The organism is Brevundimonas sp. Leaf280 (assembly GCF_001422455.1).
Classification (GTDB): domain Bacteria; phylum Pseudomonadota; class Alphaproteobacteria; order Caulobacterales; family Caulobacteraceae; genus Brevundimonas.
The window spans coordinates 112,170-165,733 of sequence record NZ_LMNC01000006.1 but is presented as its reverse complement, the minus strand read 5'-3'; the positions used below and the strand labels follow the sequence as shown (position 1 = coordinate 165,733).

The 53,564-nt window shown below is 66.2% G+C and carries 58 protein-coding genes and 1 tRNA gene (2 of these 59 cut by a window edge); 29 read left to right on the top strand and 30 right to left on the bottom strand.

Annotated features, from left to right (window positions below; translation table 11 throughout):
- Window positions 1–1,020, bottom strand: partial view of a replication-associated recombination protein A gene (locus tag ASF31_RS11875; protein WP_055754830.1) — the 5' portion only. Its footprint begins 309 nt before the window's first position; 1,020 of the gene's 1,329 nt are visible here — the first part of the coding sequence; its start codon is at window positions 1,018–1,020; the stop codon falls past the left edge of the window.
- A 74-nt stretch (window positions 1,021–1,094) separates the two neighbouring features.
- Here ASF31_RS11875 and ASF31_RS11870 point away from each other — a divergent pair, with 74 nt between their 5' ends.
- A complete protein-coding gene (locus tag ASF31_RS11870; RefSeq protein WP_055754829.1) occupies window positions 1,095–1,517 on the top strand; it encodes a VOC family protein in 423 nt (140 codons plus the stop codon).
- A 4-nt stretch (window positions 1,518–1,521) separates the two neighbouring features.
- On the opposite strand, the gene ASF31_RS11865 is transcribed toward ASF31_RS11870, so the two are convergent.
- Entirely contained in the window at window positions 1,522–2,925 is a 1,404-nt protein-coding gene (locus ASF31_RS11865) for a Do family serine endopeptidase (protein ID WP_055754828.1), read from the bottom strand.
- Window positions 2,926–3,130: 205 nt separating this feature from the next.
- Here ASF31_RS11865 and ASF31_RS11860 point away from each other — a divergent pair, with 205 nt between their 5' ends.
- Both ASF31_RS11860 and ASF31_RS11855 read left to right on the top strand, forming a co-directional pair.
- On the top strand, window positions 3,131–5,092 hold the full coding sequence (locus ASF31_RS11860; protein WP_055754827.1) for a M61 family metallopeptidase: 1,962 nt from the start codon (window positions 3,131–3,133) through the stop codon (window positions 5,090–5,092).
- 233 nt (window positions 5,093–5,325) lie between these two features.
- On the top strand, window positions 5,326–7,302 hold the full coding sequence (locus ASF31_RS11855) for a M61 family metallopeptidase (protein ID WP_055754826.1): 1,977 nt from the start codon (window positions 5,326–5,328) through the stop codon (window positions 7,300–7,302).
- Window positions 7,303–7,342: 40 nt separating this feature from the next.
- Here ASF31_RS11855 and ASF31_RS11850 read toward each other — a convergent pair whose 3' ends face one another.
- Window positions 7,343–8,020 (bottom strand): type 1 glutamine amidotransferase domain-containing protein, encoded by a 678-nt coding sequence (locus ASF31_RS11850; RefSeq protein ID WP_055754825.1) that lies wholly within the window; start codon window positions 8,018–8,020, stop codon window positions 7,343–7,345.
- A gap of 119 nt (window positions 8,021–8,139) precedes the next feature.
- Here ASF31_RS11850 and ASF31_RS11845 point away from each other — a divergent pair, with 119 nt between their 5' ends.
- A complete protein-coding gene (locus ASF31_RS11845; RefSeq protein WP_055754824.1) occupies window positions 8,140–9,057 on the top strand; it encodes a PHB depolymerase family esterase in 918 nt (305 codons plus the stop codon).
- Between the two features lie 152 nt (window positions 9,058–9,209).
- On the opposite strand, the gene rplL is transcribed toward ASF31_RS11845, so the two are convergent.
- From rplL to ASF31_RS11815, 6 genes are all read right to left on the bottom strand, one after another.
- Window positions 9,210–9,593, bottom strand: coding sequence for a 50S ribosomal protein L7/L12 (gene rplL, locus ASF31_RS11840; RefSeq protein ID WP_055754823.1), 384 nt, complete (start codon window positions 9,591–9,593; stop codon window positions 9,210–9,212).
- Between the two features lie 62 nt (window positions 9,594–9,655).
- Window positions 9,656–10,171 (bottom strand): 50S ribosomal protein L10, encoded by a 516-nt coding sequence (gene rplJ, locus ASF31_RS11835; RefSeq protein WP_055754822.1) that lies wholly within the window; start codon window positions 10,169–10,171, stop codon window positions 9,656–9,658.
- A 311-nt stretch (window positions 10,172–10,482) separates the two neighbouring features.
- Window positions 10,483–11,055: a DUF2059 domain-containing protein gene (locus ASF31_RS11830; protein WP_055754821.1), complete on the bottom strand. Its 573-nt coding sequence runs from the start codon at window positions 11,053–11,055 to the stop codon at window positions 10,483–10,485.
- Between the two features lie 68 nt (window positions 11,056–11,123).
- Window positions 11,124–11,576: an NUDIX hydrolase gene (locus ASF31_RS11825; RefSeq protein WP_055754820.1), complete on the bottom strand. Its 453-nt coding sequence runs from the start codon at window positions 11,574–11,576 to the stop codon at window positions 11,124–11,126.
- A gap of 153 nt (window positions 11,577–11,729) precedes the next feature.
- The gene (locus ASF31_RS11820) at window positions 11,730–12,812 is read right to left on the bottom strand and encodes an AI-2E family transporter (RefSeq protein ID WP_055754819.1); all 1,083 of its coding nucleotides are present in this window, start codon (window positions 12,810–12,812) and stop codon (window positions 11,730–11,732) included.
- Between the two features lie 69 nt (window positions 12,813–12,881).
- Complete coding sequence (locus ASF31_RS11815) at window positions 12,882–13,238, bottom strand: helix-turn-helix domain-containing protein (RefSeq protein ID WP_235551326.1); 357 nt, start codon at window positions 13,236–13,238, stop codon at window positions 12,882–12,884.
- A 113-nt stretch (window positions 13,239–13,351) separates the two neighbouring features.
- Here ASF31_RS11815 and ASF31_RS11810 point away from each other — a divergent pair, with 113 nt between their 5' ends.
- Window positions 13,352–13,960, top strand: coding sequence for an NAD(P)-dependent oxidoreductase (locus ASF31_RS11810; RefSeq protein ID WP_055754817.1), 609 nt, complete (start codon window positions 13,352–13,354; stop codon window positions 13,958–13,960).
- A 64-nt stretch (window positions 13,961–14,024) separates the two neighbouring features.
- On the opposite strand, the gene rplA is transcribed toward ASF31_RS11810, so the two are convergent.
- The 8 genes from rplA to aspS all read right to left on the bottom strand — a co-directional run bounded on the left by rplA (window position 14,025) and on the right by aspS (window position 20,070).
- Complete coding sequence (gene rplA / locus ASF31_RS11805; protein ID WP_017506695.1) at window positions 14,025–14,714, bottom strand: 50S ribosomal protein L1; 690 nt, start codon at window positions 14,712–14,714, stop codon at window positions 14,025–14,027.
- Window positions 14,715–14,717: 3 nt separating this feature from the next.
- Window positions 14,718–15,149, bottom strand: a complete 432-nt coding sequence (rplK, locus tag ASF31_RS11800) for a 50S ribosomal protein L11 (protein ID WP_055754816.1) — start codon at window positions 15,147–15,149, stop codon at window positions 14,718–14,720.
- A gap of 227 nt (window positions 15,150–15,376) precedes the next feature.
- Window positions 15,377–15,952: a transcription termination/antitermination protein NusG gene (nusG, locus tag ASF31_RS11795; protein ID WP_017506694.1), complete on the bottom strand. Its 576-nt coding sequence runs from the start codon at window positions 15,950–15,952 to the stop codon at window positions 15,377–15,379.
- Window positions 15,953–15,965: 13 nt separating this feature from the next.
- Window positions 15,966–16,280: a preprotein translocase subunit SecE gene (gene secE / locus ASF31_RS11790; RefSeq protein ID WP_017506693.1), complete on the bottom strand. Its 315-nt coding sequence runs from the start codon at window positions 16,278–16,280 to the stop codon at window positions 15,966–15,968.
- Between the two features lie 70 nt (window positions 16,281–16,350).
- Window positions 16,351–16,426, bottom strand: a tRNA-Trp gene (locus ASF31_RS11785).
- 96 nt (window positions 16,427–16,522) lie between these two features.
- A complete protein-coding gene (locus ASF31_RS11780; protein ID WP_200918630.1) occupies window positions 16,523–17,857 on the bottom strand; it encodes a hemolysin family protein in 1,335 nt (444 codons plus the stop codon).
- A 95-nt stretch (window positions 17,858–17,952) separates the two neighbouring features.
- Window positions 17,953–18,087: a hypothetical protein gene (locus tag ASF31_RS14860; protein ID WP_255353577.1), complete on the bottom strand. Its 135-nt coding sequence runs from the start codon at window positions 18,085–18,087 to the stop codon at window positions 17,953–17,955.
- Window positions 18,088–18,237: 150 nt separating this feature from the next.
- On the bottom strand, window positions 18,238–20,070 hold the full coding sequence (aspS, locus tag ASF31_RS11775; RefSeq protein WP_055754815.1) for an aspartate--tRNA ligase: 1,833 nt from the start codon (window positions 20,068–20,070) through the stop codon (window positions 18,238–18,240).
- Window positions 20,071–20,199: 129 nt separating this feature from the next.
- Here aspS and ASF31_RS11770 point away from each other — a divergent pair, with 129 nt between their 5' ends.
- From ASF31_RS11770 to ASF31_RS11755, 4 genes are all read left to right on the top strand, one after another.
- Window positions 20,200–20,523, top strand: a complete 324-nt coding sequence (locus tag ASF31_RS11770; RefSeq protein WP_235551325.1) for a YciI family protein — start codon at window positions 20,200–20,202, stop codon at window positions 20,521–20,523.
- 86 nt (window positions 20,524–20,609) lie between these two features.
- Window positions 20,610–21,287 carry a DnaA/Hda family protein gene (locus ASF31_RS11765; protein ID WP_055754813.1) on the top strand — a complete coding sequence of 226 codons (678 nt, stop codon included), beginning with the start codon at window positions 20,610–20,612 and terminating at the stop codon, window positions 21,285–21,287.
- Between the two features lie 60 nt (window positions 21,288–21,347).
- Window positions 21,348–23,564 carry an RNA degradosome polyphosphate kinase gene (locus ASF31_RS11760; protein WP_055754812.1) on the top strand — a complete coding sequence of 739 codons (2,217 nt, stop codon included), beginning with the start codon at window positions 21,348–21,350 and terminating at the stop codon, window positions 23,562–23,564.
- Entirely contained in the window at window positions 23,564–25,051 is a 1,488-nt protein-coding gene (locus ASF31_RS11755) for a Ppx/GppA phosphatase family protein (protein WP_055754811.1), read from the top strand. Before ASF31_RS11760 ends, ASF31_RS11755 begins: the two co-directional genes overlap by 1 nt.
- A gap of 159 nt (window positions 25,052–25,210) precedes the next feature.
- On the opposite strand, the gene rnd is transcribed toward ASF31_RS11755, so the two are convergent.
- Window positions 25,211–26,359, bottom strand: coding sequence for a ribonuclease D (rnd, locus tag ASF31_RS11750; RefSeq protein WP_055754810.1), 1,149 nt, complete (start codon window positions 26,357–26,359; stop codon window positions 25,211–25,213).
- Window positions 26,360–26,438: 79 nt separating this feature from the next.
- Here rnd and purM point away from each other — a divergent pair, with 79 nt between their 5' ends.
- The 3 genes from purM to ASF31_RS11735 all read left to right on the top strand — a co-directional run bounded on the left by purM (window position 26,439) and on the right by ASF31_RS11735 (window position 30,222).
- Entirely contained in the window at window positions 26,439–27,476 is a 1,038-nt protein-coding gene (purM, locus tag ASF31_RS11745; protein WP_055754809.1) for a phosphoribosylformylglycinamidine cyclo-ligase, read from the top strand.
- Window positions 27,477–27,480: 4 nt separating this feature from the next.
- Window positions 27,481–28,065 carry a phosphoribosylglycinamide formyltransferase gene (gene purN / locus ASF31_RS11740; RefSeq protein ID WP_082465132.1) on the top strand — a complete coding sequence of 195 codons (585 nt, stop codon included), beginning with the start codon at window positions 27,481–27,483 and terminating at the stop codon, window positions 28,063–28,065.
- A gap of 87 nt (window positions 28,066–28,152) precedes the next feature.
- A complete protein-coding gene (locus tag ASF31_RS11735; RefSeq protein ID WP_055754808.1) occupies window positions 28,153–30,222 on the top strand; it encodes a M13 family metallopeptidase in 2,070 nt (689 codons plus the stop codon).
- 91 nt (window positions 30,223–30,313) lie between these two features.
- Here the strand turns inward: ASF31_RS11735 and ASF31_RS11730 are convergent, their stop codons facing one another.
- Window positions 30,314–30,514 carry a YMGG-like glycine zipper-containing protein gene (locus ASF31_RS11730; RefSeq protein WP_017504673.1) on the bottom strand — a complete coding sequence of 67 codons (201 nt, stop codon included), beginning with the start codon at window positions 30,512–30,514 and terminating at the stop codon, window positions 30,314–30,316.
- A 163-nt stretch (window positions 30,515–30,677) separates the two neighbouring features.
- Complete coding sequence (gene ndk, locus ASF31_RS11725) at window positions 30,678–31,097, bottom strand: nucleoside-diphosphate kinase (protein ID WP_017504672.1); 420 nt, start codon at window positions 31,095–31,097, stop codon at window positions 30,678–30,680.
- A gap of 151 nt (window positions 31,098–31,248) precedes the next feature.
- Here ndk and ASF31_RS11720 point away from each other — a divergent pair, with 151 nt between their 5' ends.
- Window positions 31,249–33,156 (top strand): ABC-F family ATP-binding cassette domain-containing protein, encoded by a 1,908-nt coding sequence (locus ASF31_RS11720; RefSeq protein ID WP_055754807.1) that lies wholly within the window; start codon window positions 31,249–31,251, stop codon window positions 33,154–33,156.
- A complete protein-coding gene (locus ASF31_RS11715) occupies window positions 33,153–33,404 on the top strand; it encodes a DUF2164 domain-containing protein (protein WP_055754806.1) in 252 nt (83 codons plus the stop codon). Before ASF31_RS11720 ends, ASF31_RS11715 begins: the two co-directional genes overlap by 4 nt.
- An 81-nt stretch (window positions 33,405–33,485) precedes the next feature.
- Here ASF31_RS11715 and ASF31_RS11710 read toward each other — a convergent pair whose 3' ends face one another.
- The 3 genes from ASF31_RS11710 to ASF31_RS11700 are packed head-to-tail and all read right to left on the bottom strand — an operon-like array spanning window position 33,486 to window position 35,235.
- Complete coding sequence (locus tag ASF31_RS11710) at window positions 33,486–33,707, bottom strand: DUF3126 family protein (protein WP_039243756.1); 222 nt, start codon at window positions 33,705–33,707, stop codon at window positions 33,486–33,488.
- Window positions 33,708–33,760: 53 nt separating this feature from the next.
- Complete coding sequence (gene cysE, locus ASF31_RS11705) at window positions 33,761–34,588, bottom strand: serine O-acetyltransferase (protein WP_055754922.1); 828 nt, start codon at window positions 34,586–34,588, stop codon at window positions 33,761–33,763.
- Between the two features lie 20 nt (window positions 34,589–34,608).
- On the bottom strand, window positions 34,609–35,235 hold the full coding sequence (locus ASF31_RS11700; protein WP_055754805.1) for an NUDIX hydrolase: 627 nt from the start codon (window positions 35,233–35,235) through the stop codon (window positions 34,609–34,611).
- Window positions 35,236–35,280: 45 nt separating this feature from the next.
- Between ASF31_RS11700 and ASF31_RS11695 the strand changes: the two genes are divergently transcribed.
- Both ASF31_RS11695 and ASF31_RS11690 read left to right on the top strand, forming a co-directional pair.
- On the top strand, window positions 35,281–35,874 hold the full coding sequence (locus ASF31_RS11695; RefSeq protein WP_055754804.1) for a nitroreductase: 594 nt from the start codon (window positions 35,281–35,283) through the stop codon (window positions 35,872–35,874).
- Between the two features lie 72 nt (window positions 35,875–35,946).
- Window positions 35,947–36,609 (top strand): DedA family protein, encoded by a 663-nt coding sequence (locus ASF31_RS11690; RefSeq protein ID WP_055754803.1) that lies wholly within the window; start codon window positions 35,947–35,949, stop codon window positions 36,607–36,609.
- Here ASF31_RS11690 and ASF31_RS11685 read toward each other — a convergent pair.
- The gene (locus tag ASF31_RS11685) at window positions 36,581–37,453 is read right to left on the bottom strand and encodes a DUF817 domain-containing protein (protein WP_156356029.1); all 873 of its coding nucleotides are present in this window, start codon (window positions 37,451–37,453) and stop codon (window positions 36,581–36,583) included. The genes ASF31_RS11690 and ASF31_RS11685 overlap by 29 nt on opposite strands.
- A 158-nt stretch (window positions 37,454–37,611) precedes the next feature.
- Here ASF31_RS11685 and ASF31_RS11680 point away from each other — a divergent pair, with 158 nt between their 5' ends.
- Complete coding sequence (locus ASF31_RS11680) at window positions 37,612–38,379, top strand: EAL domain-containing protein (RefSeq protein WP_055754801.1); 768 nt, start codon at window positions 37,612–37,614, stop codon at window positions 38,377–38,379.
- A gap of 42 nt (window positions 38,380–38,421) precedes the next feature.
- On the opposite strand, the gene queF is transcribed toward ASF31_RS11680, so the two are convergent.
- Window positions 38,422–38,883 carry a preQ(1) synthase gene (gene queF, locus ASF31_RS11675; RefSeq protein WP_055754921.1) on the bottom strand — a complete coding sequence of 154 codons (462 nt, stop codon included), beginning with the start codon at window positions 38,881–38,883 and terminating at the stop codon, window positions 38,422–38,424.
- Between the two features lie 474 nt (window positions 38,884–39,357).
- On the opposite strand from queF, the gene ASF31_RS11670 reads away from it, so the two are divergent.
- The 5 genes from ASF31_RS11670 to ASF31_RS11650 all read left to right on the top strand — a co-directional run bounded on the left by ASF31_RS11670 (window position 39,358) and on the right by ASF31_RS11650 (window position 41,961).
- Window positions 39,358–40,290 (top strand): nitronate monooxygenase family protein, encoded by a 933-nt coding sequence (locus ASF31_RS11670; RefSeq protein ID WP_055754800.1) that lies wholly within the window; start codon window positions 39,358–39,360, stop codon window positions 40,288–40,290.
- A gap of 38 nt (window positions 40,291–40,328) precedes the next feature.
- On the top strand, window positions 40,329–41,045 hold the full coding sequence (locus ASF31_RS11665; RefSeq protein ID WP_055754799.1) for a TorF family putative porin: 717 nt from the start codon (window positions 40,329–40,331) through the stop codon (window positions 41,043–41,045).
- A gap of 176 nt (window positions 41,046–41,221) precedes the next feature.
- Window positions 41,222–41,434: a cold-shock protein gene (locus ASF31_RS11660; protein ID WP_008260450.1), complete on the top strand. Its 213-nt coding sequence runs from the start codon at window positions 41,222–41,224 to the stop codon at window positions 41,432–41,434.
- Window positions 41,435–41,485: 51 nt separating this feature from the next.
- Window positions 41,486–41,680 carry a hypothetical protein gene (locus ASF31_RS11655; protein WP_055754798.1) on the top strand — a complete coding sequence of 65 codons (195 nt, stop codon included), beginning with the start codon at window positions 41,486–41,488 and terminating at the stop codon, window positions 41,678–41,680.
- Window positions 41,681–41,703: 23 nt separating this feature from the next.
- Window positions 41,704–41,961 carry a hypothetical protein gene (locus ASF31_RS11650; protein ID WP_055754797.1) on the top strand — a complete coding sequence of 86 codons (258 nt, stop codon included), beginning with the start codon at window positions 41,704–41,706 and terminating at the stop codon, window positions 41,959–41,961.
- Between the two features lie 2 nt (window positions 41,962–41,963).
- On the opposite strand, the gene ASF31_RS11645 is transcribed toward ASF31_RS11650, so the two are convergent.
- Window positions 41,964–43,127, bottom strand: a complete 1,164-nt coding sequence (locus ASF31_RS11645; RefSeq protein WP_055754796.1) for a cystathionine gamma-synthase — start codon at window positions 43,125–43,127, stop codon at window positions 41,964–41,966.
- Window positions 43,128–43,131: 4 nt separating this feature from the next.
- Window positions 43,132–44,532 carry a cystathionine beta-synthase gene (locus tag ASF31_RS11640; RefSeq protein WP_055754920.1) on the bottom strand — a complete coding sequence of 467 codons (1,401 nt, stop codon included), beginning with the start codon at window positions 44,530–44,532 and terminating at the stop codon, window positions 43,132–43,134.
- Between the two features lie 118 nt (window positions 44,533–44,650).
- On the opposite strand from ASF31_RS11640, the gene rnr reads away from it, so the two are divergent.
- The 3 genes from rnr to ASF31_RS11625 are packed head-to-tail and all read left to right on the top strand — an operon-like array spanning window position 44,651 to window position 48,079.
- Window positions 44,651–46,966: a ribonuclease R gene (gene rnr, locus ASF31_RS11635; protein ID WP_055754795.1), complete on the top strand. Its 2,316-nt coding sequence runs from the start codon at window positions 44,651–44,653 to the stop codon at window positions 46,964–46,966.
- Complete coding sequence (locus tag ASF31_RS11630) at window positions 46,963–47,664, top strand: NUDIX domain-containing protein (RefSeq protein ID WP_055754794.1); 702 nt, start codon at window positions 46,963–46,965, stop codon at window positions 47,662–47,664. Before rnr ends, ASF31_RS11630 begins: the two co-directional genes overlap by 4 nt.
- Before the next feature lies 1 nt (window position 47,665).
- Window positions 47,666–48,079, top strand: coding sequence for a DUF5990 family protein (locus ASF31_RS11625; RefSeq protein ID WP_055754793.1), 414 nt, complete (start codon window positions 47,666–47,668; stop codon window positions 48,077–48,079).
- A 2-nt stretch (window positions 48,080–48,081) separates the two neighbouring features.
- Here the strand turns inward: ASF31_RS11625 and ASF31_RS11620 are convergent, their stop codons facing one another.
- On the bottom strand, window positions 48,082–48,648 hold the full coding sequence (locus tag ASF31_RS11620; RefSeq protein ID WP_055754792.1) for a hypothetical protein: 567 nt from the start codon (window positions 48,646–48,648) through the stop codon (window positions 48,082–48,084).
- 126 nt (window positions 48,649–48,774) lie between these two features.
- On the opposite strand from ASF31_RS11620, the gene rpmG reads away from it, so the two are divergent.
- On the top strand, window positions 48,775–48,942 hold the full coding sequence (gene rpmG, locus ASF31_RS11615) for a 50S ribosomal protein L33 (RefSeq protein WP_003164451.1): 168 nt from the start codon (window positions 48,775–48,777) through the stop codon (window positions 48,940–48,942).
- A gap of 75 nt (window positions 48,943–49,017) precedes the next feature.
- Here rpmG and ASF31_RS11610 read toward each other — a convergent pair whose 3' ends face one another.
- Together ASF31_RS11610 and ASF31_RS11605 are read right to left on the bottom strand one after the other, a co-directional pair.
- On the bottom strand, window positions 49,018–50,379 hold the full coding sequence (locus ASF31_RS11610; protein WP_045810078.1) for a PleD family two-component system response regulator: 1,362 nt from the start codon (window positions 50,377–50,379) through the stop codon (window positions 49,018–49,020).
- Complete coding sequence (locus ASF31_RS11605; protein ID WP_164952723.1) at window positions 50,376–50,741, bottom strand: response regulator; 366 nt, start codon at window positions 50,739–50,741, stop codon at window positions 50,376–50,378. Before ASF31_RS11605 ends, ASF31_RS11610 begins: the two co-directional genes overlap by 4 nt.
- Window positions 50,742–50,847: 106 nt before the next feature.
- Here ASF31_RS11605 and ASF31_RS11600 point away from each other — a divergent pair, with 106 nt between their 5' ends.
- The 3 genes in view from ASF31_RS11600 to ASF31_RS11590 are tightly spaced (at most 36 nt apart) and all read left to right on the top strand, a layout consistent with a single transcriptional unit that may run on beyond the window.
- On the top strand, window positions 50,848–52,116 hold the full coding sequence (locus ASF31_RS11600; RefSeq protein ID WP_082465130.1) for a DNA polymerase IV: 1,269 nt from the start codon (window positions 50,848–50,850) through the stop codon (window positions 52,114–52,116).
- Between the two features lie 8 nt (window positions 52,117–52,124).
- Window positions 52,125–53,420 carry a nicotinate phosphoribosyltransferase gene (pncB, locus tag ASF31_RS11595; RefSeq protein ID WP_055754791.1) on the top strand — a complete coding sequence of 432 codons (1,296 nt, stop codon included), beginning with the start codon at window positions 52,125–52,127 and terminating at the stop codon, window positions 53,418–53,420.
- A gap of 36 nt (window positions 53,421–53,456) precedes the next feature.
- Window positions 53,457–53,564 carry the start of a polysaccharide deacetylase family protein gene (locus ASF31_RS11590; RefSeq protein WP_055754790.1) on the top strand. It continues 633 nt past the right edge of the window, so the window shows 108 of its 741 coding nt (coding positions 1–108); it begins with the start codon at window positions 53,457–53,459; its stop codon lies off the right edge, out of view.

Sequence of the window (53,564 nt, the reverse complement as noted above, 5' to 3'; positions counted from 1 at the left end):
GACCCCGACCGACTTGGGCGCGGTCGCCAGGTGGACCACCGCCTGGGCCAGTGCCAGCTCGCCTTCGGGACTGCCCAGAAAGTCATAGGTGTCCTTCGCCGCATTGGCGACCAGGATCGACAGCGGATCGGCCTCGCCGATATCCTCGACCGCCATCCGCACGATCCGCCGCGCCAGATACAGCGGATCCTCCCCCCCGTTCAGCATGCGCGCCAGCCAGTAGAGCGCCGCGTCAGGGTCGGAGCCCCGAACCGATTTATGCAAGGCGGATATGAGGTTGTAGTGTTCTTCTCGGCTCTTGTCGTAGGCGGGCGCCCGGCGTTGCAGCACGCCCGCCAGTCCCTGCACGCCTAGCATCTCGCCCTCAGCCAGGTCGAACAGCACCTCCGACATGGTCAGCAGATACCGCCCGTCGCCGTCGGCCAGGGCCAGCATCGCCTGCCGGGCCTCCGGCGTCAGCGGCAGGGTCCGGTCCATATGCGTCTCGGCCCGGCTCAGCAGCTGATCCAATGCCGCGTCGTCCAGCCGCTTCAGCACATAGACCTGACTGCGCGACAGCAAGGCGCCGTTCAGCTCGAAGCTCGGGTTTTCCGTCGTGGCCCCGACCAGGGTCACCACGCCTGCCTCGACGAACGGCAAAAAGCCGTCCTGCTGGGCGCGGTTGAAGCGGTGGATCTCATCGACGAACAGCAGCGTGCTCTGTCCCGCTGCACGCCGCATCCGCGCCGCCTCGAACGCCTTCTTCAGATCGGCGACGCCCGAAAACACCGCGCTGATAGCCTGATACTCATAGCCCGCGGCCTGGGCCAGCAGGCGCGCGATCGTGGTCTTGCCCGTCCCCGGCGGTCCCCACAGGATCATCGACCCCAACCGCCCCGCCTCGATCATGCGCCGGATCGGCCCGCCTGGCCCCAGCAGATGATCCTGCCCCACCACCTCGTCCAGCGTGCGCGGACGCAGGCGGTCGGCCAAGGGGGCGTCGGGGGGCAGAATGCCGGAGGCTTCGAACAGGTCGCTCATGGGTGCGACCTATGTAGGCGTTCGCCAAAGGCTTTTCACGCGTTAGTATCGCGAACCGCCACGGAGACCGCACCATGACCGACGCCAATCCGAACCAGGGTCCGACTTCTGGCGTGACGCCGCATCTGACAATCCCGTCGCGCGGGGCCTCTGCGGCGATCGATTTCTATATCATCGCCTTCGGCGCCGAGGTGTTGGACCGCCGTCTCGCCGACGACGGCGAGCGACTGATGCACGCCCACCTGAAGATCAACGGCGCCAGCGTCATGTTGAATGACGAGTTCCCGGAATACGGCGGTTCCCAAGATGTGCGGCCGGCCGGCGTCACCCTGCATCTTCAGGTCGCCGATCCCGACGCCTGCTGGACGCGCGCGATGACCGTCGGTGGCGCGGAACCCGTCTTGGACATGGCCGATCAGTTCTGGGGCGACCGCTACGGCGTCCTGCGCGACCCCTTCGGCCACACCTGGTCGATCGGCGGGCCCGCGAAGGCCTGACGACCTATCTCAGCACGCCGCGGATCTGACGGCCGCCACGGTTGACGACGACCTCCCATGGGCCGCGACCGGAACTGGCGGCCTCGACATCGCGGGCCGAGCCGATGGCGCGGCCGTTGATGCTGACGATCAGGTCGTTCTGACGGAAGCCCGCCCGCGCCGCATAGCCGCGGCCGGAGACGCCGGTCACGATGACGCCCGTCGCGAACGGATCGCCGCCCAGACGGTCGGCCAGGGCCGGGTTCAGGGCCACGACCTCGGCTCCGGCAAAGGGACCGGACTCGATGGTGACGCCCTGCTTCGGATCGGCGTCGCCCGGCAGGGGCTGGACCCGCGCCGTCAGTGTCTGGGCGCGCCCGTCGCGCAGAATGGCGACTTGGACCTGATCATTCGGATTGCGCGACCCGACGCGATAGTTCAGCCCGTTCTGATCGTTGATCTCCTGACCGTCGATGGCGGTGATCACGTCGCCTTGACGCACGCCCGCGCGGGCGGCCGGACCGTTGGAGTAGACGTCGGTGACGACCAGCCCCTGCGGCCGCGTCAGGCCCAAGCTGCCGGCGATCTCGCCGGTGACAGTGTCGCCCTTCACGCCCAGCCAGGGCCGCACCACAGCCGTCGCGCCGCCCAGTGCGCTGTCCACCACCCGCTTCACCATCGCGGCCGGCACGGCGAACCCGACCCCGGCCGAGGACCCCGAGCGCGAGAAGATGGCCGTGTTGATGCCGATCAGGTCGCCATCCATGTCCACCAGCGCCCCGCCCGAATTGCCGGGGTTGATGGCCGCGTCGGTCTGGATGAAGGAGCCGCTGTCGGAAATCCCGGTCTCGGTCCTGTTCAGGGCCGAGATGATGCCATTGGTCACCGTCTGGCCCACGCCGAATGGATTGCCGATGGCCAGGACCAGATCGCCGACCTGCTGCTCTTCCTGATCGTCGATGGCCAGCACCGGCAGCCGATCGCTGACGTTCTCCAGCCTCAGCACGGCGATGTCGCTGCGCTCGTCGGCCAGGATGACGGTGGCGGGAAACTCGCGCCGGTCGTTCAGCACCACCTTGATCTGCTGGGCGCCGTCGATGACGTGGTTATTGGTCACCACGATCCCGTCCGAACGGACGATGACGCCGGAGCCCACGGATTCCGCCACCCGCGCCTGGGGAATGTCGCCGCCGAAGAACTGGAAGAACGGATCGGCCTGCACCCGCTGCACACTCCGCGCCGAGATATTGACCACGGCCGGCGCGGCAGATCTTACCACCGGTGCGAAGCTGGACTTCATACCCGCCGCATCGGCCGGTGCGGTGCGCGTCGGCTGGGCGAACTCGCCTTCCTGCGCCTTGGAATTCGAGGGATTGCCGCACGCCGACAGGGCGAAGGCGGCGGCGAGCACGATCGATCGGGTCTTCATGGGCATCCGAGACTGGCAAGCGTAGAATGACGCCATTCCGCACCCGGTTTCGGGCCGGATCAAGGCGTGTGCGCGGCATCAACGGACAAGCGGGACAGCGCGTTCCGCCAAGCGGCGAACGCAAGATCGTCAACGGCTTAGACCTTGACGCCTTGCACCCTGCGTCGGACTGTCGCGGTTCCCCCAGTCGCCTGAAGAGTCCTCGATGATCCGTTCTTGCCTGCGCGCCGCCCCTCTCGGCCTAACCCTCCTATTGGCCTCGACCGCACCGGCCGCTCTGGCGCAGCAGGCCTCGACCACGCCGCCCGCCCTGCCCGCGCCCCTGCATGCGATTCCGGAAGCGCGGGACGTCGCTTATCCCGGCGTCATCACCCTGGACGTCGACGCCACCAATCTCGCCCAGCATATCTTTGCGGTGAAGGAAACGATCCCGGTCGCCCAGGCGGGACCGATGACCCTGTTCTTCCCCGAATGGCTACCGGGCAACCACGGCCCCGTCGGCCCCATCGCGCAGTTGGCCGGCATCGAGATCACGGCGAACGGCCAGCGGGTGCAGTGGGTTCGCGACACCCTGCATCCCTTCGCCTACCACGTGGTCGTCCCGGCCGGTGCGACGGCGCTGGACATCACCCTGCAGCACCTGTCGCCGACGACCGGCAATCAGGGCCGCATCACGATGACGCCCGAGATGCTGAACATCCAGTGGGAGAAGATGCTGCTCTATCCCGCCGGCCATTGGTCGCGGAACATCACGGTCCAGCCCACGGTCAAGTTCCCCGCCGGCTGGCAGTTCGGCACGGCGCTGGAGCCTGAAACCAAGGCCGGCGACGTCCAGACGTTCAAGCCCGTCAATCTGGAAGTGCTGATCGATAGCCCGGTCTTCGCCGGCGTCCACTATCGCCAGATCGACCTCGATCCCGGCGGCCGCTCGCCCGTTCGCGCCAACATCGTCGCGGACAAGGCCGACAGCCTGAACGCCACCGACGAGCAGATTCAGATCCTGCGCAATCTGGTTGATCAGATGGACCGGCTGTATGGCGCGCGCCATTTCGACCACTACGACTTCCTGATCGCCATGACGGACAAGCTGGGCGGCATCGGGCTGGAGCATCACCGCAGTTCGGAAAACTCGGTCGATCCCGCCTTCTTCACCGGCTGGGATACGCACCTGTCCGATCGCGACCTGCTCAGCCACGAAATGAACCACTCCTGGGACGGCAAATGGCGCCGCCCCGCCGACCAGTATGTGCCCAACTTCAACTCGCCCCTGCAGAACAGCCTGCTGTGGGTCTACGAGGGCCAGACGCAGTACTACGGCCAGGTGATCGCCGCTCGCTCCGGCCTGCTCAGCAAGCAACAGGCGATGGACGCCCTGGCCATGACCGCCGCGACGTTCGACACGCGCGTCGGCCGCGAATGGCGCGCGATGCAGGACACGACCAACGACCCCATCATCAGCCAGCGCCAGCCCAAGGGCTGGCTGTCGTGGCAGCGCGACGAGGACTACTATTCGGAGGGCCAGCTGATCTGGCTCGACGTCGACACGACGATCCGCGAAAAGACCGGCGGCCGGAAGTCGCTCGACGACTTCGCCCGCGCCTTCTACGGCGTTCAGGACGGCAGCTATACCCCCGCTCCCTATACGTTCGAGGATGTGGTCGCGGCCCTGAACGGCGTCGTCGCCAATGACTGGGCGACCTTCCTGCGCACCCGCCTGGACGCCGATGGCCCCGAGGCCCGCGCCCCGCTGGACGGTCTGGCGCGCGGCGGCTGGCGGCTGGCCTATTCGGACAAGCCCACCGATTACATGAAGACCCTGTCTGCCGAGCTGAAACGCAACGACTTCACCTATTCGCTGGGCTTCCAGACCGGCGAGGGCAACAAGATCCGCAGCGTCCAGTGGAACGGCCTGGCCTTCAAGTCGGGCTTGGCCGCCGGGATGGAGATCGTCGCTGTCAACGGGCAGGCCGCCAGCGCCGAACGCCTGACCGAGGCCGTCACCGCAGCCAAGGATCCGTCGACGCCCATCACCCTGATCGTCAAGGACGACGAGCAATACCGCACCGTCGTCTTCGACTACCACGACGGCCTGCGCTACCCCCGCCTGGAACGCATCCCGGGCACGCCTGACCGCCTGGGCGACATCCTGACGCCCCGCCGGCGCTAGAACGCCGAACACATACGTCTCCTCCCCACTGCGTGGGGAGGTGGCGCGGCGCTTCTTCAGCGCCGTGACGGAGGGGCTCTTCACCGCCTCGCAGGCGCCTGTGAGACTTCAAGAGCCCCTCCACCGCTTCGCGGTCCCCCTCCCCATTTCATGGGGAGGAGACACAACGCCGCGCTTGACGCATCGCCCCTCGCCCCCGACGGTGCGGCTCCTTCGCCGAACCGGATGACCGAATGCCGCGTACCCGCCTGACCGCCGCCTGCCTCGCCGTCTTGATGACGGCCGCCGCTTCGCCAGTTCTGGCCCAGAGTTTCCAGTCCACTCCGGTCGTCATCGATGCGACCCAAGCGCCGCTGGCCCTGCCCCGCGCCCAGCCGGCCATCCCGGCGCCGCAAGACAAGCCCTATCCGGGCGTGATCCAGTACCGCGCCGACATCACCGACCTGGACCGTCGCATCATCAACGTCAGCCAGACCATCCCGGTCGCCAGCCCGGGCCCGCTGACCCTGCTCTATCCGAAGTTCCTGCCCGGCAACCACGCCGCCACCGGCCCAATCCAGCTGTTGTCCGGCCTGACCGTCACCGCCAATGGCCAGCGGATCGAGTGGCTGCGCGACACGCTGGACCCTTACGCCTTCCACCTCGACATCCCGGCGGGCGTGACCAGCATCGACGTGCAGTTCCAGCAGCTGACCCAGCCCGACGCCTCCAACTGGCGCGTGCTGATGACCCCGGCCATGGTCAATCTGCAGTGGGAAAAGGCCATCCTCTATCCGGCCGGCTATTTCAGCCGCCAGATCCAGGTCGCCCCGTCGGTGGTCCTGCCCGCCGGCTGGAAATACGGCACCGCCCTGACCACGGCGTCTCAGGACGGCGACGTGGCGGCCTTCGCCCCGACCGACCTCTACACCCTGATCGACAGCCCCATCTTCGCGGGCGCGCACTATCGCCGCGTCGACATCGACCCCAGCGGCGAGCGCGTCCACCTGAACATCCTGGCCGACGAGGCCAAGGGTCTGGCCGCCACCGACGACCAGCTGAAACTGTTCGAGAACATGGTCCAACAGGCCGACCGCCTGTTCGGCGCCCGCCACTTCGACAACTACGAATTCCTGTTCGCCCTGACCGATCAGATGGGCGGCATCGGGCTGGAGCATCATCGCTCGTCCGAGAACACCGGCGCGCCCGACTTCTTCACCAACTGGACCAAGAGCGCCGGCGACCGGGGCCTGCTGCCCCATGAATACACCCACTCCTGGAACGGCAAGTTCATGCGTCCGGCGGACGAGCTGACCGCCAACCATAACGTCCCGACCCAGAACACCCTGCTGTGGGTCTATGAAGGTCAGACCGAATACTGGGGCGATGTGCTGGCCGCCCGTTCGGGCCTGCATTCGAAAGATGTGGCCCTCGCCACCCTGGCCAGCGTCGCCGCCTTCTATGACCAGCAGCCGGGTCGCCAGTGGCGCGCCTTGCAGGACACCAACAACCACAATCTTCTGGGCTATCGCGTGCCGGGCCAGTTCACATCCTGGATGCGCGGCACAGGCGACTATTACCGCGAAAGCCTGCTGGTCTGGCTGGACGCCGACACCCTGATCCGCGAGGGCACGAATGGCCGCAAGTCGCTGGATGATTTCGCCAGGGGCTTCTTCGGTCACGACGACGGCGAATGGGCGCCGCAAGGCTACAGGTTCGAGGATGTGGTCGCAGCCCTGAACACCGTCTATCCCCACGACTGGGCCGCCTTCCTGCGCACCCGTCTGGACGCCGTCGGTCCCGACGCCCGGGCGCCGCTGGCCGGGATCGAGCGTGGCGGCTGGCGACTGACCTACACCGACACGCCCTCGGCGGCGGAGAAGTCGGTCCAGAGCGGCTGGGCCAACGACTTCCAATATTCGCTGGGCTTCACCCTGTCGGGCGACAAGCTGACCAACATCCGCTGGGGCGGCCCCGCCTTCGAGCAAGGCCTCGGCGCCGGCTGGAGCCTGGTCGCCGTCAACGGCAAGGCCGGCTCGGCCGAGGTGTTGCGCGACGCCGTCACGGCGGCGAAAGGGACCGACGCCCCGATCGAACTGTTGCTGAAATCCGGCGATCGCTTCCGCACGGTGGCCTTCGCCTACCACGACGGCCTGCGCTACCCGCGGCTGGAACGGATCGAAGGCGCGCCGGATCGCCTGTCCGACATCCTCGCGCCCCGCCGTCGCTGAAAGCGTCTCCTCCCCGCCTCGCGGGGAGGAGACACGTCCCTTACTTCAACAGCTTCAGCAGCGCCTCAGCCGCCGCGTGCGACGAGCCGGGGTTCTGCCCGGTCACCAGCTTGCCGTCGGTCAGAACATAGGAGCCCCAGTCCGGCCCCTTGGAGTAGTCGCCGCCGTTGGCGGTCAGCACGTTCTCGACCAGGAACGGCACCACGTCGGTCAGGCCCACGGCCTCCTCTTCGGAGTTGGTGAAGCCGGTCACCTTGCGGCCGTTGACCAGCGGCTTGCCATCCGGCCCTTCCACCGACTTCAGCACGCCGGGGGCATGGCAGACGAAGCCGGTCGGCTTGTCCGCCTTGGCGAAGGCCTCGATCAGGGCGATGGAGTCAGCGTCGTTCGCCAGATCCCACAGCGGCCCGTGGCCGCCGGGATAGAAGACGGCGTCGAAATCCTCGGCCTTCACCGACGACAGGACGACGGTCGAGGCCAGGGCGGCCTGGGCTTCAGCGTCGGCCTTGAACCGGCGCGTGTCGTCCGTCTGGGCGTCGGGGTCGTCGCTCTTGGGGTCCAACGGCGGCTGACCGCCCTTCGGCGAGGCCAGCACGATCTCCGCGCCCGCATCCTTCAGCGCGTAATAGGGCGCCGCCAGTTCTTCCAGCCAGAAGCCGGTCTTCTTGCCCGTGTCGCCGAGTTGGTCGTGCGACGTCAGCACCAGCAGAATTTTCATAGGGGATGGCTCCGTCTTGGGGTGTCCACAGATGGGAAGCCGCACGGCGCCGCTCAAGACTGGCCTCGATGCCGAAAACACCCCACCCTGTCGCTCTCGATCAGCGGAGACAACGTCGCATGAAGCCATGGTTCGGTCTGTTCGCCGCCCTGATGGGCCTGATGATCTTCAGCCCCTCGGCCCAGGCGGCCGGCTCCTGCAACATCGGGCAGGCGGGCGCGACCCAGGCCGTCGCCATCGGCCGCACCGGACGCACCATGCGGATCCATCTGCCCATCGGTTTTGACCCCGCAAAGCCGGCGCCTCTGGTCTTCCTGCTGCACGGCAGCGGCGGCACGGGAGAGAAGATGCTGACGTCTTCCGGCCTGGCGGAGGCGGCGGATCGGCACGGCTTCATCGTCGCCGCGCCCGACGCCGGGATTCCGATCGATCAAGGTTTCGTCTGGAACATCCCCGGCGTGCCGACCGTGACCGGCGCGGTCCCCGGCCCCGATGATGCCGACGACGTCGCCTATCTGACGGGGGCCATCGATTATCTGGCCAACCAGGGCTGCGTCGATGACAGCCGCATCTATGCGACGGGCCTGTCGGGCGGCGGGCGGATGGTGTCCTGGCTGGGTTGCGTCGCCGCCGACCGTTTCGCCGCCATCGCTCCGGTCGTCGGCTTGCGCGCCGGCAATCCCAGAAAGGACCGCCCGGAGGAGCCGGATCCCGCCACCTGCCGTCCTTCGCGCCCTATGCCGGTCATCGCCTTCGCCGGCGACGCCGACACCACCAATCCGATCCAGGGCGGCGGCGCAGGCTACTGGAGCTACACCATGCACGCCGCCGAACAGCGCTGGGCCCAGCTGAACGGCTGCACCCAGGTGCGAGACACCCGCTGGATCGCCGACAAGATCTATGAAGAGGGCTACTCAGCCTGCTGCGACGGCGCGGACGTGGTGGGCCGCATCACCGCCGGCGGCGGCCACAGCTGGGTCGCCGACAACGACGCCCTATGGGCCTTCTTCGCTATGCGCAGCCGACCGCAGCGCTGAGCGCTCCACGCACCACGCACCACAGTAGCGCCCGGCCTCAAGTAGCGCGAAGCGCGATAGGCCCAGCAAAAACTTGCGATAGGCCAACAAAAAAGACCCGGCGGTTTCCCGCCGGGCCTTTCCGATCTTCAGCAAATGCCGAAAGTCAGATCTTACTTGATCTGGACCTTGGCGCCGGCTTCCGTCAGCTTCTTGGCGACTTCGTCGGCGGCTTGCTTGGAGACGTTCTCGACGACGTTCTGCGGAGCGCCTTCGACCAGGTCCTTGGCTTCCTTCAGACCCAGGTCCGAACGGACGCCGCGGACTTCCTTGATCACGTTGATCTTCTTGTCGCCGCCGTCGACCAGGACGACGGTGAATTCGGTTTGCTCTTCGGCAGCTTCAGCCGGAGCGCCGCCGCCGGCGGCCGGAGCAGCCATGGCGACCGGAGCAGCGGCGCTGACGCCCCACTTTTCTTCCAGCAGCTTGGAGAGTTCAGCAGCTTCGAGGACGGTCAGAGCGGACAGGTCTTCGACGATCTTGGCGAGGTCAGCCATTGTCAGTTTTCCTTCGGAGGATTGGTTTTAGAGAGTGATGCAGAGATGAAAGGCTGGGCCGCTTACGCGGCTTCCTTGGTGGCGTAGGCGTTGAACACGCGAGCCAGCTGACCGGCGGGTGCTTGCAGCACGCCGGCGATACGGGTCGCAGGCGCGTTAAGCAGGCCGATGAGTTGACCGCGAACCTCGTCGAGCGTCGGGAGCTTGGACAGTGCGTCCACGCCCTTTTGGTCGACGATGGTCGAGCCCATGAAGCCGCCGACGATCTTGAAGCGATCGTTGGCCTTGGCGAACTCGGTGGCGACCTTGGCGGCCGTACCGGGGTTCTCGGAATAGGCGATGCCCACGGGACCCTTGAACAGGTTGTGGTAGTCGCTGCCTTCCTCGGCTTCGAGCGCCTTCAGCGCCAGGCGGTTCTTGACCACCTTGAACGCGCCGCCTTCTTTACGAAGACGGCCACGCAGATCTTCCATTTCCGCAACGGTCAGACCCAGGTTGTGGGTCACGACCACGCTGCCGGCGTCGGCGAAAACGCCCTTGAGCGATTCGATAGACTCGGCTTTTTGAGCGCGATCCATTGCGGTCTCCAGTCTTGGTATTCGCCGCCGGGCTTATTCCCGACGACGGATTGGCCAAAGCGCGTCGCATCGCTGCGAAGCGTTAAAGCCGGTCGTATTGTCCGAAGGATGCGTCTGACGGCGTCCATCCCGGAATGCGGGCTGACAGCGCAAGGTCGCGTCCCCATCTCCCCACGGCGTCAGAGGGCCCTCTGACAGTTATGGCCTGGGTGACCCCCACGCCCCGAAGTTCTCGGACAGGACCGTCAGAAGATGAACCTCCGACGGGAAGCGGCGCTCTTACAGGCGCCGCCGTTAGAAATCAACCCGGCTTAACGCCGGCTGGGCTTGGCGCCGGTCTGTTCGGCCTCGCCGCAGTCGAACCGGGCGCAATATTTGCTCTCGAACTCCTCCAGAAGGTTCGTCATCGCTGCGGTCTCGACCTCCTGTGAGGCCATGCTCAAGGATATCGTCTTGGCTGCGACAGAACGCCCGACAGCCGTGCGATAGAATGCGATCTGAGCGACGAGTTCTTCTTCAGTGAAGACGGAGCCGTAGATTGGGGCCAAGTCATCCATGAACCGCTCGATCATTCTGCTAGCCATAGACGGCATGTTGGTGCGGACCCAAATCGCTTCTTCGCCGCCCTTCTTATCGAGTTCGCCCATCTGCGCGACCATGACGCGCTCGAACTCCTTCATGAAGTTCGGCCCGACGGACAGATCGATCAGTTCGCGCGCCAGGGCGCTGCGGCGGGCCAAGCCGGCATCCTGCGGCGCCGGCTCGACGCGTGTGACGACGACCGTTTCCGATTGAGCCGCCGCCTGCGCGTGCGCGCCTGTCGCGCTCAGACCCAGCGCCAGACCCAGCGACGCAGCCAGCGCCTGTTTGCGTGTGATGATCATGATGGCCTCCCCGCCCTCTTATCGGAAGGCTCAGGTCCGCAGGCCAGTCGAATTCGACCGACGGTTGCTCAATCTTCCAGCGGCGTGGCGTCGAAGTCGCGGATCAGCGCGGCCAGGTCGGGCTCATGAACCAGATCCGCCGCCTCGCTCAGGCTCATCCAGCGGCGCTCGCGCTGATGCGCCTCGGGCCAGGCGCCCATCTGGATCAACACTTCGAGCGGATAGACCGACACCACGCACTGGCGCACGCCCCCGTCCTTCAACCCCTTGGCGTAGCGGAAGACACCGATGGACTGGGTGTCGACGTCGCCCTTCACCCCCGCCTCCTCCATCGCCTCCTGGGCGGCCGCCTCGGGATCGCTCTTGCCGACCATCCGCCCGCCCTTGGGGATCACCCAGCGTCGCGTTTCGCGCGAGGTGATCATCAGGATGCGACGCTCGCCGTCCTCCAGCCGCCACGGCAGGGCCGCGACCTGCCGGGTCTCGGAGCGGGTGGTGCGTTTCGACCGGGCCTGCGGCACGCCTCAGCCCTCGCCCATCGCTTGAGCGGTCCTGACGATTCGTGCTGGCTCTCGCCCAATCTTCACGTCTGGTTCCAGGTCTGCCGGTCGCGGCCGCCCTCGAAACGGGATCACGACGGCTGCGTCAAGTTGTCAGATTACGGACGGTCCCATTTATTTCTCGCCGGGCGCCTTGGCCTTTGGATCGCCCAGCACGTCCTGACGATACAGCATGGTGATCAAGGTGTGCAGCACCAGCGCCAGCGGCGTGGCGAACAGCACGCCCAGCGGCCCGAACAGGGTGCCGATGCCCACCACGGCGAAGATGCCCAGCACCACGGGCAAGTTCGCGACGTTCTTCTGCACCATCGGCGTGATGAAATTGCTCTCCAGCTGGGACACAACGACATACAGCGCCAGCGTCATCAGGGCCGTCTGCCACCCTTGCGTGGCGCCAACCAGCACGGCCGGCACGGTGGAGACGATGGGGCCCACGATCGGCACGAACTGCGCCAGTCCCGTCAGCAGACCCAGCCCCAGCGCCGACGGCACGCCGATGATGGCCAAGCCGACCCCTGTCAGCGTGCCGACCAGAACCATCGAGAACAGCTGCGCCTTCAGCCAGCCTTTCAGCGCCTTGCCACAGCTGTTCAGCACTTCGCGCATTCGCGGGCGGCGATCCATGGGCAGCATGGACAGCAGCCCCTCGCGCGACTTGGCGGGCTCGATCGCCAGGAAGACGCCCGCGACCACGACGAGAACCAGTGTGGTGACACCCGATGCGAAGCCCAGGGCGAACTTCTGAGCGACCTGCAACGCCTGACCGGCACGGCCGCCCAGCCCTTGTAGTTGCTCCAACAGCTGTGCGGCATAGGGTTGGGCCTGGATCCAAGACTGAACCTGCTCCCAGCCTTGCGGCACCACGGCGGACAGGGCCACGACCTGTTCGGTGATCTGGGTTCCGAACAGGGTCAATATCCCCGCCAGGACCGCGACCACGATCAGCAGCGACAGGAAGACGGCCAGCGGATCCGGCGCCTTCAGCCAGCGCACGATGGGATCGGCCAGGGCGCGCAGGATCACCGACACCACGATGGCCCCGAAGATCAGCAGCCACAGCGTCTGCAGCGTCACGATCAGCTGGACCGCGAAATAGGCCGACACCAGCACGATGGCGCCGAACGCGAGCCGCCCCTTCCACGGGTCGTGGCCGCCCACACCAGGCTTTTCGCCCATCAGTTTTCCCAGTCCGAACATATCGCCCCCTTCAAGGTCGCGACAGGAACGCGGGTCGAGCGTGGCCGTTCGCCGCAGGCGATAAAAAAGTCAGTGGGCGTCGGAGGATCGCTGATCGTAGGCCATTTGCGCGGCCGCGACTTCCGGCATCCGGGTCTCGGCCCAGTCGATCATGGACTGCATCGCCGCCATCAGGGTTCGGCCCAGCGGCGTGACCGCATAGGTCACCGACACCGGCACGGTGGCCACGACGGAGCGTGACACCAGCCCGTCGCGCTCCAGCGACTTCAGCGTCTGGCTCAGCATCTTCTGCGACACCCCATCGACCCGCTGCTTCAGGGCGTTGAAGCGGATCGGCCCCTCTCCCAGCACGATCAGGATCAGGGTGCTCCACTTGTCGGCGATGCGGTCCAGCAGCTGCCGCGTCGGACAGTTCGCTGCGAACACATCGCCTCGCAGCCAGGTTTCTTGAAGGTAACCAGGTGTCTGAGAGGTGCCGTCTTGCATAGGCGCATCCCATATCGCACCTGGTATCCATTGGATACCCAAAGGAGCCTTTCATGAAAGTCGCAGTTCTCGGCGCCAGCGGTCGCGCCGGCTCGGAAATTACCAAGGAACTGGCCGCCCGCGGTCACACGGTCACCGCCATCGCCCGCAAGCCGGAAGCAATCCCGAGCGCCACCGGCGTCACGCCTGTCGCCGGCGACGCCTCGGACGCCGCCGCGCTCGCCGATCTGATCGAAAGTTCGGACGCGGTCATCAGCGCCCTGCACTTCGATGTTCCCGCCGCGACGATCCTGGGCGCGCTGAAGACCGCCGGCGTCCCGCGCCTGCTCGTCACCGGCGGCGCCGCCAGCCTGGAGGTCGCGCCCGGTGTCCTCTTGTTCGACACGCCGCAGTTCCCGGCCGAATGGAAGCCCATCGCCAAGGGCGGCCTGACCTTCCTGGACGACCTGCGTCAGGAGACCGACATCGACTGGACGTTCTTCTCCCCCGCCGCCCTGATCGAGGAAACGCCGCGCCTGGGCCGCTATCGCACCGGGACCGACCAACTGGTCGTGGACGCCAATGGCGACAGCAAGATCGGCTTCTCCGACTACGCCATCGCCATGGTCGACGAACTGGAGAACCCCAAGCACAGCCGCGCCCGCTTCACAGCGGCTTACTGATCCGGGCAAGAAAAAACGGCGGGGATCGCTCCCCGCCGTTCTTCAGTGTGGCTTGTCTTTCGACTTAGGCGCCCAGCGAGGCCGGGTCGACCTTGAAGCCCGGGCCCATCGTCGACGACAGGCTGATGCGCTTCACATAGGTGCCCTTGGCGCCCGACGGCTTGGAACGCACCAGGGCGTCCACGATGGCCTTCACGTTGGCTTCCAGGGCGTCCTGGGTGAACGAGACCTTGCCGATGCCGGCGTGGACGATGCCCGCCTTCTCGACGCGGAACTCGACGGCGCCGCCCTTGGCGTCCTTGACGGCCTGGGCCACGTTCGGGGTCACGGTGCCGACCTTGGGGTTCGGCATCAGGCCGCGCGGGCCCAGCACCTTACCCAGACGGCCGACCAGGGCCATCATGTCTGGCGACGCGATAACGCGGTCGAACTCCATGAAGCCGCCGGCGATCTTTTCGTACAGATCTTCGGCGCCGACGTGTTCGGCCCCGGCTGCGGTGGCTTCGGCGGCCTTGGCGTCCTTGGCGAAGACGGCGACGCGAACGTCACGGCCGGTGCCCGACGGCAAGTTGACGACGCCACGGACCTGTTGGTCGGCGTGACGCGGGTCGACGCCCAGGTTGACCGAGATTTCCAGCGACTCGTCGAACTTGGCCTTGGCGTTTTCCTTGGCCAGCTTGATGGCGTCGGAGAACGGCAGCAGGTCTTGGGTCACGCCGGTGCGGGCCTTGAAGGCCTTGGTTTGCTTGGCCATGGTTTAGCCCTCCACCACTTCGAGGCCCATCGCGCGGGCGGAGCCTTCGATGATCTTGGCCGCCGCGTCGATGTCGTTGGCGTTCAGATCCTTCATCTTCTTTTCGGCGATCTCGCGCAGTTGCGCCTGCGTGATCTTGCCGGCGACTTCACGGCCGACCAGCTTCGAACCCGACTTCAGGCCCGTGGCCTGCTTCAGGTACCAGGTCGCCGGTGGCGTCTTGGTGATGAAGGTGAACGACTTGTCCTGATAGACGGTGATCACGGTCGGAAGCGGGGTGCCCTTGGCTTCCTTCTCGGTGCGCGCGTTGAACTCCTTGCAGAAGCCCATGATGTTCACGCCGCGCTGACCCAGAGCCGGGCCGATCGGGGGCGAAGGCGTGGCCGAACCGGCCGGCACTTGCAGCTTGATATAGCCGAGAATCTTCTTGGCCATTGGTCTCTCCTATGAATGACCCGGCGCGAACGCAGGGCCGGTGAGCCGTGGTGCGGCATGGCTGCCTCCCACGGATTTGACGCTCCGCGAACCAAGGGCCCGCCGAGCGAAGGCGCGCGTGTAACAGAGGGGGGATGGAAAGGCAACGCACCGCCCCGCCCTCGCCGCAGAAACGAAAAAGCCGCGCCCTTTCGGACGCGGCTTAAATATCGACAGGTGCGTGAGCCTCAGCCCGCGACCTTCTCCACCTGGGCGTATTCCAGTTCGACCGGCGTGGCGCGGCCGAAGATGGACACGGCGACGCGCAGGCGGGCGTGTTCTTCGTCCACGCTCTCGACCGAACCGTCGAAGCTGGCGAACGGGCCGTCGATGACCTTGACCTTCTCGCCGATGTCGAAGCGGATGGTGGGCTTCGGACGCTCGACGCCCTCTTCCACGGCGCCGATGATGTTCTGAACTTCACGCTCGGAGACCGGCAGGGGCTTGGTGCCGCCCGCGGCGCCCAGGAAGCCCGTGACCTTCGGCGTGTTCTTGACCAAGTGATAGGCCTGGTCGGTCATTTCCATCTTCACCAGCACATAGCCGGGGAAGAACTTGCGTTCCGAGTTCACCTTGCGGCCGCGACGGATCTCGACGACATCCTCGGTCGGAACCAGGATTTCGGAGAAGGCGTCTTCAAGGCCCTGTTGCTTGGCCTGATCACGCAGCTGCTCGGCGACCTTCTTCTCGAAGTTCGAGTAGGCGTTGACGATGTACCACTTGTGGCGCGGATTGGCGGGCTTTGCGGGCGCTGCATCGGTCATGGGCGCGTCTTTCTCAGGATCCGAGAGCGATGATGTAGCGGAAGGCGTAGCCCAGGCCGGTGTCCACGATCCAGAAGAAGATCGAGGCGATGATGACCATGATGAAGACCATCACCGAGGTGATCCAGGTCTCCTTGCGGCTGGGCCAGACGATCTTGCGGCCTTCGGCGCGCACCTGGCTCAGAAACTGGCCGGGGCTGGTGCGGGGCTTCTTGGGCTCGGGCGAATCGACCGTGATGGCGGCGGCACCGGCCGCCTGAGGCTTGGCGCCCATCTGGGGCTTCGCGCTGCCTTGAGGCCGCTTGCCGGGAGTTTTGGCCTTGGCCATCAGTTGCTCTTCACACAATTGTTCCTGTCGCCCCAGATGGGAAGTCCCATCCGGAAGCGACAGGGGGGATTGGCAGGAGTTGGGGGACTCGAACCCACGACCCCCGGTTTTGGAGACCGGTGCTCTACCAGCTGAGCTAAACTCCTAGACAACCGCGCAAACCCGAAAGGTCCGTGCGTTCGCCAGAGGGGGGCGTATGCCCGACACCGCCCGCCATTTCAAGGGCGATGTGACACTTGCGATCAGTCTTCCAGATGCGCGGCGATGGCGTCCCGCTCGTCCTGAGCCTTCACCAGTTCCTTGAAGATCAGCTTGTCGATGCGGCGGTCGTCCATATCCACGACCTCGACCTCGAATCGGCCAACCTGCAGCACTTCGCCCTCGTCCGGGACGCGCGAGATCTGGTGCAGAATCAGGCCGGCGACGGTGTGGAAGCCTTCATGCTCGCCGAAGTCCTCGCCCAGCTTGTCAGCCAGTTCGTCCAGGTCCGTCTGACCGTCGACAAGCCAGCTGCCGTCGGCGCGCTGATGGATCCAGGCCTGCTCTTCGTCATGGCCTTCGTTAAAGTCGCCGGCGATCATTTCCAGGATGTCGGTCGCTGTCACCACGCCTTCGAAGGCGCCGTACTCGTCGACGATGAAGGCCATGTGGACCCGCGAGCCCTTCAGGATCTCCAGCGCCTTCAACACCGAAGTCGACTGCGGAATGAAGGCCGGCTCGGCGACCAGCGGTTCGATGTCAAACTTGCCGTTGGTCAGCAGGCTGTCCAGCAGATCCTTCTTGTGAACCACGCCCAGCGGATTATCGACGTCGCTCTCGCGCGCCACCACGATTCGCGAATAGGGGCAGGTGCGAATCTCTTCGCGCAGCATCTCTTCGGGGTCGTCCAGGGCGATCCAGAACACGTCGTGGCGCGGCGTCATGGCCACCCGCACCGGACGGTCGCCCAGGCGCAGGATTTCCTCGATCATCACCTGCTCTTCGGGCTCGATCAGGCCGGCCGAGGTGCCTTCGGCCAGGATGGTCGCCACCTCTTCCTGGGTCACGTCCGAGCCATCGCGATCCTTGACGCCCAACAGCTTCAGGATGCCGGAGGTGGAGGCGGTCAGCAGCAGGACGAACGGCTTCAGCACGATCGCCAGCTTGGAGATCGGCCCGGCCATCTTGGACGCCACCGTCTCGGGGAAGATCAGCGCCAGGCGCTTGGGCACCAGTTCGCCGATGATCAGCGAGACATAGGTGATGCACACGACCACCAGGGCCGTGGCGAAGAATTCGGTGTACTTCGCCAGCGCCGGGAAGGCGACTTCCAGAATGCGATCCAGTTCGCCCGCGATGGTCGCCTGACCATAGGCGCCCGCCAGAATGCCGATCAGGGTGATGCCCACCTGAACCGCGGACAGGAACTGAGTCGGTTCTTCCGACAGTTTCAGCGCCGCCCTGGCCCCCCGGTCGCCCCGTTCCGCCCTCGCCTGTAGTTTGGATTTCCGCGAGGAGACGACCGCCAATTCAGTCATGGCGAACAAGCCGTTGAGCACCACCAGGAGCAGAACGACAGCAATAGCGATGAGTAACATCTAGGGGGTTTTGGGGACCGACGCGGCGCGACAGACGGCGTCCGCAGCGCTACATTAGGGCAGGATCGCGACCAGCGCCACGTTTTCCTTTGCGCTCAGCCCGCCCGCCCAGCTTCGACCGAGCCATAGGCGCCCGAAACCGGCCGGCCGTTGGCGTCATACTGGGTCGCACAGGCGCTCATGCCCAGCACGGTGCCGATGAAGATACCCAGTCGAATGGCGCGTCGCATTTGGTTACCGAAAGATTAACGTCCGATCCGAACGTAAATCCCGGTCAGCGGTTGCAGGCAATCGTGCTCGCCTTGGGCGCGAGCACAAAAAAGGGGGATGCCGCGAAGCATCCCCCCCCCTTTTTTTCGTCCTTGATCAGATCTCGCCGATCACACCTTGATCGGCACGGCCGTGCGGATGTGGACATCCTTCAGCTGGCGCTCCTCGGCCTCGGTCGGGGCGTTCATCAGCAGATCCTCGCCCTGCTGGTTCAGCGGGAAGGCGATGACCTCGCGGATGGCCGTCTCGCCGGCCAGCAGCATGACGATGCGGTCGATGCCGGGGGCCAGGCCGCCGTGCGGCGGCGCGCCGAAGCGGAAGGCGTTCAGCATGCCGCCGAACTGCTCCTCGACCACCGAGGCGTCGTAGCCGGCGATGGAAAACGCCTTCAGCATGATCTCGGCCTTGTGGTTCCGGATCGCGCCCGAGCACAGCTCATAGCCGTTGCAGACGATGTCGTACTGATAGGCGCGGATGGTCAGCGGATCCTGACCTTCCAGAGCCTCCAGCCCACCCTGCGGCATGGAGAAGGGGTTGTGGCTGAAGTCGACCTTCTTCTCTTCCTCCGACCATTCGAACATGGGGAAGTCGACGATCCAGCAGAATTTGAACTGGTCTTCGTCCACCAGCTTCAGCTCCGTGCCCACGCGGGTGCGGGCCAGACCGGCGAACTTGGCGAAGGTCGCGGGCAGGCCAGCGACGAAGAAGGCGGCGTCGCCCTGCCCCAGACCCAGCGACGACATCAGGACCTCGGTCGGTTCCTGACCCAAGTTCTTGGCGATCGGACCGCCCCAGGCGCTTTGATCCTCGGACCAGAAGATATAGCCCAGGCCCGGCTGGCCCTCGCCCTGCGCCCAGGAGTTCATGCGGTCGCAGAAGGCGCGCGAACCGCCGGTCGGCGCCGGAATGGCCCAGACGGCGTTCTTGTCGTCCGCGCCCAGGATTTTGGCGAACAGGCCGAAACCACCGTCGCGGAAGTGGTCGGACACCACCTGCATCTTGATCGGGTTGCGCAGGTCCGGCTTGTCCGAGCCATACCAGGCCATCGACTGGGCGTAGGTCAGACGCTCGAAACCCTTGTGTTCGAACGTCTCGCCGAAGTCGTTGGTGAAGGTATGGACGCCGTCGATGGCCGAGACCGGCTTGCCCTCGCCGAACTCCTCGAACACGCCGTGCATCAGCGGCTCGATGGCGGCGAAGACGTCTTCCTGCGTCACGAAGCTCATCTCGACGTCGAGCTGGTAGAATTCGAGCGACCGGTCGGCGCGCAGGTCTTCATCACGGAAGCACGGCGCGATCTGGAAATAGCGGTCGAAGCCCGACACCATGAGCAGCTGTTTGAACTGCTGCGGCGCCTGGGGCAGCGCATAGAACTTGCCTGGGTGCAGTCGCGACGGCACCAGGAAGTCGCGCGCGCCTTCCGGCGACGAGGCCGTCAGGATCGGGGTCTGATACTCCAGGAAGCCCTGGTCGACCATGCGGCGGCGGATCGAGGAAATCACCTTGGAGCGCAGCACGATGTTCTTGTGCAGTCGCTCGCGGCGCAGATCCAGGAAGCGGTTGGCCAGGCGGATATCCTCAGGATACTCCTGATCCCCAAAGACCGGCATCGGCAGTTCCGCAGCTTCGGACAGCACCTCGACACCCTGGACGCGCACCTCGACCTCGCCCGTGGGCAGATTGGGGTTCACCACCGAAGCGTCGCGGGCGACCACCTCGCCATCGACCTTGATCACGCTCTCGGCGCGTAGGCGTTCGACGGCGGCGAAGCCCGGCGTCTCAGGGTGCAGAACCAGCTGCGTCAGGCCGTAGTGGTCGCGCAGGTCGATGAACAGCAGCCCGCCGTGATCGCGCTTGCGGTGAACCCAGCCCGACAAACGAACAGCGGAACCAGCGTCGGAGGCGCGCAGGGCGCCGCAGGTGTGAGAGCGATAGGCGTGCATGAAACGAACCGTCTGGAGTCTCTGGGCGGTGGAATCCGACGCCGTCGGCGCCCGAAATCGAAGCGGCGTAGGGCGCATCATCGCCCCGGAAAGTCAAGGTTTCAGCCGTTGCAAAGCCTGCCGCCGCGCATGATATCTGACGCTTCCATACCGCCCGAGGCCGCCATGTTCATCGTCACCATCACCTACACCCAGCCCATCGAAGCCATCGAGGCGCGGACGGTCGAGCATCGCGCGTGGCTGGATCAGCATGTCGCCAGCGGCCTGATCATTGCCGCCGGCCCGATGGTGCCGCGCACGGGCGGGATTCTGGTGGTGCGCAGCGGGAGCACAAAGGAGGAGCTGGAGGCCCTGCTGAAGGCCGATCCGTTCCAGGTTCACGGCCTGGCCGATTACACGGTGACCGAGTTCAAGGCCGGCAAACTGAACCCCGCCCTTGCCGAATTCGCCTGATTTCATCCACAGGGGCGCGGTTCGCTCCCCGCAACCAACAGCGCGGGCCTGACGCGGTTAACGCCGGCCTCTGCTATGACAGGCGCATGTCCGCGCTGAGCGCCCTGCCCCTGACGACGACCGAACAGCTGCGTCTGCCGCTGGAGCGGCCGATTGCGGGCGAGGCCTTCGTGACGTCCGACAGCAACGCCGAGGCGGTGCGCGTTCTGGCCCGCTGGCCCGACGGCGTGGGTGCCGTGCTGGCGCTTCACGGCCCACCAGGGTCGGGCAAGAGCCGCCTCGCCGCCGACTGGGCCGAGCGGGTCGGCGCCGTGCCGCTGAACGGCGCAGAGGCCGCCCTGATCGATCCGCTGGAACTGGAAGGCCGGCCGGTCCTGCTGGACCGCGCGGCGGATGCCGACGACGAAAGCCTGTTTCATCTGATCAATCTGGCCAACTCTGGCGGCGCCCTGCTGCTGGTGTCGCGCTCGGCCCCGCGCCAGTGGTCGGTCGACTTGCCCGATCTGCGTTCGCGGCTGGACGCCGTGCGCGCCGTCGCCATAGCCGCGCCCGACGACGCCGTCCTCTCGGCCATCCTGCGCGCCCGCTTCGCCGAACGCAGCATCACCCCATCCGACGACGTGATCGACTATCTGGTCCGCCGCCTGGACCGCTCGGCCGAGACCGCCGCCGCCGTAGTCGAACGTCTGGACGCCCTCCACCGCCCGGTTACGCGCGTTCTGGCGCGTCAGGTGCTGGACGCCATGGACGCCGCCGCCGACTGAACCGCGACATTTTCTCAGCGCCCGCTTGCGGCCGTCACACACGCGCGCGAGAACCGGTTCATGACCGACGCCGCGATCCATGACGACACCCGAGGCGAAGAGGTTCCCGCCTCTCGCGCCCCTCAACTGGCGCTGAGCGAAGAGCTGATGGCCTCGCCCCGCCGGTTCTTCAATCGGGAAACCTCGTGGCTGGCGTTCAACGAACGGGTTCTGGAAGAAGCGGCCAACCCCAACCACCCCCTGCTCGAGCGGCTGCGGTTCCTGTCCATCTCGGCCAATAACCTGGACGAGTTCTTCATGACCCGCGTCGCCGGCCTGAAGGGCCAGTTGCGCGAACGCCTGCGCGTCCTGTCCGCCGACGGCCTGACCCCCGCCGAACAGCTGGAACAGATCAACATCGCCGCCGGGGAGCTGATGGCCGAACAGCAGTTGCGCTGGCGCCAGCTGAAGAAGGAGCTGACCGTTGCCGGCATCGAGATCGTCGATCGCCAGAAGATCACCAAGACCGAGAAGGAGCGTCTGGAACCCGAGTTCCTGAACCAGCTCTTCGCCGTCCTGACGCCGCTCGCCATCGACCCGGCGCACCCCTTCCCCTTCCTGCCCAACCTCGGATTCTCCCTGGCGCTGAAGCTGAAGCGCAAGGGCGAGACCAAGACCTTCTACGCCCTGGTGCCGGTGCCAACCCAGGTGCGCCGCTTCTGGGAGCTGCCGACCGACGGCCGCTCCACGCCGGGGCATAAGCGGTTCATCACGCTGGAAAACGTGCTGCTGCTGTTCATCGACCACCTGTTCCCCGGCTGCGAGGTTCAGGAAAAGGGCGTTCTGCGCCTGATCCGCGACTCGGACATCGAGATTGAGGAAGAGGCCGAGGACCTGGTCCTGGAGTTCGAGGAAGCGCTGAAGCAGCGTCGTCTGGGCTCGGTGGTGCGGGTCAAGATCGAGGCGTCCATGCCCACCGATCTGCGCGACTTCATCGTCGGCGAGCTGGAAGCCGCGCCCCAGGACGTGGTTCTGGTGGACGGCATGCTGGGTCTGGCCCAACTGTCGGACCTGATCCCCGGCGGTCACCCGGACCTGAAGTTCAAGGGCTATGAGCCGCGCTATCCCGAACGCGTCCGCGACAATGGCGGCGACGTCTTCGCGGCCATTCGCGAAAAGGATCTGCTGATTCACCACCCGTTCGAGAGCTTCGACGTGGTGGTTCAATTCCTGCGGCAGGCCGCGCGCGATCCCAATGTCATCGCCATCAAACAGACGCTGTATCGCACCTCCAAGGACAGCCCCATCGTCGCCGCCCTGATCGAGGCGGCCGAGAACGGCAAGAACGTCACCGCCCTGGTCGAACTGAAGGCCCGCTTCGATGAAGAGGCCAATCTGCGCTGGGCGCGGGCGATGGAGCGGGCCGGCGTCCACGTCGTCTTCGGCTTCGTCGAATACAAGACCCACGCCAAGGTCAGTGTCGTCGTCAGGCGCGAGGGTGAGGGCCTGCGCACCTACTGCCACTTCGGCACTGGCAACTATCACCCCGTCACGGCCAAGGTTTATACCGACCTGTCGCTGTTCTCCTGCGACCCCGTCCTGGGGCGCGATGCGACGCGGGTGTTCAATTACATCACGGGCTATGCGACGCCGGACCACCTCGAGGCCCTGGTCGTCTCGCCGCTGAACATGAAAGCCACGCTGATCGAGCTGATCGGCAAGGAGATGTCGGCCGCCGCCATGGGTAAGCCCGCCGCCATCTGGGTCAAGCTGAACGCCTTGGTCGATGTCGAGATCATCGACGCCCTTTACCGGGCCAGCCAGTGGGGCGTGCGGATCGATCTGGTGGTGCGCGGCATCTGCTGCCTGCGTCCTGGCGTGCCAGGCCTGTCGGAGAATATCCGGGTCAAATCGATCGTCGGCCGCTTCCTGGAACACAGCCGCATCGTCTGTTTCGCCAACGGCAAGGACCTGCCGCATGACAAGGCCAAGGTCTTCATCTCCTCGGCTGACTGGATGACCCGCAACCTGGATCGCCGTGTCGAGCTGATGACGCCGATCCGCAACGCCACCGTCCACGATCAGGTGCTGGACCAGATCATGGTCGCCAATCTGAAGGACGACGCACAAAGCTGGGTGCTGGACGCCGAAGGGCGCTATACACGCGTTACCCCCGCCGATCCTGAGCGGCCCTTCTCGGCCCACAAATACTTCATGACAAATCCCAGCCTGTCCGGGCGCGGCCGCAAGGCCAAGAGCCTGCCCGCCGTCCTGCGCTACGAGCGTCCGGGCCGCTGATGCCCGACATCACGCTTACCGACCGCGACATCGCCGCGATCGACATCGGTTCAAACTCGGTTCGTCTGGTCCTGTACCGGCTGGAAGGCCGCGCGATCTGGACTGTCTATAATGAGAAGGTTCTGGCCGGCCTCGGCCGCGACCTGCCGACGACGCGCAAACTGTCGCCCGAGGGCGTGGTCATGGCGATGACGGCGCTGCGCCGTTTCGCCGCCGTGCTGGAAGGCGTGCGGCCTGACGCGACCCTGATCGCCGCCACCGCCGCCGTGCGCGAAGCCCTGGACGGGCCGGAGTTCTGCGAGCGCGTCGCCGCCGAGACCGGCCTCCAAATCCGCGTCCTGTCGGGTGAGGAAGAGGCCAAATATGCGGCCATGGGCGTATTGGCTGGCGCCCCCCTGGCCCACGGCGTCTCGGCCGACATGGGCGGCGCCAGTCTTGAGCTGACCCGGCTGAACGGAGACGGTGTCGAGAACGGCCTGACCCTGCCGCTGGGTCCGTTTGCTCTGGCTGACGGCAAGGCCTTTGACGCCGAGCGCATCAAGGCCCGTATCGATCAGGCCCTGAAACCGATCGCAGGCCAGTTCAAGAGCGAGCGCCTCTACGCCGTCGGCGGCGCCTGGCGGACCCTGGCCCAGGTGCAGATGGGCCTGAAATCCTATCCGCTGAAGGTCGTGCATCAGTATCAGATGTCGGCCGAGGAGGCGCTGGAGACCGCGCGTCTGGTCGCGCAACAGTCGGCGGCCAGCCTGGCCAAACTGCCCGGCGTGTCGAAGAAGCGCGCCGAGACCCTGCCCTACGCCGGCCTGGTGCTCGAGGCATTGATCAAACATCTCGGTCTCAAACAGATCGAGATGTCGGCCTGGGGCGTGCGCGAGGGCCTGCTTTTCGAGACGCTGGACGAGGCGACGCGCACGGCCGATCCGCTTCTGGCCGGCTGCACCGCCCTGGGCGGTCGCCAGGGCGTGGCTCCCGCCCTGCCCGGCGCGCTGAACGGCTGGATTTCCGAAATCGTCGCCGCCCTGCCCGAGGTGTTCGGCGAAAAACGCGACGCTGTACTGGTCAGCGCCGCCTGCCGTCTGGCGGACCTGGGCGCGCGGCTGCACCCGGATCACAGGCTGGAGCTTGTCTTCGACCAGGTACTGCGCGCGCCCGTCGCCGGCATCAGCCACACGGAACGCGCCTTTTTGGCCAGCGCGATGAACGCTCGCTATGGCGGCGCGCCCGCCACGCCGCAGCCCGAGGTCATCGACCGCCTGCTCGACGCCGCCGCCGCCAAGCGCGCCCGCGCCATCGGCCTGGCGATCCGTCTGGCCTGCGATCTGTCTGGGCGCTCGCCCCAGCTGATGGCCAACGCCACCGCCAAGGTCAAAGGCGGCGACCTGCGCCTGACCGCGACCGAAGGCTACGCCGACGTCCTCTTGGGCGAACAGACCAAGAAGCGCGCCAAGGCCCTCGCCGAGGCGATGGACCTGGGGCTGAAGATCTAAGGCGATCAGCCCGTCTCCTCCCCATCTTATGGGAAGGTGGCGCGGCGCGCCCTCCGCGCCGGGACGGAGGGGTTCTCCAACGCATCATAGGCGCCCGCGGGACTTCAAGAGCCCCTCCACCGCTTCACGCCCCCCTTTGCATGGGGAGCAGACGCTCCCCTACTCGATCTCGACCACTTCCACCCGCGCGCCGTTCAGCACCAGCGCGATCTCGCCGCGCTTCAGCTTCAGCGCATCCTCGCCGAAGATCTGGCGGCGCCAGCCCTTCATGGCGTCGATGTCCGCGTCGTCGCTGATGGCGATCTTTTCCAGGTCAGACACGGTGGCGATCAGCTTGGAGGCCACGCCGGCGTTGTCGCTCTTGGCCTTCAGCAGCACCTTCAGAAGTTCCACGACCGACGGCGGGGCCGGCTGGCGGTGGGCGGGGCGCTCCATCTCGGGCGCGTGCGATTCGGGATCGGCCAGAACCCGCTTCAGCTCCTCGGCCAGTTCCAGACCCAGCCGTGAACCGCCGAAACCCTTGGGCACCGAGCGCAGGCGATTGAAGGCCTCGACATCCGTCGGGGTCTGTTGGGCGATCTCGTCGATGCCCTCGTCCTTCAGGATGCGGCCGCGCGGCTGGTCGCGCTCCTGCGCCGCCCGCTCGCGCCAGACGGCGACGGCCTTGAACGCCGCCAGATATTTGGCCGAGAACTTCTTGGGCTTCAGTCGCTTCCAGGCGTTTTCGGGATTGGTGTCGTAGAGGGCCGGATCGGTCAGGCTCTCCATCTCCGACATGACCCACTCCAGCCGGCCTTCCTTCTGCAGCCGGTCGCGCAGCTTGGGATAGAGCGCCGCAAGGTGGGTCACGTCGCCCAGCGCATAGACCAGTTGGTTGTCAGACAACGGCCGGCGCGCCCAGTCGGTGAAGCGGCTGCCCTTGTCCACCTCGATCCGCAGCATCTGCCGCACCAGCGAATCATAGGCGACCTGTTCGCCGAACCCGGCGGCCATGGCGGCGACCTGGGTGTCGAACATCGGCTTGGGCATGGCCCCCAGGCGCACGAAGATTTCCACGTCCTGGCGACAGGCGTGGAAGACCTTCACGATCTTCTCGTCGCGCAACAGCTCCAGGAACGGCTCCAGATCCAGCCCCTCCGCCATCGGGTCGATGATGGCGGCGTGATCGGCCGAGGCCGCCTGGATCAGGCACAGCCTGGGCCAGTAGGTCGTTTCCCGCATGAACTCGGTGTCGACCGTGATGAAGGGAGCGTTGGCTACGCGGGCGCAGAAATCGGCCAGCGCCTCGGTGGTGGTGATCGGCGTCATTCCGATGCTATAGCCCCGCGCATCCTACCTGTGGCAAGAGCCGCGCTGCATTTCCGCCCCGATTCAGGCCCGAGATCCCATGAGCGACACCCAAAAGCCTCTCGAAAACGGTCTGACCTACGCCGATGCGGGCGTGGACATCGACGCGGGAGAAATGCTGGTCGAACATATCAAGCCCCTGGCCAAGTCCACGGCCCGCCCCGGATCGGAGCCTTCGCTGGGCGGTTTCGGCGCCCTGTTCGACCTGAAGGCCGCAGGCTTCGAGGATCCTCTGATCGTCTCCACCACCGACGGCGTCGGCACCAAGCTGAAGATCGCCATCGAGACCGGCCGTCATGACGGCGTCGGCGTCGATCTGGTCGCCATGTGCGTCAACGACCTGTTGGCCCAAGGGGCCGAGCCCCTGTTGTTCCTCGACTATTACGCCACCGGCCGGCTTGAGATCGACGCCGCCCGCCGCGTCGTCGCCGGCATCGCCGAGGGCTGTCGCCAGGCCGGGGCCGCCCTGGTCGGCGGCGAGACCGCCGAAATGCCCGGCATGTACACCGACGGCGACTATGACCTGGCCGGCTTCAGCCTGGGCGCCGTCGAGCGCGGCCACGCCCTGCCCTATCTGGATCGCCAGGCGGCGGGCGACATCATTATCGGCCTGGCCTCCAGCGGCCCGCACTCGAACGGCTATTCGCTGGTGCGCAAGGTGGTCGAAAAGTCTGGCCTGGCCTGGGGCGACGACGCCCCCTTCGCCAAGGACCGCTCGCTGGCCCAGGCCCTGATGGAGCCGACGCGCATCTATGTGAAACCGGTGCTGCCGATCATGAAGGCGGGCCTGGTCAAGGGCGCGGCCCACATCACCGGCGGCGGCCTGATCGAAAACCCGCCCCGCTGCATCGCCGAGGGTCTGCTGGCCCGCTTCGACTGGAACGCCTGGCCCATGCCCGCCGTCTTCCAGTGGCTGGCCGAAACCGGCGGCATCAGCGACCATGAGATGCGCCGCACCTTCAATTGCGGCGTCGGTTTCATCCTGATCGTCTCGCCCGAGAACGCTGAGCCGGTGCTGGCGGCCCTGCTAAACGCCGGCGAAGTCGCCTTCGTGTGCGGACAACTGGAAGCGGCCTGATTTCGTGAAGACGCGCGTCGCCGTCCTGATCTCGGGGGCAGGCTCCAACATGGCGGCTCTGATCGACGCCGGTCAGGCGCCGGACAGCGGCTATGAGGTCGTGCTGGTGCTGTCGAACATCGAGGGCGCGGGCGGTCTGGCGATCGCGGCGGCCAAGGGCGTAGCGACGGCGACCGTGGCGCACAAACCGTTCGGCAAGGATCGCGAGGCGCATGAGCGGGCGGTGGACGCCGTCCTGCGCGACGCCGGCGTCGAGGTCGTGGCGCTGGCCGGCTATATGCGCGTGCTGACGCCCTGGCTCGTCGGCGGCTGGCGCGAGCGGATGCTGAATATTCATCCCAGTCTGCTGCCCCTTTATCCCGGCTTGGACACCCACGCCCGCGCCATCACCGCCGGCGACGCCGAGGCCGGCTGCACGGTCCATCTGGTGACCGAGGGCGTGGATGAGGGCCCGATCCTGGGTCAGGCGCGCGTGCCGATCGTGGAGGGCGACACGGCCGAGGCCCTGGCCGAACGGGTCAAGACTGCGGAGCATCACCTTTACCCGCAGGTGCTGGCCGACTTCTGCCGAGACGTGCCCCGCCGTTAGCGGCGCGAAGATTACAAAAACGTCATGCGACAGACCGCCGCACCGGCGCAATGGTGCGCCCGACCTCAATCGGGACCCTCTCTATCCATGACTCGCATTCGTCTGATGGCCGCCTGCTCGGCCTGTATCGTCGTCGCTCTCACCGGCGGCGTGGCCTCGGCCCAGGACGCTTCGGCCCAGCATTCGCACGGCATGGCCGGCGCGGCCCACAGCCCCTTCGGCGCCTGGGGCTTCGATCTGGCAGGTCGCGACACCTCGGTGAAGCCCGGCGACGACTTCAACGAATACGCCAACGGAACCTATCTGCGCACGACCGAGATTCCGGCCGACAAGTCGCGCTTTGGCCCGTTCGACGTCCTGTATGAGAACGCCCAGTCCCAGCTGAAGTCGATCATCGAGACCAGCGCCGCCAATCCCGCCAATGAGAACGCCCGCAAGGTCGGCGCCCTGTACGCCAGCTTCATGGACGAGGCGAAGATCGAGCAGCTGGGCGCGACGCCGCTGGCCGCCGACCTCGCCGCCGTCAAGGCGGTCACCGACCACGCCGGCATGGCGCGCCTGATGGGCGAGAGCCATTCGGGCTTCGGCGGCTCACTGTTCGGCATCGATGTGTTCGAGGACCTGAAGAACCCCAATCTGAACTCGGCCTATCTGGGACAGGGGTCGTTGGGCCTGCCGGACCGCGACTACTATCTGAAGCCCGACTTCGCCGCCCAGCGCGAGGCCTATCTGGCCTATCTGACGACCACCCTGACCGCCATCGGCTGGGCCGATCCGGCCAAGACCGCCGCCGACATCCTCGCCTTCGAAACCAAGGTCGCAGACAAGCAGTGGACGACCGTCGAGCGTCGCCAGATCGACAAGCTGTACAACCCGGCCAAGGCCTCGGACCTGGCGACCCTGGCTCCCGGCTTCGACTGGGCCGGCTTCCTGGCTGGCGCCCAAGTGTCGGATGTCGACACCCTGGTGCTGATGGAAAACACCGCCATCCCCGCCATCGCCCAGGTGTTCGCCAACACTCCCATCGAGACGCTGAAGGCCTGGCAGGCGTTCAACGTCGTCGATCAGGCCAGCCCCTATCTGTCCAAGGCCTTCGTCGACGCCCGCTTCGACTTCCGCGGCAAGACGCTGCGCGGCCAACCCGAAAACCGTCCCCGCTGGAACCGGGGCGTGGCCCTGGTCGACGGCCAGCTGGGCGAGGTCCTGGCCCAGGAATACGTCCGCCTGCACTTCCCCGCCTCGTCCAAGGCCCAGATGGAGGCCCTGGTCGGCAACATACGCGACGCCATGACCGAGCGGCTGAAGACCCTGGACTGGATGAGCGAGCCCACGCGCGAGCAGGCCCTGTACAAGATGTCCAAGTTCGGGGTGAAGATCGGCTATCCCGACAAGTGGCGCTCGTATGACGGCCTGGAGCTGAAGGCCGACGACCTGTACGGCAACGTCGAACGCTCCTCGGCCTTCGAATGGGCCTACAAGCGCGGCAAGATCGGCAAGCCGGTCGATCCGCTGGAATGGGGCATGACGCCTCAGACGGTGAACGCCTACTATAACCCGCCGCGCAACGAGATCGTCTTCCCGGCCGCCATCCTGCAGGCGCCCTTCTTCGATCCGAACGCGGACCCGGCCGTCAACTACGGCGGCATCGGCGCGGTCATCGGCCATGAGATCACCCATGGCTTTGACGATCAGGGCCGCAAGTCGGACGGCGACGGCGTGCTGCGCGACTGGTGGACGCCGGAAGACGCCGCCCGTTTCGAGGCGCGCGCCAAGGTGCTGGGCGACATCTACGACACGCTGGAGCCGATCCCCGGCGTGCACGTCAACGGCGACCTGACGATGGGCGAGAACATCGCCGACCTGGGCGGCCTGCTGCTGGCCCTGGACGCCTATCACAAGTCTCTGAACGGCCAGCCGGCGCCGGTCATCGACGGGCTGACAGGCGATCAGCGCGTCTTCCTGGGCTGGGCGCAGGTCTGGCGCGAGAAGTCACGCGAGGCGGCGCTGAAGGAACAGCTGACCACCGACCCGCACTCGCCCGGCCCGGTGCGCGCCGCCACCTCGCCGCGCAACATCGACGCCTGGTATGCGGCCTTCGGCGTCTCGCCGGACCAGAAGGAGTATATCGCGCCCGAGGCCCGCGCCCGCATCTGGTAGAGGCGCCGGACGTCGAACGTAGAAAAGGCCCGGAGCGAAGGCTCCGGGCCTTTTTGTCATCCGGGCTTTCGCCCCAGAGACTGAGCCTGATTTAGCGGGGCTTGGTCGCCGCGCCGGCGACGGCGCCGATGGCGGCGCCGGCCACGGTCGAACCCGTGTTGCCGCCGATGACCTGACCGGCGACGGCGCCGCCCAGGGCGCCGGTGGCGGCGCGTTGTTCCATCGTCTGGCCGCACGCGGCCAGCAGGGCCACGACGCCGATGACGGGGGCCAGTTTGATCATGGTCTTCATGGGTCTTCTCCGGGAGACGAACGAAATAATGACCACCAAACGACAAGGCCCGCGTCCGGTTCCGGGCGCGGGCCTATATAGTCACGCTATGCGAGAACGTTCGCTCTCGCATCGCTTTGTTTCGGCGCTACGCTCGGGACGCGGTCCCTCGCGACTTAAGCGGTTAGCCGACGATCTGGTCGTCGGTGAAGAACTGGGCGATCTCGATCTTGGCGTTGTCCTGGCTGTCCGAACCGTGGACCGAGTTTTCACCGATCGACAGGGCGAACTGCTTGCGGATGGTGCCTTCGGCGGCCTGTTCCGGGTTGGTAGCGCCCATGACTTCGCGATAGGCGGCGACGGCGTTGTCGCCTTCCAGCACCTGAACGACGACCGGCTCTGCCGTCATCTGCTCGACCAGCTCGCCGTAGAACGGGCGCTCGGCGTGCACTTCATAGAATTTCTTGGCTTGTTCGGTCGTCAGCTTGACGCGGCGCTGGGCCACGATGCGCAGGCCGGCGCCTTCGATCACGGCGTTGATCGCGCCGGTCAGGTTGCGGCGCGTGGCGTCGGGTTTGATGATCGAGAAGGTACGTTCGGTCATGGGAATTGACTTCTTGTTGGGAGATTGAGTGTCGCGGGCTTATAGCGACCACCTCCCGCGTTTCCAACTGTCCCTTTTTGCATCCCTGACGCACGCCGCATGGCGACCTGCCGATTGAGGGACGCCGACCAATCGAAGAACCTTCGCCGCAATGCTCCAGATCACCGACCTGACCTTCAACGCCTGGGGCCGCAAGTTTCTCGTGGACGCCTCCGTCAGCCTGCCGCCCGGCTCCAAGGTCGGCCTGGTCGGCCGCAACGGCATCGGCAAGTCGACCCTGTTCAAGCTGATCCTGGGCGAACTTCACGCTGCCGGCGACGAGATCAGCCTGCCCAAGACCGCCCGTATCGGCTCGGTCGATCAGGAGCATCCGGCGACCCCCGTCAGCGTCATCGACACGATCCTTGAGGCCGACGTCGAACGCCACACCCTGCTGGGCCGGCTCGAGACCGCAGAACCGGAAGAGATGGGCGAGATCTGGTCGCGCCTGATCGAGATCGACGCCGACGCCGCGCCCGCGCGCGCCGCCGAAATCCTGGTCGGCCTGGGCTTCGACCAGGAGAACCAGGCCCGGCCGATGTCGGAGTTCTCGGGCGGCTGGCGGATGCGCGTCGCCCTGGCCGCCGCCCTGTTCGCCGAGCCGGACATGCTGCTGCTGGACGAACCGACCAACTACCTCGACCTTGAAGGCGCCCTGTGGCTGGAGGCGCGGCTGAAGAAATACCCGCACACCGCCCTGATCATCTCCCACGACCGCGAGATGTTGAACGAGGTCTGCACCCATATCCTGCACCTCGCGAACCACACCCTGACGCTCTACACCGGCAACTACGACGCCTTCGAAAAGGCCCGCGCCGAAAAGGCCCGGCTGCAGCTGTCGGCCAAGGCCAAGCAGGACGCCGAACGCGCCCACCTTCAGGCCTTCGTCGATCGCTTCAAGGCCAAGGCCTCCAAGGCCGCCCAGGCCCAGTCGCGCATGAAGCGGCTGGAGAAGATGCAGCCCGTCGCCACCACGATCGAGGAGCGCGTCGCCCCCTTCACCCTGCCCTCGCCGCCGCGTCCGCTGGCCCCGCCGCTGATCCGGCTGGAGCGGGCCAATGTCGGCTATGAGCCAGGCAAGCCGATCCTGCGCAATCTGAACCTGCGCATGGACCTGGACGACCGCATCGGCCTGCTGGGCGTCAACGGCGCGGGCAAGTCGACCTTCGCCAAGATGATCGCCGGCGCTCTGGACGTGTCCGAGGGCGAGCTTCACCGCGACAGGAAGATGCGCGTCGGCTGGTTCCACCAGCATCAGATCGAGGCGATGGACCCGACGGATACGCCGCTGGAGATCATCCGCCGCGCCATGCCCGACGCGCCCGAAAGCGCCCGCCGCTCCAAACTGGCCCAGTTCGGCCTGGGCTATGAGAAGCAGGAAACAACGGTCGACAGCCTGTCGGGCGGCGAGCGCGCGCGGCTGCTGCTGAACATGGTGGCGATGGACGCGCCCCACGTCCTGATCCTGGACGAACCGACCAACCACCTGGATATCGACAGTCGCCGCGCCCTGCTGGACGCGCTGAACGACTACAATGGCGCCGTCATCCTGATCACCCACGACCGCTCGCTGATGGAGATGGTGGCGGATCGCCTGTGGCTGGCCGCCGACGGCACGGTGAAACCCTTTGACGGCGACATGGACGACTACGCCAAGTTCGTCCTGGACCGCGCGAAACAGGCCATCGCCAAGCCCAGCCAGATCAAGAAGGAAGAGGCCAAGGCGAACTCAGGCGCCCCTCAAGCAGAGAGCGCCCGCGGCGCGAACGATAGGGGCAACAAGAAGCGATCCGGCCCCTCGCCCTCGACCCTGCGCCACGCGGTCAAGAAGGCGGAGGAGACCATGACCCGCCTGACGGCCGAGATCGCCCGCATCGACGACGACATGGCCACCGCCTCGGTCAGCAATCCCAAGGCCCTGGAAGGTCTGACCCGCGCACGCGCCAAGACCGAGGCTGATCTCGCCGCCGCCGAAGCCGCCTGGGTCGCCGCCGAAGAAGCCCTCGCCGAAGTCGCATGAAACCGATCGAATTCTCCAAGGAAGACCGCGCGGCGATCACCGCCAAACTGCGCGACTACTTCGCCCGAGAACTGGATCAGGAACTCGGCCAGCTTCCGGCCGAGATGCTGCTGGACTTCATCGGCACGGAGATCGGCGGCGCCTTCTACAATCGCGGCGTCCACGACGCCCAGCAACTGGTCCAGCAGAAGGCCGAGGACATCGTCGAGGCGCTGTACGGCCTCGAACGCGCGGCCCCCACGCGCTGACCGGCACGTATCGCTGAACGGGTCGACCCAAACGAAAACCGCCCGGCGCATTCACGCCGGGCGGTCGGATCGGTCGGCGTTTTAGGCCGGAAGGTCTTCGGCCAGGATCGCCATTTCGAACATGAACGAGCCTTCCTCGTCCTCATCCTCGAAGACGATGCCGATGAACTCGTCGCCGACATAGACCTCGGCCGAGTCATTCTGCTTGGGGCGGGCCTTCACGATGATGCCGCCGGTGTTGAAGGTGCGCTTGAGGTGCGCCTCGATGCGCTTCAGGTCGGTGTCTTTCACGGGGGGCCTCATGGTCTGGACGTTGGCGGCGGACCCTAGAGACATCGGCGGTTAAGGGAAACCCGTCAGATGACGAAGTCGTACACCACATCGGCCAGGGTGTGATCCATGGTGCGGGCCGGTTCGGCGTTGGTCGGGCAGTTGACCAGCCGGGCCGGCACCCCCGCCACGGTGCAGCCGGACGGCACGGCCTTCAGCACCACCGAGCCGGACGCCACCTTGGCGTAGTCGCCGACATGGATATTGCCCAGCACCTTGGCCCCGGCGCCCAGCAGGACGCCCTTGCCGATCTTGGGGTGGCGGTCGCCGCGTTCGGCGCCCGTCCCGCCCAGGGTCACCCCGTGCAGCATCGACACGTCGTCTCCGACCACCGCCGTCTCGCCGATCACGATGCCCGTGCCGTGATCCAGAAACAGCCCCTTGCCCATCTGCGCGGCCGGATGGATGTCCAGCTGGAACAGTTCGGAAATCCGGCTCTGGAAGTGGAAGGCCAGCGTCTCGCGCCCCTGTCCCCACAGCCAGTGCGCCACGCGCCAGCCCTGTAGGGCCTGGAAGCCTTTGAAATACAGGAAGGGCTGCAACAGGTTGCGGATCGCCGGGTCGCGTTCGGCCACAGCCTGCAGATCCGCCTCCGCCGCCTCGACCATCGACGGATCGGCCTTGAACGCCGAGAGGCAGACCTCGCGGACCGACATGGCGCTCATCTCGCCGTCCGCCAGCTTGCGCGCGATCTGGAAGCTCAGCGCGCCCGCCAGGTCGTCGTGCGACAGGATCACCGCATTCATCTGCGAGCCCAACTGCGGCTCCTCGCGCGACGCGGCCTCGGCCGAGGCGCGCAGCTGACGCCACACGCTGTCCATTTCGATTTCCGCGACGACTTCCAGCTTGGCCATGACCGGCTCCTTCGGCGACATCATACGCGCCCCAGCAAGGCGCGCGCCAGCGCCTCGGGAAGTTCGCCGTTCATGGCCATATGATAGGCCTTGTAGGCCGTCGCCACCGTCAAACTGTCCCGCACCGTCCCCCGCCCGATCTCGGCCAGCAGATCCAGGAACGGCACGCGCGCCACGGCGATGATCTCGGTGGGATCGGGATCGGTCGGCGCGGGCGACAGGCCCCAGGCGATCCAGGTCATGCCGATCTCGTCGGTGATGGAGTTCGACATCTCGACCTTCAGCGCCGGCAGCCAGTGTTCGGCCTGCAAGCCCGCCTCTTCGGCCAGTTCGCGCCGGATGCCGTCGAACGGATCCTCGTCCAGCGGTGCGCCGCCCTCGGGCATTTCCCAGCTATAGTTGGCGCGGGCGAACCGCTGCTGGCCCACCAGGGTCACCGTCCCGTCGTCGTGCACGGGCAAAACGCCGGTCCCGACGTTCTTGAACCGCACGACGGCATAGTCGGCCTTCATCCCGGTCGGCGCCGTCGCCGGATGCCGGGTCAGGGCCATCCAAGGGCTGTCGAACACCGTCTCGGTTCCGTCGCTGCGCCAGGCCGGCGGCTTCGACAGCCCTTCGGCCCATTTCGGTTCGTCGGATTTGCGCATGGGCCACCTATGGCGAAGACGCGGATGAAAGCCTAGCTAGACGGCATGGTCGCGCTCAACGAACCCCTGCCCCCGCCCGTTCCCTCGAAAGATTTTCGGGACCGCCTGGCCCAGCGGCGCTCCGCCCCGGCCCAGGCCCTGGTCGCGCCCGGCCCGTCCGAGGCCGAGCTGGAAGAGATCCTGACCCTGGGCGCCCGCACGCCCGACCACGGCAAGCTGTTTCCGTGGCGGTTCGTGGTCCTGGGTTCGCAATCGCGCGCCGACATCGCCGCCCGCCTCGCCGTGCTGGTCGAATTGCGCAGCGGCCCGGCCAAAGATCAGGCCGTGCTCGCCAAACTGACCGCCGCACCCGTCACCATCCTGGTCGTCTCAACGCCGGTCGAAGGGTCCAAGCCGATCTGGGAGCAGCAACTGTCAGCGGGCGCCGTCTGCATGAACCTGGAACACGCCGCCTCCGGCTTCGGCTATTCGTCCAGCTGGATCACCGACTGGTACAGCTACGATCCGCAAGGCGTCGCCCTGTTCGGCCTGACCGAGGGCGAGAGCGTCGCCGGCTTCATCCACATCGGCACGCTGAACGAACCGGCGCTGGAACGCCCGCGTCCCGACATGGCCGCCAAGGTCACACACCTGCCGTAAGCGGGTGACATAAGGTCGCCCCAAGTCAGTTTGACCTCGACCGACCCCGCCTTCCTCCCCCAAGGCCTTTGTATGGATTCCCTGTTGCAAGCCGTGGGCGATTTCGTCGCCCGCAACCATATGTGGGCCGGCGTCATGTTGGGCCTGGTCGTGTTCGTCGAGTCGCTGGCCGTCGTCGGCGCCTTCGTGCCCGCCACCGGCCTGCTGGTCGCGGCGGGCGGTCTGATCGCGGCCGGCGTGCTGGACCCCGTCAATGTCATCGTCGGTTGCGTCATCGGCGCGGTGATCGGCGACGCCATCTCCTACTGGGGCGGACGTCGGCTGGGCGTGCGCTTCCTCCAGCGCCCGATGTTCAAGGCGCACCGCCGCCGCATCGCCTGGACACGTCTGTACTGCCGTCGCTACGGCGTCATGTCGATCTTCGTCGGCCGCTTCTTCGGGCCCTTGCGCGCCTTTGTGCCGCTGACCCTGGGCATGCTCAGGATGCGTCAGCGCGCCTTCCAGTTCGGCAATGTCACATCCGGGATCGTCTGGGTGCTGGCCATGCTGGCGCCGGGCTATCTCGCCGCCCAGGGCCTGGCGAAGATGGAAGTCCTCAGCGAGGCCCACGGCCCCACCCTTCTGATCGGCGCCCTCGCCGTGACCATCCTGATCGTCGCCGTCGTCTATCGCCTGGTGAAGGCCCGCATGAGCCGCAAGTCCGCCATCATGCGCGGGGCGTTACAGGGCCGCTAAGTTCCTCTTCCGGTCGGTGCACCAACGAGACCAGCACCACCGAAATGATCATCAGCAGGAACCAGCTGCCCAGCTTGGCCAGGGACACCATCTCCCACCCGTCGGCCTGCCCCGGATAGACCCAGGCCCGCCCCAGCGTGCCCAGGTTCTCGGCGAACCAGATGAATAGGGCCACCAGGAAATAACCCAGCAGCAGCGGCATCGACCGCCGCTTCCGGTCCGCCGTGAAATAGAACCAGCCCCGCCCGAACAACACAGCGGTTGCGATGAACAGCGCGATGCGCACGTCCGGAAGCCAGTGATGGGCGAAGAAGTTGACGTAGATCGCCGCCGCCAGCACCCAGGTCGTCCACAGCGGCGGATACCTCCGCACCCGAATATGGAAGATGCGCTGCACCCGCGCGATATAGCTGCCGACCGCCGCATACATGAAGCCCGAGAACAGCGGCACCGCCCCGATCCGCAGCAGACTGTCCTCGGGATAGATCCAGGACCCGTGCGCAGTCTTGAACAGTTCCATGATCGTCCCCGCCACATGGAACAGGAAGATCACCCGCGCCTCTTCCCAGCTCTCCAGCCGGAAGATCAGCATCGCCGCCTGGATCACCACCGCCCCTACGGCCAGGAAATCGTAACGGGACACCGGCGCCCCCTCCGGCCAAAGCAGAAACGTCCCCAGGATCAGGGCCAGCATCAGCCCCCCGAACAGACACGCCCACCCCTGCTTCAGCCCGAACCACAGGAACTCATAGGCGTATCGACGCGGTCGGGACCCATCCGCCCACGCCTCCGCCCGCGTCATCAGACGGCGCCCCCAGGCTTCGAGCGGAAGTGCGTGGTTCATCGCATTACCCGTGACGGCGCAGCGAAAAACTTCAAGAGCGGACCGTTCCCGCGCTGCGGCGTTTCAACCGCACTAAAGAAACCCGAGAGCAAATTTCCTGTTCGACATCAGTCTTTAACGCCTGCCGCCTTAGACTTGCCGGCCAGTAGGAGAAGCTTATGTCTTGCGCAGGTTGTAAGGATGGGGCGGGGTTTGACCTGCCGATCACCATGGCGTTCCAGCCGATCGTCGATGTCACGACCCAGACGGTCTTCGCCTACGAGGCCCTGGTGCGGGGCAAGGACGGCCGGGGCGCGGGTCAGGTTCTGTCGCATATCTCCCACGACAACCGCTATGCCTTCGATCAGCTATGCCGCACGACCGCCATCGATCTCGCCGCCGGTCTGGATATGACGGCGGGCGGCGCCAGCCTGTCGATCAACTTCCTGCCCAACGCCGTCTATGAACCGCGCGCTTGCATCCGCGCCACCCTGGCGGCGGCTATGCGCACCAACTTCCCGGTGGATCGGATCATCTTCGAGTTCACCGAGAGCGAGGTGATGGACACCGACCACATCCTCAACATCCTGCGATCCTATCGCGCCATGGGCTTCAAGACCGCCATCGACGACTTCGGCGCCGGCTATGCGGGTCTGGGCTTGCTTACCCTGTTCCAGCCCGACATCGTCAAACTAGACATGGCCCTGGTTCGCGACATCGACACCAACACGGTCAAACGCACCATCGTGCGCAACACGCTGAACATGCTGCGGGACCTGGGTATCCAGCCGGTCTGCGAGGGCATCGAAACCCTGGCCGAACACGATGTCCTGCGCGACCTCGGCGTCGATCTGATGCAGGGCTATCTGCTGGCGAAGCCGGCGCTGGAAGCCTTGTCGCCTGTCGCCTGGCCTGACCAGGCTGCGCCTGCCGTCCTGAGCGCCTGATCGCCGGGTGCCGCCGCTAAACGGCGGACGCGGGGCCTCTGACTATCCCCGCCCGCGATAGGTCGGCACGCCCTGGTCCGGCAGCCACAGCCCCTCGGGCGGCGCGCTGGTCTGCCAGAAGACGTCGATCGGGATGCCGCCGCGCGGATACCAGTATCCGCCGATCCTCAGCCATTTGGGCTCAAGCAGGTCCGCCAGCTTGCGGCCGATGGCGACGGTGCAGTCCTCGTGGAAGGCGCCGTGATTGCGGAAACTGGTCAGATATAGCTTCAGGCTCTTGGACTCGACCAGCCAGTCGCCCGGCGCATAGTCGATGACGATGTGGGCGAAATCCGGCTGGCCCGTCACCGGGCACAGGCTGGTAAACTCCGGCGCCGTGAACCGGGCCAGATACAGCGTGTCCGCATGCGGGTTCGGCACACGCTCCAGCACCGCCGTCTCGGGACTGGTCGGAGCGGCGGTCTGGGCGCCGAGCTGGCTGAGGTTGTCGGTATAGTGGGTCATGCCGGGCATTTAGGCGCTTGCGACCGGCTTGGAAATCCTCCCCCACTCCTACTTCCCTCTCCCATTGGGAGAGGGCTTGAGCGCACGGCGGCGTCAGCCGGCGTCATTGCGCGAAGGGGTGAGGGTCGGACGGCGTGATCTGGCCAACCGACCGACCCTCATCCAGCCCTCCGGGCCACCTTCTCCCAACGGGAGAAGGGAGACGACCAGCTAGCCATCGTAATCCCGGACGGCTTCCCCCACCCTTTCAACGCCTTCGCGGCGACCAGCGTCAATCGACTGATCCTCGATCCGGACCGTCGTATGATGGCCGGTTTTCACCCGCCGTCGCCGCCTGCCCGCTTTCACCCCGCCTCCGACCCGAGATTAGACGAATTAGACTCATTTTTTCGCGCCACCGTCTGAAATCCCCCCGATTGCCTTCCCCGGCGACAGCCCGCTAAGCGTAGCGAAAGAAAACCAAAGGAGACGTCCGTGGCCATTCCCGCTTCGCTGCAAAAAGGTCTGATCCTGCCGATCATTTCGGCGCCGATGTTTCTGGTGTCTGGACCAGATCTGGTGGTCGAGGCCTGCAATGCGGGCGTGATCGGCACCTTCCCGTCGCTGAACCAGCGCACGACCGAGGGCTATCGCGACTGGATTCATGAGATCAAAGGCCGGCTGAAGCCCGAGGCCGCGACTTTCGGTGTCAACCACATCGTCCACCCGACCAACCCCCGGCTGATGGCCGACATGATGGTGTCGGTCGAGGAGAAGGTGCCGCTGATCATCACCTCCCTGGGCGCCGTGCGCGATGTGGTCGACGCGGTCCATGGCTACGGCGGTCAGGTCTTCCATGACATCGCCAACATTCGCCATGCGCGAAAGGCGGCCGAGGCGGGCGTCGATGGTCTGATCCTGGTCGCCAACGGCGCGGGCGGCCATGCGGGCATCATCAACCCCTTCGCCCTGGTCAATGAGGTTCGCAGCTTCTTCAAGGGGACCATCATCCTGTCGGGCGCGCTTTCGACGGGTCAGGACGTGGCGGCCGCCCTGATGCTGGGCGCGGACTTCGCCTATATGGGCACGCGCTTCATCAACACGACCGAGGCCATGGCCGCTGACGCCTACAAGCAGATGGTCATCGACAGCGGCGCGACCGACATCGTCCACACGCCCGCCGTGTCCGGCATCCCCGCCAACTTCATGAGCAAGTCGCTGATCGAAAACGGCATCGATCCGAAGACCTTGCCAGAGCACAAGCTGGACATGGGCGACGAGGCTAAGGCGTGGAAGACCGTCTGGTCCGCCGGCCAGGGCGCGGGCGCCATCCACGACGTCCTGCCGACCGCCGAACTGGTCGCGCGCCTGCGACAAGAGTTCGCTCAGGCCACGGAGGAATTCGCCATCAAGGCCGGAGCACGCTAAAGGCGGCGCAAATCCGCTTCTCTCGCGCTGGAGCCCCCATGATCCGCACGACCATCCTCGCCGCCCTCTCCGTCTCCGCGCTCGCCGTTGCGCTGCCGGCCCCCGCCCAGTCGGCGCCTGGATCCGCCCTGACGTCCGCGCGCGACGCCTGGTCCTTCGAACTGGGCGCGGGCACGGACAACCGCTCCAAGGATGCGTCCAAGTCCGGCAACGACGGCTACGCCTTCGGCTCGGCGACCTGGGAAAGCGCGGACGGCCTGTTCTACGTCGGCCCCGGCTTCCAGACGATCCAGGCCGGCGGCTCCAACGTCGAGGCCGAGTTCGTGGTCGGCTATCAGCCCGAGGCCTTCGGATATCGGTTCGACTTCAACGTCGCCTACAAGAATCGCCTCGACGCCGAGCCCGGCTATGATCAGGACGCCTGGGAGATCACCGGCAACGCTAGCCGCTCGATCGGCCCGGCCAGCGCGCGACTGCAGGTCCAGTATTCGCCCGACGCCGCCGGCTCCACCGACAGCTTCACCTGGGTCGAGGGCCGCCTGGGCTGGGACTTCACGCCCCAGCTGAACGGCACAGTCGCCGTCGGTCGTCGCGAGCAGAACGGCGCGCCCGATTACACCGGCTGGAACGCCGGCGTGACCTACGCCCTCACCGACGCCCTGGAACTGGACCTGCGCTACTACGACACGGACGCCCACACCTTCGGCGAACAGTATGAGGACGCCCTGGTCGCCAAGGTCGCCTACGCCTTCTGATCGCCAGCCCCTTGCGTAACGGTTGTCGGGCGCCCATCTAGGTATGGTCGATCTCTCTGCGTAACGCCGCTGCTCCCTTTGCATCACGCACCGAGGTCCAAAAGCCGATCCCATTCAGACCCGACAGGCCGACCAGGGATCCCTCCCTGCGGTCAACGCCAGACGGAGGTCTCCAAATGGCTACCGGCACTGTAAAATGGTACAACCCCACCAAAGGCTACGGCTTCATCGCGCCTGATGACGGCGGCAAGGACGTCTTCGTCCACGCCTCGGCCGTCGAAACCTCGAGCGTCGGCTCGCTGAACGAAGGCCAGAAGATTTCCTACGAAATCGAGCGCGATTCGCGCTCCGGCAAAGAGTCCGCCGGTCGCCTTACGGCGGCGGAGTAGGACACGCTCCACGCGTCCAACACGAACGAGCCGGCCCCGACCAGGGCCGGCGTGATCGCCTTCGACGGCGAGGTCATCAAACTGATGCCGCTCGGCGGCCGTCGCGTTCGCCTGGACAACGGCCACCTGATCACGGTCCTGCCCTCGCTGGGCGCCCAGACGGGCGTCTCGCTGCTGGGCGACCGCGTGACGGTGGAAATCGCCTTCAATCAGCTGAAGGGCTGGCGCCTGTCGCGCCAGCCCTGAGGCTTCTGCATACGGATGCCGACATGACCCCGCTCGCCGACATGATCCCCGCGATGACCGACGCCGACCTGACGACGCTGCGCGCCAACGCCGCCCGCCTGGTCGAACACGGCGCCTCGACCCAGGTCATGGCCGCCAGCGACATCATCCCGGTCATCGACACCGAAATGGCTCGCCGTGCGGCCCTGCCCAAGCCCGCAAAAGCCCCGGTCAAGCGCGCCGCCCCCAAGAAGAAGCTGCCGCCGGTCACCGGCCACCAGACAGCCCTTCCCTCCAGCTGAGATCAGCCCAGGGCCTGATCCAGATCCGCGATCAGATCCTCGACGTTCTCGACCCCGACCGACAGCCGGATCAGGTTGTCGGTCACGCCGCCCGCCTCGCGCACCTCCTTGGGCACGCTGGCGTGGGTCATGATCGCCGGGTGGTTTACCAGGCTCTCGACCCCGCCTAGCGATTCCGCCAGGGTGAAGACCTGAACCCGCTCCAGCACCCGCTTGGTGCGCTCCAGGTCGCCCTCCAGGATCACCGTCACCATTCCGCCGAACCCGCCGTGCATCTGGCGCGCGGCCAGCTCATGCTGCGGGTGAGCGATCAGGCCGGGATAGATCACCTTGGCGATCCCCGCGCGCGTCTCCAGCCAGCGCGCGATGGTCAGCGCATTCTCGCAGTGCGCCTTCATCCGCAACGCCAGGGTCTTGAGTCCCCGGTTGGCCAGGAAGGCGTCGAAGGGCCCCATGATCCCGCCGACCGAGTTCTGCAGGAACTTGATCCGCGTCGCCAGGTCGGGATCGCCCGTTACCAGCACCCCGCCGATGATGTCCGAATGGCCGTTCAGGTATTTGGTCGCCGAGTGCATCACCACGTCCGCCCCCAGGCTCAGCGGCTGCTGGCAGAACGGGGTGGCGAAGGTGTTGTCCACGACCAGTAGCAACCCATGCGCCTTGGCCACCTTCGACAGGGCGGCGATATCGGCCAGCTTCATCAGAGGATTGGTGGGCGTCTCGACCCACAGCATCTTGGTCTTGGGTGTGATCGCCGCCTCGACCGCCGCGATATCGCTCAGGTCCACATAGGCGAAGTCCAGCCCCATGGTCCGCCGACGCACCCGCTCGAACAGTCGCCATGAGCCGCCGTACAAGTCGTCGCCAGTGACGATGTGATCGCCCGCATCCAGCAGCTCCAGCGCGGTCGAGGTCGCCGCCATGCCCGAGCCGAAGCCGAACCCGTGCGTGCCGCCCTCCAGATCCGCGATACAGGCCTCGAACGCCTCGCGTGTGGGGTTCTTGCCCCGCGCATACTCATAACCCTTGTTCACGCCCGGGCTTTCCTGGGCGTAGGTCGAGGTGGCGTAGATCGGCGTCATCACCGCGCCCGTGGTCGGGTCAGGATGTTGTCCCGCATGGATGGCGCGGGTCGAAAAGCCCTGGCTGTTCTTGTTGTCGCTCATGGGCTTATCGGTTCAGGCTGAGATGGTTGATCAGGTCAGTGCGGGTGATCAGACCGACGAACCGCTCACCGTCCAGCACGATGGCCACGCGGTCGCGGTCGAAGACGGGGATCAGGGCGTCCAGAGGCTCATTGACCTGAAGCGTGTCCAGATCGCGGGTCATGGCCGAGGCCACCGGCTTGGCGAACCGTTCTTTCCGCGTGATCTCGTCAGTGTTCATGATGCGGATTAGGTCGCTTTCATCTAGGATCCCGACCAGCCGGCCGTCTTCGATGATCGGCAGTTGCGATACGTCGGCGCCCTTCATCCGCTTGAAGGCGGTGTCCAGGGTATCGCCCGGCCCGGCGACGACGACATCGCCCTTCTCGTATTTGCGGTTGATCAGGTCCGACAGGTCGCCGTGCAGCTCGCGCTCGCCCAGGCCCTGATCCGCCAGCCAAGCGTCGTTATAGACCTTGGACAGATATTTGGCCCCAGTGTCGCAGACGAAGGTGACGCAGGTCTTGGCCTCCGTCTGCTCGCGGCACCAGCGCAGGGCCGAGGCGATCAGGGTGCCGGACGACGAGCCGGCCAGAATACCTTCCTTAAGCAGCAGTTCGCGCGCCGTGGCGATCGCCTCGGCGTCGGGGATCGAATAGGCCTTGTCGATCAGGCTCATGTCCGCCGTATCGGGCACGAAGTTCTGGCCGATTCCCTCGACGGTGTAGCTGCCTTCCGGCCCCGGCACGCCGTCGTTGACGATGCCGGCCAAGGTCGAGCCGACGGGATCGGCCAAGATGATCTGGGCCTTCGAGCCAACGCTCTTCAGAAACTGCGCCACGCCCGTGATCGTGCCGCCCGAGCCGATGCCGGCGACGAAGGCGTCGATGTCGCCGCCCGTCTGCTCCCAGATTTCGGGGCCCGTCGTATTCACATGGGCCTCGGCGTTGGCGGCGTTGGCGAACTGGTTGACGTAGAAGCCGCCGGGAATGCCTTGGGCCAGACGCTCGGCCATGTCGGTGTAATATTCCGGATGGCCATGCGGGACGTCCGAACGCGTCAGACGAACATCGGCGCCCATCGCCCTGAGATGCTGGATCTTTTCCTTGGACATCTTGTCCGGGATGACCAGAAGCACCTTATACCCCCGGGCCCGACCGACCAGCGTCAGCGCCAGGCCGGTGTTGCCCGCCGTCGCCTCCACGATGGTGCCGCCTTCCTTCAGGAAGCCTTCGCGCTCGGCGGCGTCCAGCATGGAGATGGCGATCCGGTCCTTGATCGAACCGCCGGGGTTCTGGGACTCCAGCTTCAGCAGCAGGCGGCACGGGCCGGTGTCGATCTTCGTCACCTCCACCATCGGCGTCTTGCCGATCAGATCCAGCGGCGACGAGACGGTCGCGCTCAGGGCGGGGGCGGTCAGGGACATCGAAAACTCCATTCGGGGCGGGCGGAAGCTGAAGCCCCGCCTTCACATGGTCAACTCACGCAAGATTTGACCCCTCAAGATTTACTCAAGGGCGCGGTTCCGCGCTACGAAAGACATAATGACCAAATCATCCAAGAGGCCGCCCGCCGGTCTCCCCGACAAAGACACCCTCGTCGCCTTTCTGCGCGAGGCCGGATCGGCCGAGAAGACCGACATCGCGCGCCATTTCGGGCTGAAAGGCGGTGACCGCCGGGCCCTGCGCGAAATGATCCGCGAGTTGGAAGCCGAAGGGCGACTGGGCAAGCGCGGTCGCAAGGGCTTTTCCGAAGCCGGCGCCCTGCCCCCCGTCGGCGTCGCCGATGTGATCGAACGCGACGGCGACGGCGAACTCCATGTCCGCCTGGTCGAGGCCAGCGCCGACGCGCCGCGCGCCATCCTGATGCCCGACAAGTCCAAGCCCGGCCCCGCACCGGGCCTGGGCGACCGGGTGCTGGTCAAGTTCCAGCGCGGCGGCGACGGCTGGGAGGCCCGGCTGATCAAGAAGCTGGACGTCGGAGCCAACCGCGTCCTGGGCGTCATCCGCAAATCGGCGCGCGAGACCCGCGTCGAGCCGGTCGACCGCCGCTCCAAGGACGTGCTGCTGGTGCCCCAGGCCCAGTCCGGCGACCTGCGCGACGGCGACCTGGTCCTGGCCGCCGTCGAAAAGGGCGACCAACGCTATGGCCCCAAGCGCGGCAAGATTCTGGAACATATCGGCAAGGAGGATGACCCCCGCGCCGCCTCCCTGATCGCCATCCACGCCCACGGCGTCCCGACCGGATTCTCCGAAGCGGTCGAACGCGAGGCCGAGGATCAGGCCCTGCCGACGCTGAAGGGGCGCGAAGACCTGCGCGAGGTCCCCTTCATCACCATCGACCCCGCCGATGCGCGCGACCACGACGACGCCGTCTATGCGGCGCGCGACGAGGATCCGAAAAATGAAGGCGGGTGGATCGTCTGGGTCGCCATCGCCGACGTCGCCGCCTACGTCCGCCCCGGCAGCCAGCTGGACCGCGAGGCGCGCGACAAGGGCAACTCGACCTATTTCCCCGATCGGGTCGAGCCGATGCTGCCGGAGGTGTTGTCGAACGGTCTGTGTAGCCTGAAGGAGGGCGAGAACCGCGCCTGTCTCGCCGTGCGGATGGTCTTCGACAAGGACGGCCGAAAGACCGGACATAGGTTCGTGCGCGGTTTGATGCGGTCGCACGCCAAGCTCAGCTACGAGCAGGCGCAGGCCGCCATCGATGGACAACCGGACGACACGACCGGCCCGATCATGGAGGCGATCCTCTATCCGCTGTGGAACGCTTATCACGCCATGCTGAAGGGCCGGCTGAAGCGCAGCCCGCTGCAGATCGAGTCGGCCGAACGCCGCATCCGCATGGCGCCCGATGGCGGCATCGCCTCCATCGAAAAGCGCGCTTCGCTGGAGGCGCACCGGCTGATCGAAGAGATGATGATCCAGGCCAACGTCTGCGCCGCCGAAACGCTGGAGCAGAAGAAGACGCCGCTGATCTACCGCGTGCACGACACACCCAGCCAGGAGAAGATCTTCAACCTGGCCGACTTCCTGTCGACTATCGGCAAGCCCTGGAACAAGGGCGAGCCCGGCACGACCAAGCGGTTCAACAAACTGCTGGACGAGACCCGCAACACCGAACACGCCGATGTCGTCAACGAGGTGGTCCTGCGCAGCCAGATGCAGGCGATCTACAGCCCCGAGAATATCGGCCACTTCGGCCTGAACCTGGATCGCTACGCCCACTTCACCTCGCCGATCCGGCGTTATTCCGACCTGATCGTCCACCGCGGCCTGATCCGGGCGCTGAATCTGGGCAAGGACGGACTGACCGACCGCGAGATCGCCGAACTGCCGGCCATCGCCGAGGGCGTGACCATGACCGAGCGCAGGTCGATGGCCGCCGAGCGCGACGCAATGGATCGCTATATCGCCGCCTATCTGGAAGAGCACGTCGGCGCGACCTTCGCCGGGCGGATCACCGGCGTGACGCGGTTCGGCCTGTTCATTCGTCTGGAGGACACGGGCGCGGACGGCCTGGTGCCCGTCTCCACGCTCGGCAGCGAATACTTCACCCACGACGACCGCGCCCACGCCCTTGTCGGCGAACGCACGGGTAAACGCTTCACCCTGGGCCGCATGGTGGAGGTCAAGCTGCGCGAGGCGACCCCCGTCACGGGTGGCTTGGTGTTCGAAATGCTCAGCGAGCCCGAACCCCGCGATCCCAACGCCCCGGCCCCACGCTACGGCATTCGCGGACGCGGCGGTGACGGCCCGCCGATGCGCGGCAAGAACCGCCCTGGCGGCCCCAAGCCCCGCAACGGCTCCAAACCCTCCGGCGGCCTGAAGGGTGTGAGGAAGGGCAAGCGCAAGTGACCCCTTTCGACGCCGCTCAGGATCTGGCCGACGCCCCGCGTGTCGGCGGGGCTCAGCGGCCGAAGGATGCGGCGACGCTGATCCTGACGCGTGGCGGCGATCGGCCCGAGGTGCTGATGGGGCGGCGCGCGCCTGGCCATGTGTTCATGGCGTCGAAGTGGGTGTTTCCGGGTGGGCGGATCGATCGCAGCGACTTCAACGCCGCCGCGACGGATGAGTTGTCGGGCGAGGTTGCGCGGCGACTGGAAGGCGAATTGCCCGCTCGCCGTGCGCGCGCCCTGGCCCTGACGGCGGTGCGCGAGACGTTCGAGGAGACAGGGCTCATTCTGGGGCGGCCGGCGCCCCGCGCCTCCGTCGCCGGACCTTGGCGCGAGTATCGCCAGGCCGGCGCCCTGCCCGATCTGTCGGTCCTATCCTATGTCGCGCGCGCAATTACGCCGCCGGGCCGGACCCGCCGGTTCGACGCCCGCTTCTTCATGGCCCCGGCCGATGCCCTGCTGAGCCCGGAGCCGACCGCGGGGTCGGGCGAATTGGACGAGATCGCCTGGCTGCCGTTGGACGAGGCGCGCGCACTGGACCTGCCCGCCATCACCCGGTTTGTGTTGGGGGAGTTGGCCGAGCGGTTGAAACACCCGAACCGGCCCCTGCCCTTCGTGCGGATGGTGCGGGGTCGGCACACGGTCGAACACAGGGACTGAAATGGCCGGAACGACGATCACCCTGCGCCTGACGATCGCCGATCCGGTCGCGGGCGTCGCCTACAGCCTGCAGGACAAGGCGAACATGCCGGTCGAGCCGCGCATCGCCGCAGACGGCCCGATCAGCTTCGACGCGCCCGTCACCCTGTCCGAGGATGGCCGTCTGACCGGCCCCTTCGTGCGGCGCGAGGGCGCGACGCGGCGGTTCGTCTATATCGCGATCGGCACGTCGGCAGGCCAGCACGCCAGCGAATGGAGTCGACGCGCCAAGATCGACGTTCACGACATTCCCGCCGATCTGCTGGCCCACGCGCGCCAAGGCGAGGTGCTGGAAGTCGTCCTGCCCGGCCGCGCCAAGGACGGCGGTCCCGCCTGCGCCACCGTGCGGCCGATCCGGACCTGGCGCGCAGTCTGACCCTAGTCGGCCATCGGCTTGGTCAGGTCGAACTCCACGCGGAAATGCCGGTTGGGACGTCGCAGTTCGTAGGCGAACATCCGGTCGGGGTGAACCTCCATCGCCCAGGTATTGGTGGTCGAGACCGCCGCGTCGTTTTCGTTGAACAGGGCGATCGATTCGGCGTCGACCGGGAATTCCTGACGCTCGGCCGTGCCGGCGTTGACCGTATCGCCGCCATACCAATGCAGCACGTCGGTCGTGCCGTCCGCATGTCGGTGATCGTGCTTCAGCCGAAGGCCCGTGTCGGTCTTGGTCACGACCCAGGTGCGCGAACGATCCGACCCCACGGCGAAGGGAATACGCACCTCGTCCGGCGAACAGTCGCGGACCTGCATGACCAGCCGCTCGCTGGCGAACCTGGCGTCGGCGGCGTCGGTGGTGACGACACGGCCTTCGAATCGTTGGCCACACAGGGCGTTCAAGCGCGCCAGGAAATCGTCCTGGGACTGAGCCGGATCGGCCGTTGCAACGCCGACGCATGACAAGGCCATCAGGGCCGCAGCGGCCAGCAGGGATGCGATTTTCATGCGGTCAGACTATATGTGCGTTCCGCCTCATCAACGTGGCATCGCGCCCGTTGACTTTGGGTCGATCCTGAGTATGTTCCGCGCCTCTTATTTTAAGCGGCTTTCGCCGTCGCAGAGGTAATTCCGATGGCCAAACCGGCTTCCATCAAGATCCGCCTGAACTCCACGGCCGACACCGGCTTCTTCTATGTCACCAAGAAGAACGCCCGCACCATGACCGAGAAAATGGTCGTCAAGAAGTACGACCCTGTCGTGCGCAAGCATGTCGAGTTCAAGGAAGGCAAGATCAAGTAAGTCCTTGATCCGCTGAGAATTGAAAACGCCCGGCTGGTCTCCAGCCGGGCGTTTTTCGTTGTCTGGACGCCCGAGTCACGCCGCCTTGGCGATGACCCGGTTGCGACCGGCGGCCTTGGCCTCATAGACCCCCTCGTCGGCGCGCTTCAGCAGGCCTTCGGGCGTGTCGCCGTCGCCGGTCGTAGCGGCCACGCCGATCGAGATGGTGATGGTGATCTGCTCCTTGCCGCCCATGACGCGGAACGGCGCGGAGGCGACGTCGCGGCGAATCCGTTCGGCGACACGGCCGGCGTCTTCCAGACTGGCGCCCGGCATGACCACCACGAACTCCTCGCCGCCCATGCGGCAAGGCAGGTCCACAGCCCGGACATTGGTGGCCAGGCGCACGGCGAACTCCACCAGCACCTCATCACCAGCGTCGTGGCCGAAGCTGTCGTTGACCGACTTGAAGTGGTCGATGTCCAGAACCAGCACGGCCACCTGGGCCCCGCCCTGGGCCGCACGACCCACCAGCGCCTGCAACTGGCCGGTCATGTAGCGCCGGTTGTGCAGGCCGGTCAGGGCGTCGGTGACGGCCATTTCCATGCTGCTGTCCAGCTTCTGGCGCAGGAAGTCGGTGTAGCGTTTGCGACGGATCTGGGTGCGAACCCGCGCCGACAGTTCTTCGGTATCGACAGGGCGCGGCAGGATGTCGGCGGCGCCCAGTTCCAGCGCCTTGATCATGCGCGGCCTTTCGGTCGGCTCCACGATCGCCAGGATCGGTGCGCGGCGGGCATCGCCCGACTTGGCCTGAGCGACGATCCGAAGGCCGTCGAAGCTGGCGGCGGCGACGTTGACGATGATCAGGTCCAGCGCGCCCTTGGCCGCAACCAGCGCCGCCTCGGGATCCGTTTCGATGGTGACGCGATGTTCGCCGCCCAGTTCCTGGGCGATCTTCTCGGCCTGACGCTGGTCGTCGTCGACGATCAGAACGCGCCCGCCCTCGCTACGCAGCCGCGCAGCATTGTCCGAATCGACGCCCAGGCGACGGCCGCTTTCCTCGCGCTCGCGCAGCTCGTCCATGACGTGCTTCAGCCGCGTCAGCGACTTGACCCGCGCGAACAGGATGACGTCGTCGATGGGCTTGGTCAAGAAGTCGTCGGCTCCGGCCTCAAGCCCCTTGATCCGATCCTCGCGCCCGTCCAGCGCCGTGACCAGCACGACGGGAATATGGCGCGTCTCGGCCTGGGCCTTCAGCCGTCGGCATGTCTCGAACCCGTCCATGCCGGGCATCATGACGTCCAGCAGGATCAGGTCCGGCTGGTGCTCGGCGGCGATGGCCAGGGCTGACAGGCCGTCGTTACAGGTCAGCACATCGTAATATTCGATGGTCAGCTTGGCTTCGAGCAGGCGGACGTTCACGTCCACATCGTCGACGACGAGGATACGGGCGCTCATCCGAGGTGCTGCCGGATGGTTTCAAGGAAATGCATGACCGAGATCGGCTTGGAGATATAGGCCTCGCAGCCGCCCTGACGTATCCGCTCCTCATCGCCCTTCATGGCGAATGCGGTGACGGCGATGACGGGGATGTGGTTCAGCTCCTCGTCGTCCTTCAGCCATTTGGTGACCTCCAGGCCCGAGATTTCAGGCAACTGGATATCCATCAGGATCAGGTCGGGATGATGGGCGCGCGCCAAGGCGAGCGCCTGCAAGCCCTCGCGGGTCTGCAGGGTCTCATAGCCCTGGGAATCGAGCAGATCATGAAAAAGCTTCATGTTCAGCTCGTTATCCTCGACGATGAGGACTTTCTTGGACATCATCACCTGACCTGCGCGCCCCTCGAACGCGGGACGCCTCGTTGGTCGCATTCGTAGGCGCCCAGTCTTAAGTTGGGGTGAAGCCAACCTTACGGAGACCTTAAGCGTGGCCATCAAGGCCATCTGTCGCGACTGCCTGTGGACCGGCGAAGATCCCGCCGGGCCGCGCGAGAACCGCTGTCCGGCGTGCGGATCTCGGCGCGTGGTCGCAGACGCCGAACTGGACCAGTTGTCGATCGCCCACATGGACTGCGACGCCTTCTACGCCTCAGTGGAGAAGCGCGACCGGCCAGAGTTGCGCGACAAGCCGGTGATCGTCGGCGGCGGAAAGCGCGGCGTGGTCTCCACCGCCTGCTATGTCGCGCGTCAGTATGGCGTCGGCTCCGCCATGCCCATGTTCAAGGCGCTGAAGGCCTGTGCCGAGGCCGTTGTGATCAGGCCGGACTTCACCAAATACGTCTTCGAATCGCAGCGCATTCTGGGGGCGTTGGGACAGCTGACCCCCTTGATCCAGCCCTTGTCGCTGGATGAGGCCTGGGTCGATCTGTCGGGCACAGAGCGACTGAACGGCGGCCCCCCGGCGCTGCAGCTGATCCGCTTTCAGAAACAGATCGAGGAGGAGACCGGCCTGACCGTCTCCATCGGCCTGGCGCCCAACCGCTTTCTGGCCAAGATGGCGTCGGAGATGGACAAGCCGCGCGGTTTCTCCGTCGTCGGCGCCGCCAACGCCCAGGCCCTGCTCGCGCCGCGCCCCGTCACCGCCCTGCCGGGCGTCGGGCCGGTATTCGGCAAGGCGCTACGCAGCGACGGCTATTCGACCATCGGTGATCTGGCGCGGGCAGACGTGCGCGACCTAGTCAAACGCTACGGCGAATCCGGTCTGCGCCTGCACGATTTGGCCCACGCCCGCGACGCGCGCGCCGTGAACCCCGAGCGCGATCGCAAAGGGATGAGCGCCGAAACCACCTTCAACGAAGACCTGACGTCGGCCGAAGCGCTGGAGGCCGAGCTGTGGCCCCTGTGCGAGAAGCTGGCGTCCAAAGCCCGGCGCGACGGGGTCGCCAGCCGGGTGCTGGTGCTCAAGCTGCGCCGCACCGACTTCAAGATCGTGACCCGACGCGTCACCCTGCCCGATCCGGTGCAGACGGCGCGCGCCTTGTTCGCTGCGGGGCGCGATCTGCTAAAGCCGGAGCTGGGCCGCCCCTATCGTCTGATCGGTATCGGCATGGCGGACGTGCAGGACGCGGAGGACGCGCCCGCCGGCCTGTTCCAGACCAGTGAGACGCGCGCCTTGAAGACAGAGCGTGCCATCGACGTGCTGCGCGAAAAGTTCGGCAAGGACGCAGTGGTGGCGGGCCGTGCGCTGAAGCCGTAGGACAGGGCATGGATCTCGCTAAACGCGCCTATGACCATGGCTTTCGCCTGGACCCGATCGTCCGCAGTCTGCTGGACACAGACTTCTACAAGCTGCTGATGCTGCAGATGATCTGGCGCGAGCATCGCGACGTGCCGGTCGTCTTCCAGGTCATCAACCGCACCAAGGCTGTGCGTCTGGCTGACGAAGTTGATATCGACGCCTTGCGCGAACAGCTGGATCATGCCCGCACCTTGCGCTTCACCAACAAGGAACTGGTCTGGCTGGCGGGCAACAGCTTCTATGGCGTGAAGCAGATCTTCTCGCCCGACTTCATCGCCTGGCTGACCGACTATCGCCTGCCAGACTACGAGCTGTCGGTTCAGGACGGGCAGTATGTGCTGACCTTCTCGGGCGCCTGGGCCGAGGTGACGCTGTGGGAAATCCCGGCGCTGGCGATCCTAAACGAGCTGCGCTGCCGGGTCGGGATGCGGCGGCTGGGCCGGTTTGAGCTGGACATCCTGTATTCGCGCGCCAAGACGCGGCTGTGGTCCAAGGTCGAGCGGCTGCGGCTCTTGCCCGACCTCGCCCTGTCCGACTTCGGCACGCGGCGGCGGCACGGCTTCCTTTGGCAACGCTGGTGCATTCAGGCGTTGAAGGAGGGGCTGGGCAAATCCTTCATCGGCACATCCAACGTCCTGCACGCCATGGAGAACGATCTGGAAGCCATCGGCACCAACGGCCACGAACTGCCGATGGTTCTAGCGGCCCTGGCGCCCGACGACGCGGCGTTGGCCCAGGTGCCGTATGCGGTGCTGGACGAATGGCGCAGGCATTACGCGGGCAACCTGCTGATCGTCCTGCCCGACGCCTTCGGCACCGAGGCGTTTCTGGAGCAGGCGCCCGATTGGGTCGCGGACTGGACCGGCTTCCGTCCGGACTCGGCCCCGCCCATCCCGGCCGGCGACCGCCTGATCGACTGGTGGCGCGCGCATGGGCGCGACCCCAAAGAGAAGCTGCTGATCTTCTCCGACGGGATGGACATCGACGGGATCGAGGCGACCCACGCCCATTTCCACAGTCGCGCGCGTCTCAGCTTCGGCTGGGGCACCAATCTGACCAATGATTTCCGCGACTGTTCGCCCGCCTTCGCGCCGGAACTGGAGCCGATCTCCTTGGTCTGCAAGGTGGTCGAGGCCGGCGGTCGCCCCGCCGTCAAACTGTCGGACAATCCCGCGAAAGCGGTCGGCGATCCCGGCGAGATCGAACGCTATCGCCGTGTCTTCGGCGTGCGCGGTCTGACGGCTCAACCCGTCACGGTCTGAAACTCGGCCTTAAGCCCATCGTGCGACAAGGCGGGCATGAGCGCCTTTTTCGACAAGATGCGTCGCCGCGCCGGCCGCTATCTCGATGTCCGTCCTGCCGACGTGCGGGCCGCGCGCGGCGTCCTCAGCCTGTCGTTCGACGAC

What these genes read in the sequence shown, in the direction of transcription:
- ASF31_RS11870 (WP_055754829.1), top strand. Translation starts at nt 1,095, where the DNA reads ATGACCGACGCCAATCCGAACCAGGGTCCGACTTCTGGCGTGACGCCG.
- ASF31_RS11865 (WP_055754828.1), bottom strand. Translation starts at nt 2,925, where the DNA reads ATGAAGACCCGATCGATCGTGCTCGCCGCCGCCTTCGCCCTGTCGGCG.
- ASF31_RS11860 (WP_055754827.1), top strand. Translation starts at nt 3,131, where the DNA reads ATGATCCGTTCTTGCCTGCGCGCCGCCCCTCTCGGCCTAACCCTCCTA.
- ASF31_RS11855 (WP_055754826.1), top strand. Translation starts at nt 5,326, where the DNA reads ATGCCGCGTACCCGCCTGACCGCCGCCTGCCTCGCCGTCTTGATGACG.
- ASF31_RS11850 (WP_055754825.1), bottom strand. Translation starts at nt 8,020, where the DNA reads ATGAAAATTCTGCTGGTGCTGACGTCGCACGACCAACTCGGCGACACG.
- ASF31_RS11845 (WP_055754824.1), top strand. Translation starts at nt 8,140, where the DNA reads ATGAAGCCATGGTTCGGTCTGTTCGCCGCCCTGATGGGCCTGATGATC.
- rplL (WP_055754823.1), bottom strand. Translation starts at nt 9,593, where the DNA reads ATGGCTGACCTCGCCAAGATCGTCGAAGACCTGTCCGCTCTGACCGTC.
- rplJ (WP_055754822.1), bottom strand. Translation starts at nt 10,171, where the DNA reads ATGGATCGCGCTCAAAAAGCCGAGTCTATCGAATCGCTCAAGGGCGTT.
- ASF31_RS11830 (WP_055754821.1), bottom strand. Translation starts at nt 11,055, where the DNA reads ATGATCATCACACGCAAACAGGCGCTGGCTGCGTCGCTGGGTCTGGCG.
- ASF31_RS11820 (WP_055754819.1), bottom strand. Translation starts at nt 12,812, where the DNA reads ATGTTCGGACTGGGAAAACTGATGGGCGAAAAGCCTGGTGTGGGCGGC.
- ASF31_RS11810 (WP_055754817.1), top strand. Translation starts at nt 13,352, where the DNA reads ATGAAAGTCGCAGTTCTCGGCGCCAGCGGTCGCGCCGGCTCGGAAATT.
- rplA (WP_017506695.1), bottom strand. Translation starts at nt 14,714, where the DNA reads ATGGCCAAGCAAACCAAGGCCTTCAAGGCCCGCACCGGCGTGACCCAA.
- rplK (WP_055754816.1), bottom strand. Translation starts at nt 15,149, where the DNA reads ATGGCCAAGAAGATTCTCGGCTATATCAAGCTGCAAGTGCCGGCCGGT.
- nusG (WP_017506694.1), bottom strand. Translation starts at nt 15,952, where the DNA reads ATGACCGATGCAGCGCCCGCAAAGCCCGCCAATCCGCGCCACAAGTGG.
- secE (WP_017506693.1), bottom strand. Translation starts at nt 16,280, where the DNA reads ATGGCCAAGGCCAAAACTCCCGGCAAGCGGCCTCAAGGCAGCGCGAAG.
- ASF31_RS11780 (WP_200918630.1), bottom strand. Translation starts at nt 17,857, where the DNA reads ATGTTACTCATCGCTATTGCTGTCGTTCTGCTCCTGGTGGTGCTCAAC.
- ASF31_RS14860 (WP_255353577.1), bottom strand. Translation starts at nt 18,087, where the DNA reads ATGCGACGCGCCATTCGACTGGGTATCTTCATCGGCACCGTGCTGGGC.
- aspS (WP_055754815.1), bottom strand. Translation starts at nt 20,070, where the DNA reads ATGCACGCCTATCGCTCTCACACCTGCGGCGCCCTGCGCGCCTCCGAC.
- ASF31_RS11770 (WP_235551325.1), top strand. Translation starts at nt 20,200, where the DNA reads ATGATATCTGACGCTTCCATACCGCCCGAGGCCGCCATGTTCATCGTC.
- ASF31_RS11765 (WP_055754813.1), top strand. Translation starts at nt 20,610, where the DNA reads ATGTCCGCGCTGAGCGCCCTGCCCCTGACGACGACCGAACAGCTGCGT.
- ASF31_RS11760 (WP_055754812.1), top strand. Translation starts at nt 21,348, where the DNA reads ATGACCGACGCCGCGATCCATGACGACACCCGAGGCGAAGAGGTTCCC.
- ASF31_RS11755 (WP_055754811.1), top strand. Translation starts at nt 23,564, where the DNA reads ATGCCCGACATCACGCTTACCGACCGCGACATCGCCGCGATCGACATC.
- rnd (WP_055754810.1), bottom strand. Translation starts at nt 26,359, where the DNA reads ATGACGCCGATCACCACCACCGAGGCGCTGGCCGATTTCTGCGCCCGC.
- purM (WP_055754809.1), top strand. Translation starts at nt 26,439, where the DNA reads ATGAGCGACACCCAAAAGCCTCTCGAAAACGGTCTGACCTACGCCGAT.
- ASF31_RS11735 (WP_055754808.1), top strand. Translation starts at nt 28,153, where the DNA reads ATGACTCGCATTCGTCTGATGGCCGCCTGCTCGGCCTGTATCGTCGTC.
- ASF31_RS11730 (WP_017504673.1), bottom strand. Translation starts at nt 30,514, where the DNA reads ATGAAGACCATGATCAAACTGGCCCCCGTCATCGGCGTCGTGGCCCTG.
- ndk (WP_017504672.1), bottom strand. Translation starts at nt 31,097, where the DNA reads ATGACCGAACGTACCTTCTCGATCATCAAACCCGACGCCACGCGCCGC.
- ASF31_RS11720 (WP_055754807.1), top strand. Translation starts at nt 31,249, where the DNA reads ATGCTCCAGATCACCGACCTGACCTTCAACGCCTGGGGCCGCAAGTTT.
- ASF31_RS11715 (WP_055754806.1), top strand. Translation starts at nt 33,153, where the DNA reads ATGAAACCGATCGAATTCTCCAAGGAAGACCGCGCGGCGATCACCGCC.
- ASF31_RS11710 (WP_039243756.1), bottom strand. Translation starts at nt 33,707, where the DNA reads ATGAGGCCCCCCGTGAAAGACACCGACCTGAAGCGCATCGAGGCGCAC.
- cysE (WP_055754922.1), bottom strand. Translation starts at nt 34,588, where the DNA reads ATGGCCAAGCTGGAAGTCGTCGCGGAAATCGAAATGGACAGCGTGTGG.
- ASF31_RS11700 (WP_055754805.1), bottom strand. Translation starts at nt 35,235, where the DNA reads ATGCGCAAATCCGACGAACCGAAATGGGCCGAAGGGCTGTCGAAGCCG.
- ASF31_RS11695 (WP_055754804.1), top strand. Translation starts at nt 35,281, where the DNA reads ATGGTCGCGCTCAACGAACCCCTGCCCCCGCCCGTTCCCTCGAAAGAT.
- ASF31_RS11690 (WP_055754803.1), top strand. Translation starts at nt 35,947, where the DNA reads ATGGATTCCCTGTTGCAAGCCGTGGGCGATTTCGTCGCCCGCAACCAT.
- ASF31_RS11685 (WP_156356029.1), bottom strand. Translation starts at nt 37,453, where the DNA reads ATGAACCACGCACTTCCGCTCGAAGCCTGGGGGCGCCGTCTGATGACG.
- ASF31_RS11680 (WP_055754801.1), top strand. Translation starts at nt 37,612, where the DNA reads ATGTCTTGCGCAGGTTGTAAGGATGGGGCGGGGTTTGACCTGCCGATC.
- queF (WP_055754921.1), bottom strand. Translation starts at nt 38,883, where the DNA reads ATGACCCACTATACCGACAACCTCAGCCAGCTCGGCGCCCAGACCGCC.
- ASF31_RS11665 (WP_055754799.1), top strand. Translation starts at nt 40,329, where the DNA reads ATGATCCGCACGACCATCCTCGCCGCCCTCTCCGTCTCCGCGCTCGCC.
- ASF31_RS11660 (WP_008260450.1), top strand. Translation starts at nt 41,222, where the DNA reads ATGGCTACCGGCACTGTAAAATGGTACAACCCCACCAAAGGCTACGGC.
- ASF31_RS11650 (WP_055754797.1), top strand. Translation starts at nt 41,704, where the DNA reads ATGACCCCGCTCGCCGACATGATCCCCGCGATGACCGACGCCGACCTG.
- ASF31_RS11645 (WP_055754796.1), bottom strand. Translation starts at nt 43,127, where the DNA reads ATGAGCGACAACAAGAACAGCCAGGGCTTTTCGACCCGCGCCATCCAT.
- ASF31_RS11640 (WP_055754920.1), bottom strand. Translation starts at nt 44,532, where the DNA reads ATGTCCCTGACCGCCCCCGCCCTGAGCGCGACCGTCTCGTCGCCGCTG.
- rnr (WP_055754795.1), top strand. Translation starts at nt 44,651, where the DNA reads ATGACCAAATCATCCAAGAGGCCGCCCGCCGGTCTCCCCGACAAAGAC.
- ASF31_RS11625 (WP_055754793.1), top strand. Translation starts at nt 47,666, where the DNA reads ATGGCCGGAACGACGATCACCCTGCGCCTGACGATCGCCGATCCGGTC.
- ASF31_RS11620 (WP_055754792.1), bottom strand. Translation starts at nt 48,648, where the DNA reads ATGAAAATCGCATCCCTGCTGGCCGCTGCGGCCCTGATGGCCTTGTCA.
- rpmG (WP_003164451.1), top strand. Translation starts at nt 48,775, where the DNA reads ATGGCCAAACCGGCTTCCATCAAGATCCGCCTGAACTCCACGGCCGAC.
- ASF31_RS11610 (WP_045810078.1), bottom strand. Translation starts at nt 50,379, where the DNA reads ATGAGCGCCCGTATCCTCGTCGTCGACGATGTGGACGTGAACGTCCGC.
- ASF31_RS11605 (WP_164952723.1), bottom strand. Translation starts at nt 50,741, where the DNA reads ATGTCCAAGAAAGTCCTCATCGTCGAGGATAACGAGCTGAACATGAAG.
- pncB (WP_055754791.1), top strand. Translation starts at nt 52,125, where the DNA reads ATGGATCTCGCTAAACGCGCCTATGACCATGGCTTTCGCCTGGACCCG.